Source organism: Thalassobacillus cyri (assembly GCF_900107755.1).
Taxonomy (GTDB): Bacteria; Bacillota; Bacilli; order Bacillales; family Halobacillaceae; genus Thalassobacillus; species Thalassobacillus cyri.
The window spans coordinates 1-57058 of record NZ_FNQR01000002.1 but is presented as its reverse complement, the minus strand read 5'-3'; the positions used below and the strand labels follow the sequence as shown (position 1 = coordinate 57058).

The window sequence follows — 57058 nt, the reverse complement described above, 5'->3', positions numbered from 1 at the left end:
GAGGATAAGTTTGCCAAGGAAGGTTTGACGTTTGATGATGTCTTGTTAGTACCGGCTAAATCAGAAATTTTGCCCAGGGACGTGTCCGTAGCTACGGAGCTGTCACCGACATTGAAATTGAATGTCCCGGTCCTGAGCGCGGGAATGGATACGGTTACGGAGGCAAAAATGGCGATTGCGATGGCCCGTCACGGCGGATTAGGGGTCGTCCACAAAAATATGTCGATTGAAGCACAGGCAGAGCGTGTCGATCGTGTGAAACGTTCAGAAAGCGGCGTCATAACCGACCCATTTTATCTGACCCCGGAACACCAGGTATTCGATGCAGAACACCTGATGGGGAAATATCGTATCTCTGGTGTTCCAATCGTAGACAGTGAAGAAAGCCAGCGTTTGGTAGGTATCATCACGAATCGTGACCTTCGCTTCATTGATGACTACTCAATCGCTATTTCAGAAGTGATGACCCGTGAGGATCTAGTGACAGCACCGGTAGGGACTACATTGGAAGAGGCTGGACGGATATTGCAACAGTATAAGATTGAAAAGCTGCCGCTCGTTGATAGCGAGAATGTGCTTAAAGGTTTGATTACCATCAAAGATATTGAAAAAGTAATCGAATTCCCTCATGCAGCGAAGGATGCACAGGGCAGGTTGCTCGTGGCAGCTGCTGTCGGGGTGACAGCCGATGCAATGACCAGAGTGGACAAGCTGGTCGAAGCTGGTGTCGATGCTCTGGTAGTTGATACGGCTCATGGTCATTCACGTGGTGTGTTGGATCAGGTAGAGCGAATCAGGTCGAAACATCAGGATGTCAATATTATTGCCGGGAACGTTGCTACCGCTGAAGCCACCCGAGAGTTGATTGAAGCAGGAGCGAATGTCATTAAAGTGGGCATTGGTCCTGGTTCTATTTGTACTACTCGTGTCGTAGCAGGGGTCGGTGTTCCACAGATTACTGCGGTTTATGATTGTGCCGAAGAAGCTCACAAATATAATGTCTCAGTCATTGCGGATGGAGGAATCAAGTATTCCGGAGATATCGTAAAGGCACTGGCAGCAGGGGCACATGCGGTCATGATCGGCAGTATGTTCGCCGGCGTTTCCGAAAGTCCCGGAGAAACAGAAATTTTCCAGGGCCGTCAATTCAAGGTATATCGAGGCATGGGCAGTGTCGGGGCAATGGAAGCTGGATCCAAAGACCGCTATTTCCAGGATTCCGAAGAGAAAAAGAAGCTAGTGCCAGAAGGTATCGAAGGCCGCGTGCCATATAAAGGACCTTTGGCGGATACGCTGCACCAGCTTGTCGGAGGACTTCGTTCTGGCATGGGGTACTGCGGAACTGCTGATTTGCCGACACTTCGTGAGGAAGGTAAGTTTATCCGCATTACTGGTGCAGGATTACGGGAAAGTCATCCTCATGACGTACAGATTACAAAAGAATCTCCTAACTACTCCATTTAACCTAGATAATTTTTCGTAGACAGGGACTTTTCCCTGTCTATTTTTTTGATTCCTCCTGTGATAAAATAACAAAGATGCATAATTTATACCGTGGAGGTCGAGTAAGTTGAAACAAAAGTTTAAAACATCATGGCTGGTAGTGATGGCAGCAGTGATAACCTTAATTGGGTTTGTACAACCTGGCACTACATACGCTCAAATCGATATTGAGGCGGAATCTGCTATTCTAGTAGACGGAAACAGCGGACAAGTCCTATTCGAAAAAGAAGCAGATTTGGCTTTGCCACCCGCCAGTATGACAAAAATGATGACAGAATACCTGGTATTCGAAGCGATAGAAGAAGGCGACATTACGTGGGAGACAACTACCCGCATCAGTGATTATCCATACAGTATTTCTGCTGATTCCACTTTCTCAGGGGTAGGTTTGAAGCAGAATAAAGATTATACGGTCCGTGAACTGTATGAAGCGATGGCCATCAATTCAGATAATGCGACAACAATCGCTCTGGCAGAACTAATTGCCGGTTCTGAAGGCGAGTTCGTAAAAATGATGAATAAAAAAGCTGAAGAAATGGGATTGAAAGACTATCAGTTTGTCAACTCCACTGGTCTTCCTAATAGTAGTTTAGGAGATAATCATCCAGAAGGTACAAAGCCGGATGCCAACAATTTGATGTCAGCGCGAGCCGCTGCCTTATTGGCTTATCATTTAGTCAATGATTACCCGGAAGCTTTGGAAATTTCAAGTATTACAGAAACAGAATTTGATGGACAGCAAATTCATAACTGGAACTGGATGCTGCCTAATATGCCTGGATATCTTTCTCAATACGGATATAAAGGCATGGATGGTATGAAAACAGGCTATACCGACCTTGCAGGCTATTGCTTTACTGGCACAGCCGAACGGGATAAAAGCCGTTTGATTTCGGTAGTAATGAAAACTGACAGTGAAGAAGCGAGATTTGAAGAAACCCGACGCTTACTTGATTATGGCTTCCAACAGTTTGAACAACAAGAATTATATCCAGCTGGTCATCAAAAAGATGACAAAGCAGATCTTCCGGTAGCTAAAGGGAAAGAAAAGCAGGTAGGAATTGAAACAGGCGAAGCAGTACAAGCTATGATAAAAAATGGTGAAGAAGACAAGTATAAATTGAACTATATTATCTCAGAAGATAAATTGAACGATGAAGGTAAGCTGACCGCCCCTGTTGAAAAGGGGGAGCAAGTCGGTACTGTCGAGCTCGTTTACAATGGTGAAAACTCTTATGGAAACATTCTTGATGGACAGCAGGATGAGAAAAGTATTCCATTAGTAGCAACAGGTGCAGTTGAAAAAGCGAACTGGTTCATGCTGACACTTGGAGCTATCGGTGACTTTTTCGGTGATATTTTCAATAGCGCAGTCGATACCGTCAAAGGCTGGTTCTAAATTGATTCACCTGTGTAGGCATTTGTGTGGAGTTACGTTATAATAATTAAATAGTCCTTGAATTAAACTTTTTGTTGAAGTTAATTATATATGCTAGAAATGGGAGGAAGATGATTATGTCTAAAGTAGGTACTGATTTAGTAAAACGTGGGATGGCAGAGATGCAAAAAGGTGGCGTCATCATGGACGTCGTCAATGCCGAACAAGCAAAAATAGCAGAGGAAGCCGGAGCGGTAGCAGTAATGGCACTGGAACGTGTTCCATCTGATATCCGTGCAGCAGGCGGAGTCGCTCGTATGGCAGACCCGACGATCACGGAAGAAGTATTGAATGCTGTATCTATTCCAGTAATGGCTAAAGCTCGTATCGGTCATATTGTTGAAGCTCGTGTACTAGAATCCATGGGTGTCGACTATATCGATGAAAGTGAAGTGTTGACTCCAGCAGATGATATTTACCATATCAATAAAAGAGATTTCACCGTGCCTTTCGTATGTGGGTGCCGTGATCTCGGTGAAGCAACCCGCCGTATCGGAGAAGGAGCTTCAATGCTTCGTACGAAAGGGGAGCCAGGAACAGGGAATGTTGTTGAAGCGGTAAATCATATCCGTAAAGTACAATCCCAAATCCGCCAGCTTCGTGCGTTGTCTGAAGACGAAGTGATGGTATTTGCTAAAGAAAATGGAGCTCCATTCGAAATTTTAATGCAAATTCGTGAAGAAGGACGTCTTCCAGTCGTAAACTTTGCAGCAGGCGGAGTTGCAACTCCTTCTGATGCAGCTTTAATGATGCAATTAGGAGCAGATGGAGTATTTGTCGGATCTGGTATCTTTAAATCGGACAACCCTGCAAAATTCGCTCGTGCGATTGTTGAAGCGACCACTCATTATGATGACTATAAATTGATTGGCGAACTTTCTAAAGATTTAGGTACAGCGATGGCTGGTATTGAAATGTCCACATTGACTCCAGCAGACCGCATGGCCGACCGCAGCGAATAAAAAGGAGACATGCAGCATGATTAAAATCGGTGTATTAGGACTTCAAGGAGCATTCCGTGAACATGTCCGATCTGTTGAAGCTTCTGGTGCTAAAGGCATCATTGTAAAGCGTGTAGAACAACTGGACGATTTGGACGGTTTAATTATCCCAGGCGGGGAAAGTACAACGATGCGCCGCCTGATTGATAAATATGACTTTCTGGAGCCTTTGCGTCAGTTCGGAAAGCAAGGAAAACCGATTTTTGGCACCTGTGCCGGAATGATTTTGCTTGCTTCTGAAATCGCGGGTTCAGATAATGTCCACCTTGGATTGATGGATATCAAAGTGGAACGTAATGCATTTGGCCGCCAGCGGGAAAGCTTTGAAGCCGATTTGGACATGAAGGGTATAGCAGAAGGGTACAATGCCGTATTCATCCGTGCTCCTTACATTTTGGAAGTAGGGGCGGGCGTTGATGTCCTCGCTACTTATAACGATAAAATAGTCTTAGCACAGCAAGGGCAGTTTTTAGCGTGTGCTTTCCACCCGGAATTGACGGATGACCATCGTTTGACTGCTCATTTCGTCGGAATGGTCGAAAATTCCAAAAAGACACTTGCATCCTAAGATGAAATCCGCTATTCTTTATAAACAACAAAGCTATTTCCAAAGCGATGACAGGAACCAGTAACAAGAAACCTTTTCTTAAGAGAGTCAGTGGTGGCTGAGAACTGATGTGAAGGGCTTGTGAATCCATCCTTGAGCTGATTTGCTGAAATGATCAGTAAGCAAATCCGGTGATTCGCCGTTATAGAAGATGAGCCGGGAGGCATGTTTGCTTCCAATCAGGGTGGTATCGCGGGAATACAAGCTCTCGTCCCTATATTTATAGGGATGAGAGTTTTTTTAATTGATAAAACTAACAAATGAGGAGGAAACTGCCATGTTGGACATGAAATACTTACGCAGCAATTTCGAAGAAGTAAAAAGCAAGCTGAAAAATCGAGGGGAAGATTTATCTGATCTTGATAAGTTCGGTGATCTCGACAGCCGCCGTCGTGAGTTGATTGCAGAAACGGAAGAACTAAAAGCGAAACGTAATGAAGTTTCTAAAGAAATCTCTGTGTTGAAGCGTGAAAAGAAAGATGCCGAGCCCATGATCAAAGAAATGCGGGAAGTGGGAGACAGAGTCAAGGAACTCGACAATGAACTAAAAGAAGTGGAAGAACAGCTGGAAACAATGCTAATGTCTATCCCAAACATTCCGCATGAGAGCGTGCCAGTCGGGGAAGATGAAGACGACAATATCGAAGCAAGAAAATGGGGCGAACAGCTTGACTTTGGCTTCGAAGCCAAGCCGCATTGGGACCTCGCCACCGAGCTTGATATCCTGGATTTTGAACGTGCTTCTAAGACAACAGGAAGCCGGTTCGTATTTTATAAAGGTCTTGGCGCACGGCTCGAGCGTGCGTTGCTCAACTTCATGATGGATCTTCATGCAGATGAACATGGCTACGAGGAAATGCTGCCACCATATATGGTCAACCGTACAGCGATGACAGGTACCGGCCAGCTGCCTAAATTCGAAGAAGATGCATTCCGTATCGCTGACTGGGATTACTTCCTCGTACCAACAGCAGAAGTACCAGTGACGAACTACCATCGGGAAGAAATTCTGGATGCAGAATCCCTGCCAAAAAAATATGTAGCTTTCAGTGCTTCTTTCCGTTCTGAGGCAGGATCTGCCGGGCGTGATACACGCGGTTTGATCCGTCAGCATCAATTCAATAAAGTGGAGCTTGTCCAGTTCTGTAAACCGGAAGAGTCTTATGAGGTTTTAGAAGAGCTCACAGCCAATGCAGAAAAAGTACTGCAGTTATTGAAGCTTCCATACCGTGTCATGAGCATGTGTACAGGAGATCTTGGCTTCACAGCGGCTAAGAAATATGACATCGAAGTTTGGCTGCCAAGCTATAACACCTATCGTGAAATCAGCTCTTGCTCTAACTTTGAAGACTTCCAGGCTCGTCGTGCAGGTATTCGTTTCCGGCGCGATGCAAAAGGAAAACCGGAATTCGTTCATACCTTGAATGGCTCCGGGCTGGCAATCGGACGGACTGTTTCAGCTATTTTAGAAAATTACCAGCAGGAAGATGGAACGATTGTCATTCCCGAAGTACTACGTCCATATATGGGCGGCAAAGAAGTCATCAAATAAAGTGACAAAAACGAGCCTGAGATTGTTTCAGGCTCGTTTTTAATAACAAAAAGGATACTTTTCGAAAAGGAAGACATGGTCCCCTTTCCGCGGAAAGCGAGTTGTTTTCCTGCCTGCTTTTTCTATAAAAGACATAACCTTCATGGCTTAATTATCACAAAATTTAATCTTTTGGGTTTTGCGTTGACAGTAGGAGGAGGGGCATGATATATTTTTATTTGTTGGACAAGACGGAGGAGTACCCAAGTCCGGCTGAAGGGAGCGGTCTTGAAAACCGCCAGGGGGTTTACGCCCCGCGGGGGTTCGAATCCCTCCTCCTCCGCCATTTCTTACAAACAAAGCGCATAAAATTTGGAGATTATATAAAAAGTCGTTGCCCCTGGGCAGCGGCTTTTTTCTTTCTTCCAACAAAAAAAAGAAAGCCCTCGAGGGGCTTTCTGTAGTTATTTTGTCAGTAAACGGCTGGACCGCCATTTGCGTGACTGATTGATGAAATGGCCGATCTTTTCTAAGACAGGCTCGATGCTGTTTTCATCATTGATGACATCGTAGTCCGCAATATTCAACCGTAGGATCGGGCAGGAATTGAAATTATCAATCCAACTTTCATAACGCTGGAACATTTCTTCCCAGTAAGAAACCGGTGTCTGCTGTTCCATCGGACGGCCACGATCTTGAATGCGTTCTAAGATGTCTTCAAAAGAACCTTCTAAATAAATCAATAAATCCGGGTGAGGAAAATAAGGTGTCATTACCATGGCATCAAATAGATTGGTGTACGTTTCATAATCGGTTTCAGACATTGTCCCTTTTTCATAATGCATACGAGCGAAAATACCCGTATCCTCGTAGATGGAACGGTCCTGAATGAACCCGCCGCCATATTCGAAAATCTTTTTCTGCTCTTTAAAACGTTCGGCCAGAAAATAGATTTGCAGATGGAAGCTCCAACGTTCAAAGTCATAATAGAATTTATCTAAGTAAGGATTTGTTTCCACTTTTTCTAATGAAGTACGGAAATTCAAAGCGTTAGCCAGTGCATTGGTCATCGTCGACTTTCCGACACCGACAGTGCCGGCGATTGTGATGACACTATCATGAGGGATGCCGTGACGTTCTCTTGCGTTCATGTAATAACTTCTCCTTTATATAGGTGATGTTCGACCTGGTCGAGAATATAGCGAAGATCATCCTGATGTTTGACAAAGTCCAGTTTGTCACCATCGATGCGGATTACTGGAATCTCAGGATGGGTCATCTCAAAATGATTCATGAATTCTTCATAATCGCGGGACAGTTGTTCCAGATAGGAAGGCTGAATATTCGCTTCTACCCCGCGGTTACGTATACGAATTCGCTCAAGAAGGGTATCAAGGCTCGCATCAAGATAAACCATCATGTTTGGACGTGGCATATCGTGGGTCAAAATATCATAAATTTGAGTATACTTTTCAAATTTTTGACTCGGCAAGGTACGTCGTGCAAAAATCATATTCTTGGTGATATGGTAATCAGCCACAACGGGCTTGTTATACTGTAAGTATTTGGTTTCTATATCTTCAAGCTGTTTGAACCGATTGCATAGAAAAAACATTTCCGTTTGAAAACTCCACTCTTCAATGTCATCATAAAACTTTCCTAAGAATGGATTCTCCTCTACGATTTCCTGTAATAAATGAAAATCAAAATGGGAGGCGATTTTTTTAGACAGCGATGTTTTTCCGACTCCAATCGGCCCTTCTACAGCAACAAAAGGAAGTTGTCCCATCTCTTCTCCTCCTTACCCAACAATAAGAGACATAATTCGATACGTTCAGACAGACAGCTTATATTTTACCACACAAATAGCAGGAGTGGACAGGTATTGATGGAATTAGGAAACATGAAATCTTTTCAAATCACGATATCTTTTGTATAATATACTTTGTGCTTGAAAAACATCATGCCCCCGTAGCTCAGGGGATAGAGCATCGGTTTCCTAAACCGTGTGCCGCAGGTTCGAATCCTGCCGGGGGCGTCCCTATAGAAAAGCGCCGCATTCAACGTTGAATGCGGCGCTTTTTTCATAGTATATCGATCATTCATCGATGTGTGTAAGCAATAAGGATGACTGGTTCATTGGTATAGGCTTTCAATTTTTGTTCCAAGTCCTGGACCTCTCTTAACATTTGTTCATTAAGAATTGCAGTATTATACTCTTCCATCCCTCTCAATTGTTCTTCCAGCATCGTTTAACCTCTTTCCTAAAGTGGAGTTGCACTTAGGTTGTGCAATGGGACTAGAAAGTACTCATTGTCTTCCCATCAGCTGGCACTGAATTTCTCTTGCGACAACACTGCAGACTCCCGTTCTTTTTGCTTACGGTAAATCGTTGCAATGATTGGACCGGAAATATTATGCCAAACGCTGAAGATTGCACTTGGCACTGCAGCTAACGGACTGAAATGAGCGGCTGCAAGTGTTGCACCAAGTCCAGAATTTTGCATGCCAACTTCAATAGAGATAGCGCGTTGTTTCGCGGGTTCCATTCCCATCATTTTTCCGAGCCCCAGGCCAATCAAATAACCGAGCACATTGTGCAGGACGACGATCGCAAAGATAAGTGCTCCTGTAGTTGCAATTTGCTGCTGGTTAGCACCAACAACTGCGGCAACAATTGCCACGATGGCAATAACAGAGATCACTGGAAATGCTTTTAACCCGCCTTCAACCTTATTACCGAGTATAGCTTTGACAATAATGCCGAGTATAATCGGGATTAATACGATTTTTACAATGGACATGAATAGAGCTCCTGGAGAAACAGGCAGCCATCTGCTGGCGAATAGCAATACCAACAATGGGGTGAAAACTGGCGCAAGCAGGGTTGATACAGATGTAATGGCAACAGAAAGTGCCGTATCTCCTTTTGACAAATAGGTCATCACATTCGAAGAAGTACCTCCTGGACAGCAACCGACGAGAATGACTCCAGCGGCTACCTGAGGTGAAACTGGTAGAGCTGCAGCAAGGATAGATGCTAAAACCGGCATGATCAAAAACTGTGCTCCTACACCTATGGCGACGTCTTTTGGCCGTCTGAAGACCTCCTTAAAATCTTTCATGGAAAGTGTCAAACCCATACCGAACATGATAATGCCTAATAATGGCATGATGTATGGAACTATCCAGGTGAAAGCTGGCGGATAAAGGAATGATACGATTGCAAATAGGATCACCCAGACAGCGAATGTACTACCGACAAAGCTGCTTACTTTCTCTAATGTTTTCAATGCTCTCACTTCCTTTTGATAAATTAATTTTTGATTATACTCTATCATCTGAAAAATCTAAACCTTTTTTAAATAAATAATTTAAAGCATTAATGCTTTTCTTGATAAAAGCTATAGAGTAAAGGTTTTCTTTGTTTCTTTTTGGACATGTTCTGAGATGCAAAATCATAACTATTAAGTAAGCGCCTGAAACAACGTATGGTCATAGGAAACACAGCTTTTAAAGAAGTGAGGTGATTGGGAGTAATGAAGAGCGCACTATCTGGTATTAAAGTGCTCGATCTCTCGAGAGTGCTGGCGGGACCCTATTGTACGATGATTCTTGGGGATCTGGGGGCGGAGGTTGTGAAAGTTGAAGCTCCGGGAGGCAGTGATGAAACAAGGAAGTGGGGACCACCTTTCCAGGAGGGTATCAGCGCCTATTATTTATGTACGAATCGCAATAAGAAATCCATCACCATTAATTTGAAAAGTGAACAAGGAAAAAAACAGATCATGGACTTAGTCCGTGATTTTGATGTGGTCATCCATAACTTCAAAGCGGGGACGATGGAGCGGCTGGGACTAGGATACGATGCTTTGAAAGATATAAATCCCAGACTTGTCTATTGTGGGATAACGGGATTCGGAGAGACAGGCCCTTATAAAGACCTTCCAGGATATGATTTTATCATCCAGGCGATGAGTGGGTTGATGAGTATTACTGGGGATGAGACGTCAGGACCACAAAAAGTCGGGATAGCTATTACCGATGTGCTGACCGGACTTTATGCCTGTATCGGCATCCAGGCTGCTTTATTAGAAAGAAACCAGTCTGGGACAGGCCAAAAAGTCGATCTTGCTTTATATGACACAGCCGTCAGTTCCCTGGTCAATATCGCCGGTAATTACTTGATGTCGGGAAAAATACCAAAGCGTTTGGGCAACAATCATGCCAATATTGTTCCTTACCAAACCTTCCGTACGGCAGATGGTGAAATGGTAGTGGCAGTGGGGAATGACCGTCAATTCCAGCGATTATGCGATCTGTTACAACTGTCTGAAATAGCTTTGGATGATTGTTTTTCCACCAACCCGGCTCGTGTTGAAAATCGGGAAGAACTGAGAAATATCTTACAAGCAGCCTTCCTAAAACATCCAGCCTTCTATTGGAAAAGAAAGCTGGATAAAGCCCTCATACCATGCGGGCCAATTCAAAACTTAAAAGTGTTATCTAATGATCCCCAATTAGCTGCCAGGGAGATGTTCTTTTCCATGCACCATCCAAAAGCCGGTGAGATAAAGCTTGTCGGGAGTCCATTGAAGCTGTCCAGGACACCTGTTTCCTATCGGTATCATCCCCCTGAAGCAGGCGAGCACCAACAGGAGTTTTTAGAGGGTGAAGAGTAAAAAAAACTGGAGGATAAACGTATGAATTTTAACTTTACGGAAGAGCAGCAATTATTACGTAAAATGACACGTCAGTTCGTTGATAAGGAAATCATCCCGTATATGCAGGAGTGGGACGAGCAAGGTCGTTTCGATTCTGGCGTTTTAACCAAATTGGCGGACTTAGGGTTGATGGGGGTTTGTATTCCTGAGGTTTATGGCGGAAGTGGGATGGACTATAATTCTCTCGCTATCGTTTGTGAAGAATTAGAAAGAGGGGATACTGCTTTTCGTACCGCCGTATCGGTCCATACCGGCCTGAATAGTCTAACTTTATTGCAATGGGGGACCGAGGCGCAAAAACAAAAGTACCTTGTCTCACAAGCAAAAGGCAAGAAAATAGGAGCATTCGGGCTGACAGAACCAGGGGCAGGGTCTGATGTAGCCGCACTGCAAACAACGGCTGTTAATAAGGGCGATCATTATGTATTGAATGGGCAAAAAACATGGATATCGCTATGCGATACAGCCGATCACTTTATTGTTTTTGCCTATACCGATAAAAGTAAAAAGCATCACGGTATATCGGCTTTTATTGTTGAACGCAGCACCCCGGGCTTTTCTTCGAAAGCTACAAAAGGAAAGCTGGGAATACGGGCAGGCAATACAGGAGAACTTTTCTTTGAAGATATGAAGGTTCCTGCTGAAAACTTGCTTGGTAAAGAAGGAGACGGGTTCAAAATAGCCATGTCCGCATTAGATAATGGCCGTTTTACAGTCGCGGCTGGAGCATGTGGATTGATTATGGCCTGTATGGAGGCCAGTGTCGATTATTGTCATGAACGAAAAACGTTTGGCCATGAAATTGGAAAACATCAATTAGTACAACAAATGATCGCTAATATGGAAGCGGGCCTGCAGATGAGCCGGCTTCTCGTTTACCGGGCCGGTGAGTTGAAAAATCAAGGGAAGCGAAATACTAGGGAAACGTCTCTTGCCAAATGGCAAGCCTGTGATTTTGCCAATAGAGCTGCAGATGATGCGGTGCAAGTTCACGGTGCTTATGGTTATTCGAATGAATATCCAGTTGAACGTCATCTGCGAAATTCGAAAGCACCGGTAATCTATGAAGGAACCAGGGAAATCCATACGATCATGCAAGCCCAATATGTGCTCGGTTACCGGAAGGATAAGCCTTTGGATCATATGTTGCCAGCCTGGCCTTATGAACCAGATGAACAATAGGAGGTTATAGATTGATCACTTTTGATAATTATGTGCCTAGTATTTATATCAATGGCAGGTGGAAAAGCGCTTCTTCACGGAAAAAAACCCCCGTACGCAATCCAGCGACCTGGGATATCCTTACCCATGTATCTTATGGTGATGAGGTTGATACAAAGAATGCTATTGAAGCTGCCGGTGAAGCCAAGGAAGGATGGGCGTCACTATCACCCAGAAAACGCTCCAATATCCTATACCGGGCCTATCAATTGATGGAAGAAAATGCTGAGCGCATAGCGGCAGTCCTTACAATGGAACAAGGAAAGCCCTTGCGGGAAGCGAAGGGAGAAATCAAATCAGCTGCCAGTTTCTTATTATGGTATGCAGAAGAAGCGAATCGCCTATATGGAGAATGGATTCCATCATCCATCGAATCGAAACGACTGTCTGTCATTCCACAGCCTGTCGGAGTTGTGGGTGCTATTACCCCATGGAATTTTCCGGCATCGATGATTACCCGGAAAGTTGCTCCTGCTTTGGCAGCGGGCTGCACCGTTGTATTGAAGCCGGCTTCTGAAACACCATTGACAGCGATCGAGATCGTTAAAATTCTGGAAAAAGCAGGAGTGCCCGATGGTGTGGTTAATCTGGTGACCGGGAACTCTGCCAAAATAGGGGATGCTTTATTGCACCATGAAGCTGTCCGGTTGATTACATTCACTGGTTCTACAGAAGTTGGAAAGCATTTAATGCGTGAAAGTGCCGACCAGGTAAAAAAGTTGTCTCTGGAGCTTGGCGGGCATGCTCCAATCATCATTTTTGCTGACGCTGACCTAGAGAAGGCTGCTGAAATGACGTTAGCAAGCAAGTTCCGGAACAGTGGCCAGACATGTATTTGCGCAAACCGGGTTTATGTAGAAGACAAAATCTGGGATAATTTTAAAAAAGTACTGGTCGAAAAGGTCGAAGCAATGAGGCTTGGCGACGGTCTGGGCGACGATGTAGATATGGGGCCATTGATCAATGAAGGAGCTACCGAAAAAGTGCACGAGCAAGTAAAGGATGCGGTTGCAAAAGGAGCCGAGGTCGCATGTGGCGGCAACATTTGGGAAGGTACAGACAAGGGACATTATTATTTGCCGACCGTTCTTTCTGATGTCAGGAACGATATGCTAGTCATGAAAGAAGAAACATTCGGGCCAATATTACCGCTTCAGTCATTTACAAGTGAAGAAGAAGCCATTAGAGCTGCCAATGACAGCGAATATGGCCTGGCTGCTTACTTTTTCACGAAAAATCTGGATAGATCTGTCCGGGTCGCTGAAAAGCTGGACTATGGGATCATCGGCATTAATGATGTATTTCCTGCCGTAGCAGAAGCACCTTTTGGTGGTATCAAACAATCAGGCATAGGTAAAGAGGGTGGGCACCATGGCATCCATGAATACGTGGAGTTGAAATATATATCCATGGGAATTGAAAACTGAAAGCTGAAAAACCTCCGTATTTACCGGAGGTTTTTTGTTTACTAAACAGAAGGGATATCCAGTAAAATTCAGGCAATGTTTAGTTGAATTGTCTGATATACAGGGTTTTTGTCGAATAAAATGATGTGACTGCCATTTAGAAAAAAATTTTATCAATGTAAAGGGGCTTGACTGTAAAACCAACATGGATATGTACACACAGCCATCAACTTTAAAAGCAGCCGAACCACCTGGATAGGTGATTGGCTGCTTGTTAATGTTGTATTATTGTGCGTCCTCCACATACTTCTTTTCCAGTATGTTTACACCACGTTTTGCCATCTCATCTATATAAATATTTCCCGGGACGATTTGTTCTGGAGGATAGACCCCGCGCTTTTCAATGATACCTTTTCCAAGCATTTGAGCGACAACGGATATCGAATTAGCTGTAGCTCGAGCCATAGCAGTTACATTGTTTTTACGGTCTTTGAACGTCGTCATTTCATAAGAGTAGGTAGTGGATCGGCCTTTTTTATCGCCAGAAACAAGTACACGTAAAAGGACGGCGTCATCTTTGTCTTTCAAGTCGACGATAGGATCCAATACCTTTAATAAGACTTCTCTTGGGCTGACATCATTGCCGTTGACATCGACATAATAATCATTCTTTGTCAGGTTTAAGTCTACCAGCAGACCGAATTTTTCTGCATGACCAGGGTAGCGGATGGTTTTATATTCTAAGGTATCTAAGTATGGGTAAGAATAAGATAATGTCGATGTACCCCCGGCGGTATGAAAGGCTTCTAATGGTCCGAATTTTTCAAAATAAATTCTCTCGATTTCTGATAAAGAAGGGATTTCCTGTTTCATGCCATTACGAATAATCAAAGCAGGGTCGGTATAATGATCGAAGACACCTTCCATCGAAAATACATGATTATATTCAAATGGAGGCTCGGCTTGGACAGGGATACCTCCGACGTATAGCCTGATCGACTTTGCCTGATCCAGCTTACTTACTCCATAACCTGACAAAATATTTATCATGCCAGGTGCTACGCCTAAGTCCGGGATTAAGGTTACACCGGCAGCTTTTGCCTGATCTCTCAGTTGTAAGACTCGGTCCGTCATATGGCCGATATGGCCTCCCAAATCGACAGAATGGACACCGGCTTCAATCGCTTTTTTAGCTACAATTTCATTAAAGGAATAAAAAAGTGCATTGATTACCACGTCATAATCACGAATGAAGTTCCCTAGTTCTGTTTCATTGCTGGCGTCAAGCTGGGCAGCTCCAAGTAATGGACTGTTCAATTGTCTGCATGCTTGCTTTGCTTTCTGATAGTCGACATCAGCAAGCGCTACTTTGGTGACGCCCGGACTTTGCACTAAGTCACGGGCGGCTTCCTTTCCCATCAAACCAGAACCTAATACAGCTACTTTCATTGAAAAACCTCCTTCACATGCTAGAAAAATCCTCTATGCTTCTATATCGATCTGAGCACGCTGTAATTTTCCGCTGAAATCGACATACACGCTTTTCCATTCTGTGAATACATCAAGTGCTGCTAATCCTGAATCCCGGTGACCGTTTCCAGTTCCTTTTGTCCCCCCGAATGGGAGGTGGATTTCAGCACCAATTGTTCCTGCGTTGACGTAGACGATTCCTGTATCTAAATCGCGCTGGGCTGCGAATACCTGGTTGACGTTCTGGGTAAAAATTGAGCTCGATAATCCGTAGCTTACTTCATTATTGATTTCAATGGCTTCTTCTAAGCTATCTACTTCAATCAAGGATACGACAGGACCGAAGATTTCCTCTTTGGCAATCCGCATCGTCCGATCGACATCGGTAAATAGGGTAGGAGCATAATAATAGCCATTATTGTCTTTTTCGTCATGGAGCGTATATCCACCAGCCAGCAGCATAGCTCCTTCTTGTCTCCCAATTTGTACATAGCGGTCGATTTTCTCCAATGCACCCTGATTGATAATAGGGCCGACCTTGATTGATTCATCCAGTCCATTTCCGATCGTAAGTTTTTCCATTTCTGTCAGAAGACGCTCTGTCAGTTCTTCTTTCACATCTTTATGGACAATCACCCGGCTGCATGCGGTACAACGTTGCCCGCTAGTCCCGAAAGCACTCCATAATATCCCTTCGACAGCTAACGACAGATCAGCATCATCCATAACGATGACCGCATTTTTCCCACCCATTTCCAAAGAGACCTTCTTCAATTTCATTCCGCATTTACCAGCGATATTACGCCCGGTTTCATTTGATCCGGTAAAAGAAATGACACGGATATCATCATCAGCTACCATCGCTTCTCCAACATCCGATCCAGAACCGAACACGACATTCAATACACCATTCGGCAGTCCGGCTTCTTCAAAGATTTTGGCAAGCTCATAGGCCATGATTGGTGTTTCGGTAGCTGGTTTCCAGATGACCGCATTTCCCGCTACAATCGCCGGGAATGATTTCCACGTCGCGATGGCAATTGGAAAATTCCAGGGTGTGATAATACCGACAACACCCACTGGAGCCCGGACACTCATCGCAAATTTGTTTTTCAGTTCGGATGGGGTAGTCTGTCCGAATAGGCGCCGTCCTTCGCCAGCCATATAAAACGCCATATCGATGCCTTCCTGGACTTCGCCTCGTGCTTCTTCCAGCACCTTACCGTTTTCCATCGTCAAAAGTTTGGCCAGGTGTTCTTTTCTTTCTTTCATCATGCTTCCAACGCGGTATAACAGCTCTGCCCGTTGTGGAGCAGGTATCAGTGCCCATCTTTTTTGTGCTTTTTTAGCCGATTTAACTGCTGCTTTTACATCATTATCCGAAGATAACGGCACTTTCGTAATGGTTTGTCCTGTCGCCGGGTTCACAACAGCCGTATAATTGTTTCTGTCCGGAAGCACCCATTCCCCATCAATATAATTGACCAGCTTTTTCTCGATATCGACCATGATCGACACCCTCCCTATAAAAAATTATCTGGTTTAGTGTTTTCTTAAATCTTCGATTGTCCGCTTAGCTGAAATTTGATTCTGATCCATCGGCACTTCAATGACAGTAGGGCGGTCATTTTTAACCGCCTTACTTAAGACATATTTAAAATCCTCGAGACTATTCACAAAAAAACCATCGGCTTCTATGCTTTTGGCTATCTGGGAAAATTGCACGGAGCCTAACTCAGTTCCAGATACTCGCCGGGGAAAATGGATTTCCTGATGCATCCGAATCGTGCCATACATCCGGTTGTTGAACACAATACTGATGATGGGAATGTTATAACGCACTGCCGTTTCCAGTTCCTGTATCGTCATCATGAAACCGCCATCTCCTGATAAGGACACGACCGTTTTTTCCGGGCAGGCGAGCTTGACACCTAATGCTGCAGGCATGCCATATCCCATTGCACCGGAAGTCGGTCCGACATAGGTTTGTTTATGCTTGAATTGATAGTAGGAGTGGAGCCAGCCTGCGAAGTTTCCGGCATCATTCGTGATGACCGTATTCGCGGGCAGCAGCTCCTGCATACAGGAAATTACCTGATTGTTCGTGATCGTGGTGCTGTGATCTATTTTCATTTGAGAAGCAGTTTCGTAGCACTGTCTTCGTTCCCGTATCCAGTCTCCCCAGCCAGGGTTCGTTTTTTGTTGTGGTAATAAGGCATGCAAAGCTTGCTTCAAGTCAGCTACAATACCAAGGTCAGGAGCAAATGATTTACCTAGAACGGAAGGCGTAATATCGATATGAATCAATGTCTGAGCGGGTGAAATAATGGAATAATCCTGTGTCGTCACTTCTGATAGACGCGTTCCCAATGCCATGATCACGTCTGCTTGTCTGACCGTTTCCAAAACCTTAGGGTTTGTCCCTAAACCGAGGTGACCTACATACAAAGGGTGGTCATTAGGAAATACATCCTGTCTGCGAAAAGCAGATAAGACAGGAAGCTGGTTTTTTTCAGCAAACGCCAGCAGTTTTTCTTCTGCTTTCGCATGTTTCACTCCTCCTCCGGCGATGATCAGAGGCTTTTTAGACTGCTGAAGTTGGTCCATAAGGGCATCGATTTCTTTTGGGGAAGGAGCCGGTGCCGGTTTCATGACAGGAGGCCCGAACTGCATATTTTGCTTTGTCCGCAGCATGTCTTCTGGGAGAGACACGACGACAGGACCGGGTCTTCCTGTTTGAGCAATACGGAAAGCTCGTTGGATCAGCTCCGGTACCCGTTCAGCATGAGTAATTTCAACAGCCCATTTGGTGATAGGCTGAAAGAATTGGACAAGATCGACTTCCTGGAAACCTTCTCTTCCTAAAAATTTGCTGTCTACTTGGCCTAAAAACACAACCATGGGGGTGGAATCCTGGTAAGCAGTATGCACACCTATGGATAAATTGGCTGCCCCAACGCCACGTGTCGCCATGACGACCCCTGGCTTGCCACTGGCTTTGGCATATCCTTCCGCCATGAAGGAAGCGCCACCTTCATGGCGCGCGGAAATCAAATCCATGCTCGGCTCTTCATAAATCTCATCTAACACAGGCAGATAACTTTCACCAGGTACACAAAACACCTTAGTGATTCCTTCAATTTTTAAACAGGTGACAACCCCTTTGGCACCAGTCATCAAAGCTGATTGGTTTGATGATTTCATGGATCAACTCTCCTTGGGATTCCATACTTTCATTCGGTCGGCTGCTTCCTGCAGCCGTTTAGTATCTACGGATAACGAAATCCGGAAATAATTATCTCCTGAAGGCCCGAAGGCGATTCCAGGTGTAAGGATGACTCCTGCTTCTTCCAGCACCTTTTCTACAAAGCTGGCAGAGGTGAAACCCTCTGGAACTGGTGCCCAGATGAAAAATGTTCCTTTAGGTTTGGACACCTCAATCCCAATATTTCGTAATGCATCCAGCATAATCGTCATCCGTTTTTCATAAATAGAGACATTCTCTTTTACAGCGGAGAAGTCACTGCGCAGTGCAGTCGCTCCAGCTTTTTGAATCGGCAGGAACTGACTGGTGTCGGTATTGCTTTTTACAATGGATAGGGCCTTGACTAACTCTTTGTTACCGACAACATAGCCGATTCGCCAGCCTGTCATATTAAAGCTTTTTGATAAGGAACCGAATTCTACTGCTACCTCTTTGGCTCCGCGGCTTTGCAGTACACTCGGTGCCTGATAACCATCGAAGGTCACAGCGCTGTAAGCCGCATCATGAAGGAAGGCCAATTTATGTTTCCTGGCAAAATCGATCGCCTGGTCAAATGTCGACACATCAACAGTTGCTGCTGTCGGGTTGCTGGGGTAGTTCAAAAACATGACAGAGGCAGCATCCCTAACATCTGCTGGAACCTTATGGAATTCAGGCTGGTAGCCATTATTAGCATCAAGCGGCAGATAAGCCGGTTTACCGCCTGCTAAATGGACGGCAGAACGATAAACAGGATAGCCGGGGTCTGGAATAAGGGCTGTGTCACCTGGGTTCAATACTGTCATGGCCATATGGGCAATGCCTTCTTTTGAACCAATTAACGCAAGCACCTCTGTGTCAGGATCCAGCTCGACATGATAGGTTTTTTTATAAAAATCTGCGACAGCTTGCCGGAATTCTTTGCACCCATTGTAGGAGGAGTAGATATGGTTGTCCGGTTTCTGCACTTCGGCAACCAGCCTGTTGATAATGAAAGAAGGGGTCGGCAAGTCTGGGGCACCGATGCCTAAATCAATCACGTCGACTCCTCTGGCTTCCAGCTCCTTTTTCTTTTGTTGAAAGATAGAGAATAAATATGGAGGTAAACTAGTGACACGATCAGCTATTGGCGGCAAATCATCCTCCCCTTTGACAATCAAATATAGTTCATTATATGAGGGAGCATGTCCAATTTATGTTTGAAAGTGGGAGATAATAGCTGGATGGTAAAATTGGCAATAAATTTATAATGAATGATTACTAGAGGCGTGTTAGATTGTAGTGGATGAATTTTGAAGGAGGTTTTGATATGACGATCAAGAAACTGATAATTTCATCCCTGACGGCTATCATGGCATTGACTGCAGCAATTCCTGCAAATGCCGCAAGTGGCGAGGGCCATACCGTCAAAGAAGGAGAGTCTCTATATAAAATTGGAACTAAATATGGAGTTTCCGTTGTTGATATCAAAAAAGCGAATGGAAGAGAAAATCACCATATAAACCCAGGTGAACAGTTGACGATTCCTGTCACTGTCACTGACGCAGAAAAAGATGTACTTGCCAGGTTAGTAGAAGCTGAAGCAAAAGGTGAATCTTACGGAGGAAAAGTGGCTGTCGCTGCCGTGGTATTGAACCGCGTCGATAGCAAAGAATTCCCTGACACGATTAAAGATGTCATCTATGACGGCTATCAATTCTCCCCTGTTTTGAATGGCACCATCAGCCAGCCAGCAAGTGAAGAGTCCAAGCAAGCAGTTCGTGAAGCTATCGCGCATCATGGGCTCGGTAGTGGTTCCTTGTACTTTTTCAATCCAGACAAAGCAGATAATGCCTTCTTAAATCAAAGAGAAGTGACGACTATCATCGGAAACCACGTTTTTGCACGATAAAATCTTCAAACAAAAAGGCTGCCGCACAGGAAAATGAACCTGCGCGGCAGCCTTTTATTGGTTAGGAAATTATAAAATTTTCGTGGATAACTTCAGGTGGTGGGTGTCATCCAGCTCCAGCGCCTACCCCCTCGAGGTCTTAAGTCAATCCTCTCTGTGATTAGGAAAGCTCTGCTTATCTTAAGCTTGGCGGGGGTGAGCAAGACGCTTGCGCTTTTGTTCTTTTGGCTTATTTCATTGGAACGGTTTGGCATGCGAGGCGATAACCATGTTCCAGTTCTGATTCAATTTGTTCATGTTCCTTTGGAGTAGGTTTATTGACACTTTCCTGCCCATTGAGAAGTTCGACCTTGCAACGCGTACAATTCCCCTTTTGGCATTTATAATCCAAAGGGATTTGTTGTTCAAACGCTGTGGCTAACAGGGATTTTCCTTTGACTGGTTCAATCGAATAAGCTTCTCCATTTTGTTTAACTTGAATCATTTCCATGATGCATTCTCCCCTTTGTCCATGTCTGGATTGTATAAATGTCTAATGTTTATTGTATGGGTTCCTATCTTTCGATACAAGTCTTCGTTTATTTATTCCCTCAGAAACTCCAGCATTTATTTTGGCATAAGTTGGCGCAATTCTTTTTATTATTCCTTCATAAATAAGAAAAAATAGGTAAACATAATTAATACGTTCACGTAAAAAATAACCATTGTAAAAAAATTAAGGAGAGAGAAAAATGACAGTTATCAGCGATGTGAAACAAACGGTTGCCGGATTGAAGAGTGCACAGGCGAACTTTGAAACATTCGCCCTTGGAACAGAGAATCAACAAGCTAAACAATTGTATGAGCAGGCAGCTCAACATACACAGGCAATCATCGACAGTGTCGAGCCCCGTGTAACAGAAATTGAACAAGAAGAACCTCAATACAAACAACAATAATGGAAGCAGAATAAGGTTAGCGGAATGCTAACCTTATTCTGCAAAACAACCGTTTTTTGAGGTGGTGAAATAACGATGAAAAATATACTTGCCGTATTACTTATTACTACATTTATTACCGGATGTCAGGCTGGCGGCAATAGTGGGCAAGGAGAAAATACCACACAGCCATTGCAGATATCTAATAAAGCCGAATTAAATCAGCAAATTTCTGATCAGGCAGATCAGGCACTGCAAAATGAGAACAACCTGACCGATGTCCAGGCAGTCAATGATGAGAAACAATTGTTGATCGCTGCCCAGGTGCCCCATAATGAACGCTTCCAATTGAAAAAGATCGAGAAAGAACTGACCAAACAGGCAGAAGAGCAGTTTTCCGATTATGATGTCACGCTATCGCTCGATAAAAAAATCCATCTGGAAGTGATGAAGCTGAAAAAGCGGCTGGCAGAAGGAAAAGTAGACAAGAAAAAATTGTCGAAGGAGATAGAAAATCTCATTAAGCTCTCCAAAGAAAAAACTTAAAGTAGGTGGCAACATGTCCAACAATAAGAAAAAGAATCTTACTCCTGCTCAACAAGAATATCAAAAATTCCAAGCACAGCGTGAAGTGAAAAGGCCTGTATTGAAGAACTGTATCAAGGCTTTTTTTGTCGGGGGATTGATTTGTTTGATTGGACAGTTTATCCAGACTTTTTTTATCTATAATTTTAATTTCACAGAGCAGACAGCAGGAAACCCTACGGTAGCTGTAATGGTCTTCATCGCTATGCTGCTGACAGGTTTTGGGGTGTATGACCGTTTAGCCCAATTCGGTGGTGCTGGTACAGCCGTTCCTGTCACTGGATTTGGAAATGCTGTCATATCGGCAGCCATTGAGCACCGGAGTGAAGGGTTCATTCTAGGTGTAGGTGGCAACATGTTCAAATTAGCGGGATCAGTTATTATGTCGGGGGTATTCGCTGCATTTATCATCGCCTTGATTAAAACACTGTTGATCCAGTGGGGGGCTTTATAATGCGTACTTGGGAGTTTGAAAATCGTCCGGTGATCGTAGCAACCGGTACTGTTGGCGGCCCGTTTGAAGCAAACGGCAATCTGGCAGATGACTTTGATCTATTGCATGGCGATCTGTGGTTGAATGAGGATAGTTATGAAAAAGCACACAAAGTACTGTTTGAAGAAGCGTCGCTGCGTGCAACGGAAAAAGCCGGAATTACAAAGGAACATGTAGAGTTCTTTATTGGCGGCGATCTTATCAATCAGATAACTCCGACGAGTTTTACTGCTGAAACAATCGGTGCCGCATATCTTGGCTTGTTTGGTGCTTGTTCAACATCCATGGAAGGACTGGCCCTCAGTGCTTTCATAATTAATCATGGGGGAGCGAATTGTATTTTGACGGGATCAGCCAGTCATAATGCTGCTGTTGAAAAGCAGTTCCGCTATCCGACGGAGTATGGTGCTCAAAAACCGCCCACCTCTCAATGGACGGTGACAGGGGCTGGGGTGTCGATTTTGAAGCCGGAAGGAGAAGGTCCAGTGGTGACATCAGCTACAATCGGAAAAGTAGTGGATATGGGTTTGACTGATCCTATGAATATGGGGGGAGCTATGGCACCGGCAGCTGTAGATACTATTGAAACGCATTTACGGGATCGAAACATTGATGCCTCTTATTATGATTTGATTGTAACCGGGGATCTTGGCCACATAGGAAGAGAGACAGCGATGGATTTAATGAAAAAGCATGGCACAGAAATTCCGGAGGAAAAATTCCAGGATTGTGGGCTGATGATTTACCGGGAAGACCAGCCTGTCTTAGCAGGTGCCAGTGGAGCTGGATGTTCTGCTGTGGTTGTATATGGGCATTTACTGAACCGGATGAAAAAAGGGGAATTGAAACGTATGCTCGTAGTGGCGACTGGAGCATTATTATCTCCGCTCACCTTCCAACAGAATGAAACGATTCCTTGTATTGCCCATGCTGTTTCCATTGAATATGGGGGCGGGGGACAATGATTTTTTTCTGGGCTTTTATGGTCGGCGGATTTATTTGTGTGATTGGGCAAATTATGTTCGATGTTTTCAAATTGACCCCCGCTCATACATTAAGTGCTTTAGTTGTTGCCGGGGCTATATTAGATGGTTTCGGTTTGTATGAACCTTTGATCGACTTTGCAGGAGCTGGTGCGACGATTCCGATTACCAGTTTCGGTAATGCCCTCGTTCACGGGGCTATGGAGGAGGCAGAAAAACATGGACTTGTTGGGGTGGTGACCGGCATGTTTGAAGTAACCAGTGCCGGTATTTCGGCAGCCATCATTTTTGGTACACTTGCAGCCATCATTTTCAAGCCAAAAGGATAAGGAGCAACGATTATGACAGTTGGTGCAGATCTTAAGCAATGTCTTGCCACAATTAAAAGTATTGAAGCAGGTTTGTCTGCGCTTGCGATTAATACGAACGCCGCGGATGAACAAAAGCTTTTTCATGAACAGATGCTGACAATGGAAGAAATCAAACACGATTTGATGCAGCGTATAGGAGAAGTGGAGCGAGAAGAAGAGCAATATAAGGGGTTTTAGCTCAAGGAGTGATGGAGAATGCCAGGTTGGCTGGAAGTGGTAGTAAGAGGTGTATTATTTTTATTCGTGCTTTTTTTGACGACAAAGCTGTTAGGGAAAAAGCAGTTATCCGAGCTTTCTTTCTTTGAATATGTTTCAGGAATAACCATTGGTAGTATTGCTGCAGAGGTCATGATGGGGTTAGAGAATAATATCTGGCATGGCATTATCGGAGTAGCTATATTTGCTGTACTGCCTTTTTTTGTAGAAATCCTGTCACTTCATAGTAAAACGGTACGGGATGTGGTCGAAGGGAAAGGGACAGTACTTATCAAGGACGGGAAAATACTTGAGGATAACTTAAAAAAAGAGAAGTATACCACAGACGAACTGCTTCAGTTGTTACGGGGAAAAGATGTATTCCAGGCAGATGAGGTAGAATATGCCATCTTAGAAGCGGATGGCAAATTAAGTGTAATGTTGAAGAAAGATAACCGACCGATTACAAGGAAGGACCTTGATCTACCCAGCATTAATGAAAAAGAACCTCATACGATCATCATGGATGGGGAGATTTTTGATGAAAAACTGGCTTCTGCTGGAAAGAACCGGGCGTGGTTGAAAACGGAATTAGCGAAGCAGAACGTTACTATTGAGAATGTATTCCTTGGGCAGGTCGATTCCTCCGGCCAGCTTACTATTGATGTGTTTGATGATAAAATCGAGGTTCCAAAGCCGCAGGATAAGCCGTTGCTGCTGGCTAATATGAAAAAATGCCAGGCTGACCTTGAGTTATTCGCATTAGCTACCGAATCGGAAAAAGCCAAGCGTCTATATGCATCCAATGCCAAGAAGCTGCAGGAGTCGATGGATGTGCTGTCCCCTCATTTAAAAGGATAAGGAATACGAAATAACCCTCAGCTATTAGGAAAAGCTAAGCAAAACAGAAGTGAAGGAGATGTTACCATTGCCAGCCGTAAAGCTTACCGCCAGTGAAATTGGAATGCTATGGATTCAATATGTCCAAAACACGATGACCATACAATTCTTGCGCTATTTTGATGAGACCGTTGAGGATGAAGAAATTAAATCCGTTGTCCAATATGCAGAAAGATTTTCTTCTACAGTGATTGAGGATATCGAGCGTATTTTTAAAGAAGAAGAACTTTTGGTTCCTGATGGTTTTAACGAAAAGGATGTCAATATGGAGGCCCCTAAACTGTTCTCTGATGGATTTATTGTGATGTTCCTTGGAAATATGGGAAAAGCCGGTGTGTTGGCATATGGTGCTTCCTTAAGTGCTTCGTCCCGGGAAGATGTACGTCAGTTCTTTTCCAGGTGCGTTACCGAGACGACAGAGCTGTTCAACCGGGCTGTAGATGTGGGGCTGGAAAAAGGAATTCATGTCCGCCCACCTCAAATTGATGTACAAAAGGAAATCGAATATGTAGGAGGAAAAAAATATTTGAGTCCATTCCAGAAACGTTCGCTTAACACAATTGAAATCAGTCATTTATTTGAAAATATTAAAACGAATATGCTGGGTGAAGCGATATGTGCTGCCTTTGCCCAAACGTCGACCTCGAAAGAAATTGTAGCTTATATGAAAAAAGGCGAGAATATTTCCTCCAAACATATCCAGTCTTTTTCTCATGTACTGAATGTATCGGAAATTCACCCGCCGATGGGCTCGAACAGTTTAGTCACCAATTCGACTACACAGACATTTTCTGATCGCTTGATTGTCTTTTTGATGAGCGTACTCAGTACGACCGGTCAGGGGAATTACTCAGCAGCATCTACGGCAAGTATGCGTTATGATTTAGTTCTGACCTATCAACGACTCTCGGTGGAAGTGGCTTTATATGCAAAAGACGGTTTAGACTTAATGATCAAACATGGATGGTTAGAAGAGCCTCCCCAAGCCCCCGATCGAAATGAACTTATCACGCACTCTTCCAACTGACGGTGTCTGCTATGAGACATTCGCCACTAGAAGTCATGCTATGGAGTATCGCCTTTCCGGGATTTGGACAATTGCTGAACCGTCAGCTTGTAAAAGGTATTTTTTTAATCGTGTTAGAGGTCATCATCAACCTGTACAGTAATTTCAATACTGCTATTATCTACAGTTATCTTGGCGATATAAATAAAGCCATCGAAGTCACCGACTTTCAATGGCTCATGTTTTATCCTTGTCTTTATATGTTTACCATCTGGGATGCCTATAAAGATGCCTATGTAGCTGAACCACCAAAGCTTTCGTTTTTGCCTTTCGTTTTTTCAGCCTATTTTGTAACAGTGGGGCTGATCTACTCAACAAAGCTGAAGTTGTTCGGGGTTTTAATCGGACCTGTCTGGCTGCCGATGCTGTTTGTCATTCCGGGTCTTGTTGCAGGTTTTTTATTACGAGCGATATTGCTGCGTGTCATGGCCCCCAACAATAGCTAGGTGGAAAGCCATCCATCAATTGCTAGTCCTCCATCATCTTATTCCCTGTATAATAGGAAAAGGAGGTGGAGGCCATGATTTGGATAGCATTATTGGTGCCGTTGCTATTGATTGGCGGCTATATGGCATACAAAAACACAAAAGAAGTACAAATCAATAAGGTGGAAGTAAAATCAGATAACACTGCTGCTCCTCTGCATATTTTGCATTTATCCGATCTTCATTTAGAAAATATCTCCATAACCCCCTCTCAACTCTATGAAAAACTGAAACAGGAACCTTATGATATGATCGCGTTGACCGGTGATTTTCTTGACCGGAAATGGACCATTCCAAAACTTGTCCCTTATTTGGAAGTCCTTAACGACCTGAGGCCGAAATACGGTATCTACGCAGTGTTCGGCAATCATGATTACGTGCTGCGTCCGCACAATCTCAAGCGATTGAAGCAGACCTTGGAAGCACACCAGTGTAAAGTATTGCAGAACGCCAACGAAGCAATTTTCATTAATGGGCGTAAAATCAATATCATCGGCATCGATAATTATAGTACGGGTCATAGTGATTTGAAATCTTCCTATGAAGGCATTGGTTGTGGGTATAACCTTGTCTTGACGCATGATCCGAATGTTGTACTGGAAATGGATGACTATCACTTTGATTATTTATTATCCGGTCATTTTCACGGCGGCCAGATTTTATACCCGAAAGCCTATCATCTGGTGAAAATGGGGAAACTGCCACGAATGAATATGATCAAAGGACTTCATAAACATAAAGGGAAATCTTTTTATATCAGTGAAGGTCTGGGACAGACCGGTTTGAACATCCGGGTAGGAAGCCGTCCTGAAGTCACCATGCACCAAATTGCAGAATGATTATAAGAAAAAGCTAAGGCATTGTTGTATAGCCTTAGCTATTTTTTTGGTCTTATTGAGATTCTGCAGCGTAGCGAGGGGCTTGAACCTCCGTCCGCGGAATAAGTAGTTTCCTGGCTCTTTTTTGTATGTTGTTATATGGCGGTTAATTTGTGTCAATTTTGTTAAGATACCTGATTTGTAATTGTTCTTTTGAGATAAAAATATAGTTAGGCTGGTGGTTTTTCAGGTATCCTAAAGAAGGAGGACGCATACACAAGGTACTGATGGCTATGAATGATAAAAATTTCATGGAACGGTAAAAAGGGTTAGCAATGGTGGCTGTTTCAAAACCAAGCCGGTGACATCCTTTGTGTATAGCTGTAATCCCCATGACACCGGCAATCTTGCTGTTCTGCTGGTGCTGATGTATATAATCGGCAAGTTCCGGCAAAGATTCCCGTACGGATCTATAAATGTGCATGGCTTTATGGATTTCATTGTCCATTTTCCGCATCTCATTAATCAGACGGATATTGTGCAAATGAATTTTCAATACTTTATCATGTTTTTGAATACGTGTACCATCTTTAAGGATTACCATCGCTCCTTTATAATCTGTGATGCGGACGCGAAAAATATTATTGATGTTTGTATTGCTCGTTTTGATGTACCTCAACCGGGCCATTCGGTGGTAAATCGGATCAAAAAGTGTCCAGAGGCCGACAATGTATTGTCTCACTGGTAAAACACCTCCTTATAATGTGACAAACCTTAGTGTTTGGTGTTTCCAGTGGTTTTATAGGTGGGAAATTGCGGTGTTTTTTTGTGGTTTTTGAGGCTTATCTTACTGGTGGATGAGTTTTAATGGTTGTCTGCATTCAACTGCAGCACCTGCATTTCGAGGTCTTTAAGTCCATAATACGCCACACCAGGCTTGACATAAACATGTTGAATGTTCAGTATGTTTTTGTTTTTGTTCATAAACCGTTAACAAATGTATTTTATAATTGGTTTTATCTTGATATTTCAATAAAAAGGAAGAATGTTATGCCATCAGCATGGGTAGTAGGACCGCTCATTATAAAAAGTTCATGGATCATCACGATTGTCAGTATACTAGCAGGGGGCTTGTTTTACCGCTATTATTCCCGCTTTGTTAAAGAAAAGCAGAAGCAGATGGAGGATAGCCTGTTTTCTCTGTTGCTGACATTTGTGTTTACTTATTTTTTTGGAAAAATTGTTTTCCATTTTTCGCTGTTCATACAAGACCCGCCGGCAATATTGGCCTATCCCAGTGGGAAAAATGAGTTTTACTTAGCGGCAGTACTCACCTTTGTCCATGTCATGTCTTTATTACGAAAAAGAAAGATGGATGGCCGGGAATTGTTATTCAGCGGATTGATGGTATTTCTTCCTGCACTCTTGTTAAAAACATTTCTCGATACTATGCTGCTGCAAAGTGGAATGGTTCTTCCTATTATCCTGGAACTTTTGGTATTAAGTGTGTTTGTACTGTTATTTGCATTTCATATCTTTAAAACCAGCGATGTCATTTATATTTGGGTGGCGTGGATCCTCAGTAAATGGCTGCTTGTCTTTATTGCCCCATTTCCAACGTTATTTGGTGTGATGGTGGATAGCTGGTTCTTATTGGCTCTTATTGCAGCCGCGATAGTAATCGAAATATTGACTAGACGGAAGGTGGTCATCACATGACTTCTGATGTAACAATCTGGCTCGCTTTCGGTGCCGGAGCGATATCATTCTTATCGCCATGTACTTTACCTTTGCTCCCTGCTTATCTTTCGTACATAACAGGAATGAGCGTGAAAGAAATCCAGGATAAGAAGGATGCTAAAGTCCGGACCAACATTTTATTGCACTCGATATTTTTCCTTATTGGAGTATCATCGATTTTTATTGCGTTAGGTATTGGAGCTTCCTTTCTGGGAAGTTACATTCAAGGGCTATTATCCGGACAATCCGGTCTTTTGATCCAGCGGATTGCAGGTGTGTTCATTATCTTGATGGGCTTGTTCGTTGGCGGCTGGGTCAGTTTCAAATGGCTGATGAAAGATAAACGCCTGCGAAGTACACAAAAACCGGCAGGACTCCTTGGTACTGCATTCGTCGGAATGGGATTTGCCGCAGGCTGGACACCTTGTATCGGCCCAATCTTTGCTTCTATTCTTGTGCTGGCAGCTACAGATCCAACGCAAGGGCTGGTCTACACGATCATGTATGTACTTGGATTCGCTCTTCCGTTCTTATTGTTCTCGTTCTTCCTGGGATCTGCCCGCTGGGTACTCAGGTACAGTGAAAAAATAATGAAAGTCGGCGGCGGCGTCATGATCATCATGGGTGTATTGTTATACACCGGGCAAATGGCACGGTTGTCTAATATGATACTGCGTTTAGTACAGGATACATGGTTAGGAAACCTTGGTTAATTCATATAGAAGGAGGCGGTTGTGAGGCATGAAAAAAGGAATTCTGATCGGAATCGTCATAGCTATGCTGGGCTGGGCGGTATATGATATGCTAGGTGACAAAGAAAGTTCTGATAACGGAGAAAAAGAGCCACAGATGAGAGTAGCAGGGGATGGCCCTGAAGAAGATACAGCTGTGGAAAATGAAGCAGCCTCAGGTGAAGGGGAAGTTGGACTGGAGAAAGGCCAAAAGGCTCCTGACTTTGAGCTGAAGACCCTGGAAGGTGAAACCGTAAAGCTCTCTGATTACCGTGGGAAAAAGGTGATGATCAACTTTTGGGCAACCTGGTGTCCACCATGCCGTGCAGAAATGCCGGATATGCAAAAGTTTTATGAAAACGAAGACATCGAGATACTTGCCATTAACTTGACGCAAACAGAAAGCTCTCGTGACGACGTTGGAAAATTTGTGGATGAATTTGGATTGACTTTCCCGGTTCTAATGGATGAAAATGTTGCAGTTGCCAACCAGTATCAAATAAAACCGATTCCGACCTCCTACTTTATCGACTCGGAGGGCTATATTCAGTATGTTGCTTTAGGAGCAATGAATTATGATCTGATGCTTCAGCAATACGAGCAAATGGATTAACTCTGATCATTAACGAATGGTGATTATATGATAAAACAAAAAATTTTAGTGGTAGAAGACGACCCGATGATCATGGACCTGGTAGCTATCTACCTAGAGAAAGCTGGTTATGACGTAGTGAAGGCGGAAGATGGGGAAAAAGCGAAAGACATGTACTATTCCCATGACCCCTGCCTGATCATTTTAGACTTGATGCTTCCCAAGGTAAGCGGGGAAGCATTTTGTCGTTGGGTGAAAAGTCAGGCCCCACGTGAAGTTTCTATCATTATGTTATCGGCCAAAGCACGTACCGAAGATAAGATTGCCGGGCTTAAAATGGGTGCTGATGATTATATAACGAAACCCTTCAGTCCGGAAGAACTGGTCGCCCATGTCGAAGCGGTATTACGCCGAACCGGACAGCATTGCCAGAAAATCACTTTTAAGGGATTGAGTATTAAGCCGCGTAAAGGGGAAGTCACCTTGAATGGGGAACCGCTCAACTTAACGAATTACGAATTCAATCTTCTCTATGTATTCATGGAGAATCCGAACATCGTACTTTCCCGGGAACATCTGCTTAATCATATCAATCCTTATGAGGAAAATGATATTTTTGAACGGACCATCGATGTCCATGTGAAAAAGCTTAGGAGAAAAATTGAGGAAAACCCTGCAAAACCTGAGCGGATCATCACGGTAAGAGGAATGGGGTATAAATTTGTGGCAGAAAATTAAAGCCTGGCGGGAGAAAATGGCCACACAGTTGCTCTGGAGATTGACGATCACTAATATTATCATTATTTCACTATTTATCCTCTTAAGTGGTGTTGCTGTCTATCAGAGCGCTTGCTTTCTGGTGGACAGAATTACGGATGTCGGAACGGCTCGCCAGTTAAGCTTCAATTCGACACTGTTTCAGTATTTATGGATATTCAGCTTCATTGCTATTGTCGCTGGCAGCCTGATTCATTATTTTATGATGAAGCGGATGATGCAGCCGATCACCGAATTGACCCAGTCGATGAAACGTTTAAAAGATGGAACCTATCCTGCTGTACTGGAGACAAACAGTAAGGACGAAATCGGTCAGCTTGTCGAACATTATAATGAACTGATCATTTTGTTAAGGGAAAACGAACAGAATCGTAACAAAATGCTGACGGATATGGCACACGAACTACGCACCCCGCTTTCCAATATCAATGGCTATCTTGAAGGCCTGAGTAAAGGGGTAATTGAAGGATCGCCAGAACTTTATCAGTCCCTCCATCTTGAGGCGAAACGCATCACCAACATGATGCAGCAGCTTCATCAAGTGAAGGAATGGGACAGTCTTGGCGAGCAGTCCTTTCCAAAGCGTGAAATGGTAGACATCAAGGAATTAGCAGCTAACTGTGTGAATTTATTTGAATGGGAACTTTCCAATCAACAAATTGATGTGGTGTGTCAATTAGATGAAAGCCGGCTGTTTATTCATCGAGAGGGTATCCAGCAAGTATTGACCAATCTGTTACAAAATGCTATCCACTACTATCAGGGCAAGGGAGCTATTCACATCACAGGAGAGCGTTTAGAAACAGAATATAAACTGTCTGTTTCAGGTCCAGGTTCCTTTATCTCCGAAGAAAATCAAGCAGCGATTTTTGAACGTTTCTATCGTATCGAGGTCTCGAGAAGCCGGGAAACAGGGGGGAGCGGGCTCGGTCTTGCCATTAGCAAAGAAATCATCGAGCAGCATAACGGGACGCTGCAGTTGAGGACAGATGGCTACCATCACACCTTTCATTTCAAACTTCCACTTCCAAAGCGAATGTAAGGAGAAAACGTCAATTTTTGGCATTCTGTGAAATAAGCTTTACCCTGCCGTTGTAATTATATATAATGGGAACAAGCGTTCGAAATGACGGGAGGGTGTGCAGGATGGATAAGCATAATAAAGATCGTGGAACCATCAAATGGACGTCATTGATGCTGCCCGAGCATGTACAGTTGGTGAAAGAATTATGGAAAGAGGATGAACGGGTAGAAAAAGGGATCATTGATGAACAAAAAGCAGTGGAAATCGACTTTCTCCTACAACGCGCATGGAATGACAATCTGACGGTCGAACTTACCTATCATAATGGCTTCGATCATGAGCGGCGCCAGGGTAAAATCAATTCTATTTGTTCCGTCCGAAAAGAGCTTCATGGGACAGAGGAAGCGACTAAACACACGTTCACGGTAGATTTGAACGACATTGTCGATATCACCATTCAGTGAAAAGTAGAAAAGGAAAATAATTGAAATGTTATTCTGCTTATATTAAGCTTGGTGGTAATAGCTTAATAAAGGGGATTGACATGGGTAGACTATTCAGTTTTAAAGGCTTAATGACCATCTTACTTATACTAATGGCAGGTGCGCTTGGCTTTTTTGGCATAATGATATTTACCGACATTAATGATAATAACAAAACGGAGAATACAGCCACGGATACCGTCGAACAAGAGGAAGATTCTCAGTCCGAATCAGGCAACAACGCGGAGACAAGCGAAACATCAAGCACAACAACATTTGAAGATGCCGGGGATTTAATTTCCAGGGCCCATAGTTTTTATAATGATACGACGGGATATGGAGAACTGGATGATGGAGTGGACTGGAAGGCACAAAGTGAACAAGCAGGCCGCTTTTTATCGTATATCAAAAACCAGTCCTTCGAGGACCCTCCGACTTTACAGGCGGATATGGACGCGGTATCCAATTATTTAGAAGAAATAGCGAATGGGTCACAAGATAAGAGTAATGTGAAAAATGCACATCGTTACTTTCATGACCTCGATATAGCCATCAATGATTTTACCAACTATAAAGAAGTCTGGGGTGTGACAGAGACACTAGGCAATGGCTGAAAATAAAGACTCTTACCTTTTCGAAGGTAAGAGTCTTTTGGATATTTGCATACGCTTGTACGATACGTTTAATTGGATCCCTTTTTAAGTTCAGCCAAATTATCTGTCGTCGCAGCACCGGCTTTCTGGGCTTTCGTTAAGATACTATCCCGGTGCTCTACCCCAACATCATCAATGGGAAGACATCACAGAAATCAATCAGATCTATGATAAAAGTGAAGGAACGATTTTCTTGAAAGGTATGATTTTTGATATTTTTCCATAAGAAAAGGCAGGTGTTAGCCCAATGTGGAAAGCCTATGCTTTCGTCATGCTCGCAATCATTTTATTTTCTGGAAATTTCATTGCCGGCAAAGTTGCAACGGAGGAAATCGCCCCATTTACGTTAGCCTGGTTTCGTACGCTGATAGCCTTACTGGTGCTGTTGGTCTTTGCAAGACAGGAGTTTAAATATGCCCGGCCATTAATGTTGAAAAATTGGAAAGCGTTATATGGAATGGCGCTGACCGGGGTGGTGCTTTTCCCTGCCTTGGTTTATACCTCATTGAACTATACAACCACTATCAATGCATCGATTGTTGAGGCGCTTACCCCATCGGTTGCCATGGTGCTCAGCTTTTTGTTTCTCAGGGAAAGATTTTCTGGCTTGCAGGTAATGGGGGTGGTCCTTTCTTTTTCAGGGGTGCTTTATATCATCACACAAGGATCTTTGGAGGTACTCCTTGAGCTGGGTTTCAATATAGGGGATTTAATCATGTTGACAGCAGTAATAAGCTGGGCGTTTTATTCGCTGTTAGTCAATAACCATGGATCCAAGTTTCCGATGTATGGCAGCTTGTTATTTATGCTCGCTATGGGAAATGGAACGTTGCTTGTGTTATCCGCAATTCTGGAATGGATTCCAGGCGGTTTTGACATCAACTGGTCAGCAAAAGTGGTTTGGAGTGTACTTTATACAGGGGTGTTTCCTGCTGTGATCGCCTTGCTGGCCTGGAATCAGGCAGTTGCCATGATCGGGCCTTCCAAAGCATCTGTATTCTTAAATTTGATACCAGTTGTTACAGCGATTATGGCCTTTTTTTTCTTAGGAGAGGCGATGACGTCATCGCAGCTCCTGGGAGGGGCCCTGGTGTTAGGCGGCGTTTATATGACCACACGAAAACAAAGACAAAGAAAGGGAGAGAAAGCTATTCCTTAGCTCCCTCTCCATGATTTTCATTCCATGCAACCCTTCCTGCCAACAAAAAAATGACGCTTGAGGCTAAGAAGATGAAGCTGATGATTTTTTCATTGATGACAAACAACATGACGGCACCTGTGACTGCATTAATAATTCCTACAGTAACAAACATCCAGGAAATCATATTTTTTTGGCCCATGTGAAGTCACCTCAATAGAATGGTTACTTAAAGTATAACGTAACTGTCAGCAAGGCACATGAGCCGATACACGTGTTTAAGACGGGACTTTGGGTGGAAGATAATGTACAGCAGCAATTCCTGATTATAAGGAGGATTATCTTGCAAACCCATAAACTATACATTGATGGTCAATATATGGAATCTACTGGAGATAAATGGCTCGATATCATCAATCCAGCAACAGAAGAGGTGATCTCTCAGTCACCACGTGGCACGGAGGAAGATATCGATCGTGCTGTCAAAGCCGCTTTCAATGCCCAGAAAGAGTGGGAACTGAAGCCGAATATTGAACGTGGAAAAATCGTACGTGAAATCGGTGACCGAATCGAAGCGAAACGCGACCGGTTCATTGAACTGCTGCAGGAAGAACAAGGGAAAGATTATGAACTCGCGAGCGGGGAAATTGATCTTGCGATTGATTATTTCCGTTATATGTCGGAATGGGCGCGTCGAATCGAAGGGGAAATCGTACCAAGTGACCGCCCGAATGAGCACATCCACATCTACAAAAAGCCGATCGGGGTCATCGGAGGTATTGTGCCATGGAATTTTCCGATGTTCATTTTGGCTCGTAAGGTAGCAACCGCATTAGTCACCGGCTGTACAATCGTATTGAAGCCGAGCCAGCAGACACCGAATACCGCGATGGAATTCACAAAAATCATTGATGAGATGAGCGAAATTCCAAAAGGCGTGTACAACCTTGTAACTGGAACAGGCTCTGAAATTGGTAACGCCCTTGCTTCCCATGAAAAAGTCCATATGGTGACGATGACCGGAAGCATTCCGGCAGGTACAAAGGTCATGGAAGCAGCTGCTCAAAACATTACGAAAGTGAACCTGGAGTTAGGTGGAAAAGCGCCGGCTATTGTAACCGATAATGCTGACCTTGACCTTGCTGCAGAAAATATTACAGCTTCCCGTATTGCTAATAATGGGCAAGCCTGCACCAACGCGGAGCGGGTATATGTTCACGAAAGCGTAGCGGAGGAATTTTTAGAAATACTGAAAGAAAAAATAGAAGATGTGACCATTGGCGATCCGTTAAAGAATAAAGAAGCGGATGTCGGTCCGTTAGTAAGTGAAGATCGCAGGGAAAAAGTAGAATCCATGGTGTTGACCGCTGTTGATGCTGGAGCAGAAGTTGTAACTGGCGGTGAACGCCCGGAGGATTTTGATAAAGGGTATTTCTATAAACCGACAATCTTAAAGAATGTGACGCAGGATATGGAGATTATTCAGGAAGAGATCTTCGGACCAGTTATTCCCGTTAGCACATTCTCTACCTTGGATGAAGCAATTGAACGAGGCAATGACACGGTTTACGGATTATCCTCATCCGTATATACAGAAAATTATCATGAAGCGATGCGGGTCGTGAATGAGTTGAAGTTCGGTGAGACGTTCATCAACCGGGAAAACTTCGAAGCAGTCCAGGGCTACCATGCCGGAATGAGACAATCCGGGCTTGGCGGAGCTGATGGTAAGCACGGAGTTGAAGACTTCCTGGTTACCCAAACCGTCTACATGCAGTACAAAGACGACAAACAATAAACGAAAAGACATTGGAAAACTTAGAAACACCAAAGCCCAGCAGGTAGACACACACTGCTGGGCTTTGGTTTATTTCATGGATTCAGCTAACTGGAAGCTTTGCTTATCTTTTCTGGCTGCTTTCACTAACATGTAGGCGATTGGTGTGTCGACAGCTGCGACAAGGAACTTGAATACATACTGCGTAGCGATCATCCCCAGCAAAGCTGCTGTTGGCATGGTGCCGGCAAATGCAATGGTAATGAAGACTACGGTATCAATCAGCTGGCTCGACATCGTCGATAAATTGTTCCGGAGCCATAGCTTCTGTTCGCCGTGTTTCTTTTTCAAACGGTGGAAAATGAATACGTCGAAATTTTGACTGGCAACATAAGACACCAGACTTGCCAGCATCACCCGAAAGCTGCCGCCGAGAATCGTTTCAAATTCTGCCTGCGATTGGAAAAAGGGTGCTGCTGGAAGCTGAATTGCGACTAAAATAAAAATAAGTGCAATCACCTGGGTGAAAAAACCAGCCTGCACCGTTTTCTTGGCAGCTACTTTGCCATATACTTCCCCGATTACATCGGTGATCAGATAAGTGACGACGTATACGATGACAGCAGCAGGAAGTACGTACCCGCCGATTGAAAACAGCTTTACTCCTAAAATATTTGCCAAAATCAATAAACCTACAAATAATGCATTTAAATAAATGAACATGTGATTTCCCTCCTTATCAAAGGGAGCAAACTTCTAAACGTTACCCTCGGTTAACGGTTGTCGATTTTTTCAGGATATAGATCATGGTTGAAAAGTCGTTGTTCTGCCATTTGTTCAAACTTCGTCCCTGGCTTCCCATAGTTGCAGTAAGGATCGATGGAAATACCGCCTCGTGGCGTGAATTTGCCCCATACTTCGATATAACGCGGTGTCATCAGCTCAATCAGGTCATTCATAATGATGTTGACACTATCCTCATGGAAATCCCCGTGATTCCGAAAACTGAAGAGGTACAGCTTGAGCGATTTGCTTTCGACCATCTTTTCATCTGGGATGTAGCTGATATAAATCGTCGCAAAGTCAGGCTGACCTGTCTTTGGACAGAGTGTTGTAAACTCAGGGCAATTGAATTTTACAAAGTAATCCCGGTTTGGATGCTGGTTATCAAAAGTCTCAAGTACAGCGGGGTCGTAGTCGAAGGAATAGTTCGTTCCTTGACTGCCCAGCAAGGATAAATCTTTTAAATCTTCATCTTTTCGTCCAGCCATATTGATTGCCTCCTTTATATACGTGTAGCCATTTAGAAAGACTTGGCTTGCCGCCAAGTACTTATTCTTGAACCCTTTAACAAAGTTAAACTTTCCTAAAGTATAAAAAAAGACCACACCCTAAGGGATATGGTCTCTGACATCATCATATATCCTTAGTTTTTTATCGAGGGTATCGCTAAGAACCTCTCCCGTGCGTTACGGATTTTATTTAATTGTAACCTTATTTATTATAGGGTTCCTTCCTGTTCCTGTCAATCAAGAGTATGATTATGTGATGCTTTTTCACCAATCTGCCAAAACTTATCCCTTATTACTTTAAAACTTTGCCGAAGTATTCTAAAATAAAAAGTAATTCACGAATTTTTAGAAAAATCCAAATAGGGGCTCTGCCGAACATAAGTGTAGCGAGTATTTTTTTACTTAGGTAAGAAACCGTTTACAAATTATTAAATGAGGTGATTCTATGGACATGCAACCAATTCCAGCACGTGAAGGCAATCACAACATGAAAGACTACAAAGAAACATACGAGCAGTTCCAATGGGATAGTGTCAAAAGCCAATTCTCTTGGAGTGAAACAGGTAAAGTAAACATCGCTTATGAGGCAATCGATCGTCATGCGGACAACCCTGATAAAAAGGATCAGACCGCTCTGATTTATTCAGCTCCAAATCGTGAAGAGAAACTAACCTTTGAAGATTTGAAATTCAAAAGTAACCAATTTGCAAATGTACTGAAAAAATATAACGTAGAAAAGGGCGACCGTGTCTTCTTATTCATGCACAGAAGTCCTGAATTTTACGCTGCGTTTCTTGGAATCTTGAAAACTGGTGCAATTGCCGGTCCTTTATTTGAGGCGTTTATGGAGCAGGCCGTACGCGACCGTCTGGAAGATAGTGAGGCAAGCATGCTTGTCACTACGCCGGAATTATTGGATCGTGTACCGGTGGATGAGCTGCCAAATCTTGAAAAAATCGTCCTTGTCGGAGATGCACCTGGTCAATCCGGTGATTATATCGATTATCATAAAGAAATGGAGCAGGCTTCCAAGGATTTTGATATCGAATGGGTAGATTTAGAGGATGGCATGCTGCTTCACTATACATCCGGTTCTACCGGCAAACCAAAAGGTGTCTATCATGTACACAATGCCATGCTCCAACACTATCAAACTGGTAAATGGGTATTGGACTTGAAAGAAGATGATACTTACTGGTGTACAGCTGACCCGGGCTGGGTAACTGGTACAAGCTATGGTATTTTTGCTCCGTGGCTAAATGGAGTGACCAACGTGATCCGAGGCGGACGCTTCAGCCCTGATGATTGGTATGGCACCATCGATCAATACAAAGTAACAGTGTGGTATTCCGCCCCGACAGCATTCCGTAAACTGGTAAGCGCTGGAGAAGATGTGGCGAAGAAACATGATATGTCCTCTTTACGCCATGTCTTGAGTGTCGGTGAACCATTGAATCCGGAGGTTATCACCTGGGGATTGAAGGCACTGGACCTGCGAATCCATGATACATGGTGGATGACAGAAACCGGTGGCATGATGATCTGTAACTATCCTGCTATGGATATGCGTCCAGGCTCTATGGGTAAACCTTTCCCAGGAACAGAAGCTGCAATCGTCGATAATGACGGGAATGAACTGCCGCCGAACCGGATGGGGAACCTGGCATTGAAAAAAGGGTGGCCGTCCATGATGCGTGCCGTTTGGAAGAATCCTGGAAAATATGAAAGCTATTTCCTTGGTGACTGGTATGTATCCGGAGATAGTGCTTATATGGATGAAGACGGCTACTTCTGGTTCCAGGGACGCCTTGATGATGTCATCAACACCTCTGGTGAGCGTGTCGGACCATTTGAGGTAGAAAGTAAGCTGATTGAGCATGAAGCAGTTGCTGAGGCCGGGGTCATCGGTAAGCCAGACCCAGAGCGCGGAGAAATCATCAAAGCGTTCATCACATTGAATGAGGGTTATGAAGAGTCCGATGAATTGCTGGAAGATATCCGCCAGTTCGTTAAAAAAGGGTTAAGTGCGCATGCGGCTCCTCGTGAAATCGAAATCAAAGACACGATTCCAAAGACGCGAAGCGGTAAAATCATGCGTCGTCTCCTGAAATCCTGGGAGCTAGGCCTTCCGACTGGAGACACTTCTACACTAGAAGAATAAGCAATCAAAAAGGTGCCTGCAATAGGCGCCTTTTTTGATGCTATTAAAGTTAAGGAAGCATCATCACACTTCTGCATACCACCTATGGGTGAAAGTACGGTATACCAATGTTTCCGTTTCTCTTATAAACGCAAGGATGTCCGGGAAATTGCGAGACTCCTCGAAAATGTTACGCATTTTCTTCGTGCGGTGTTTATTCAACATGCTTTTTCAAAGTCCTGTGGGATGAATATGATCGGTGAGATCCCGCAAGCGAAGCCTGAGGAAGCTCACCACATGCCACGGAAAGCGAGTGATTTCCCGGACGTCCAGAGATTCTCAACCGTGGAAACAGTTTCTCTCGATACTGAGTCTTTAGCAATTGTGAGCTTAGCTATAAATAGAGCCAAAAAAATCGCAGCTATTTTCAGCTGCGATTTTTTTGTTATTATTTTTCCAAATCACCTTGGGGTCCGAAGAACTCATAATTGATCTGCTCCATTGGAACATTCCATTCTTTCAAAGAACGATAAATAGCTTTCATGAATCCTTCTGGGCCACAGAAGTAGAAATCGGAATCTTGCGGGACGATTGATTGCAGCCAAGGAAGATCAACATATCCTTCTTTAGCATGAATCATTTCTTTCATATCTTCTTCAGTCGGTGTGTCATATACAATATAGGTTTGGACATTCGGGTAAGTTTCATTGGCAATATTCATGTCATCCTTCAAAGCATGGACGCTGCCATTGCGAGCCGCATGAATGAAATGGACTTCACGATCCATTTCTTCTTTGACGATCGTCTGCAGCATACTCATCATTGGAGTAAGTCCGACACCACCGCTGATCAAGACTAGTGGCTTTTTGGAATCCGTATCCAGGAAGAAGTCACCGGCAGGGGCGCTGACAGGGATGACATCCCCTTCGTTCACATGTTTATGAAGGAAATTAGAGACTTTTCCTTCTGGAAGCTGGTCCGTTCCTTCCTCGCGTTTGACGCTGATTCGGTAATAGCCTTTGCCTGGGGCATCAGAGAGACTGTATTGGCGTAATTGGTCAAACTCTTCATTCGGCATTTTTGCTTGAATGGTCAAATATTGACCTGGCTTATAGCTTGGTAATGCTCCTCCGTCCACTGGTTTCAAATAGAAAGACGTAATGACTTCACTTTCTTTCACTTTATCAATCACTTCAAAGTCGCGGTAGCCGACCCATCCGCCAGTCTCTTCGGCGGTTTCTTTATACATGTCCGCTTCCACTTGAATAAAGGCCTCTGCGATGACTCCATAAGCCTTTTCCCAGGCGTTGATAATGTCATCAGTAGCAGCATCCCCGAGAACGTCTTTGATGGCAAGCAGCAAATATTTCCCTACAATCGGATACTGTTCGGGTACGATATTCATACTGCGGTGTTTATGGGCGATCTTTTCGACTGCAGGCATGATAGCGCTTAAATCATCGATATATTGAGCAGCAGCATAGACAGCATTAGCAAGCGCACGTGGCTGCTTCCCTTCTTTTTGGTGCGTCATATTAAAGACATTCTTCAGCTCCGGGTGAGCTTCAAACATCATTTGATAGAACCTTGTTGTAATTTGTTCTCCGTGTTCAGCAAGTACAGGCACCGTCGCTTTTACTGTAGCAATTGTCTGTTCGTCAAGCTTAGGTAAGGTTTCTGTAGACATAATAAAAAAACTCCTTTTTAAAAAGTTATTGTATTTAAAGATGTATTTTCCATGTATCTTTATTGTTAAACATTATAAGCACTAAAGCAATATTATAAATGCATGTTTTTGTGACAATTTGGTTAACTGTTTCACATGAAACATAGAGTGGTAAGAAAAGACAATATTCGTTTACCTGTGATACGATAATAAAAAACAAATCTTAAGGAGTATCGAAATGCGCTTAAAAAAATATACCGATTACGCTCTGCGCGTGCTTATATATACAGCTTCTAAACCAGAGGGAGAGCTTGCGAGCATCAAAGAAATTTCGAAAGTCTTCGACATTTCGGAAAACCACCTGAGCAAGATTGTCCACCAGTTGAACAAGCTGGACATGCTAACGACAATCAGAGGACGGTCAGGTGGAATCAGACTAGCTAAACATCCAGAAGAGATCAATGTCGGGGATGTGGTGAGAAAGATGGAAGATGACTTTATCCTGTTAGAATGCTTTGATCGTGGTTCTGACCACTGTGTCATTACACCAGCCTGCAAACTGAAGCATGTATTGAATGATGCACTTGAGGCATTTTTGAAAGTTCTCGATGAATACACTCTCCAGGATTTATTAAGTAACAAAAGCAGGCTCAGACAACTAATGGATATTACCGATTAAATACAACCGCCTTTTTCCAGGCGGTTTTCTCTTACTATAAAACCTGGTGATTACGATGATTTTTGCAGTACATAAAACGGAAAGAGATAGAGGAGGGATTCTATGGACAAAATATATGATGTCATCGGCATCGGTATTGGGCCTTATAACCTTGGGTTAGCTGCGTTATTAGAAAAAACAGAAATGGAAGGATTATTCTTTGATAAAACGGCAGAGTTTGACTGGCATCCAGGCATGATGATCGAAAAAATGAACTTGCAGGTACCGTTTTTGGCGGATGTCGTGACACTTGCTGATCCGACAAGCCCGTATACATATTTGAATTATCTTCATGAACAAAATCGCATATTCCAATTTTTCTTTTTCAGTGAATTTAAAGTGCCACGTCAGGAATACAATGATTATTTGAAGTGGGTGGTTGAAAAGTTGGATGGCCTAATGTTCGGGCATGAGGTGGTAGATGTCATCGATCATAATCAGGCAGAAGAAGCTCATTATGAAGTTGTTGTAGAAAATATAGAAAGCGGAGAGACGAAAAGTAACCGGGCAAAACATGTTGTCATGGGTACGGGCAGCAAGCCGCTGGTACTGGATGGAATGAAAGGGTTCCCGGAAGAAGACGTACTCCATACCAGTGCTTACCTGTATCAAAAAGGGAAACTGCTTTCATCCGACCATGTTACCATTGTTGGTTCTGGCCAAAGTGCTGCTGAAGTCCTTCTGGATTTGCTGCAGGAACAAGAATACCGTGACCACATGCATTTGACATTATTCACCCGCTCCGCCGGTTTGTTCCAGCTGGAAAGTGCCAAGCTTGGCCAGGAATTTTTCTCTCCGGATTATGTCGATTATTTTCATGAACTTCCGTTTGAAAAAAGAAAAGATTCGCTGGATTTGTTAGGAAATCTGCGCAAAGGCATTGATCCTGATACGCTGACAGAGCTCTATAAAACGCTTTATCACAAATCAACTGGTAATAAAAAAGCACGAGTAACCATTCAGCCGATGACAGAAGTGAATGCAATTGAAGCTCACGGAAACAACTATAAACTTAAATGCCGTCAGTGGGAGAATGAAACTGAGTTTGATTATCGTACGGACAAAGTAGTCTTAGCCACCGGATATACCCCGCATCTTCCAGATTGGTTTATGAACCGTTTTAAGGAACAGATCGAGTGGGAGGACAAGAAGCGTTATCGTGTCACCCGTGACTACCGGATCGACTTCAATGATGAGAGAGATCATCATTTTTTTGTGGCCACCAATTTGACTCATTCCCATGGAGCAGGTGCTACCAACCTTGGATTAGCGGTGCAACGAAACATAGAAATCATCAATAAAATTGCCGACGAAGAAATTTACCAGGATAATCGCGAAACCATTTTTCAACAGTTTACAATGGAAGAGGATGACAAATACGTTTAAGTCAGCCATGCGCGGGTAAAACAGAAATGTGACTTCATTAGAAAACAAAACTACTTTTAAATGAAGGAGGCATTTTAGTTATGAGTAAAAAAATCGCATGCTTATTGACCGACATGTTCGAAGATGTTGAATATACGGATCCAGCTAAACAGTTCAAAGAAGCTGGCCACGAAGTAGTTACGATTGAAAAAGAAGCAGGAAAAGAAGTGACAGGCAAGCAGGGGGATGCAACTGTAAAAATCGATAAGGGCATCGATGAGGTCAACCCGGAAGACTTTGATGCATTATTCTTGCCTGGAGGATTTTCTCCGGATCAGCTGCGCGCGGACGAACGATTTGTTAAATTCTCTAAGCATTTCATGGATGAAAAGAAACCAGTATTCGCTATTTGTCATGGACCACAGCTGTTAATCACAGCTAAAACTTTAGAAGGACGCAAAGCGACCGGCTTCACATCAATCGCCGTTGATATGGAGTATGCCGGTGTTGATTATCAGGATCAGGAAGTTGTCGTCTGTCAGGATCAGTTAGTCACAAGCCGTAATCCAGACGACCTGCCAGCGTTCAATCGCGAATCATTGAAGCTTCTTGATAAGTAAAATAAGAAAGTGATGGTACGAACACCTGCGGGCCGATCAAGGTCTCGCAGGTGTTTTTAATATGTTTCCCCCTATGTGTAGCCTCTACATTCTCTCTTTTTTAGTAATATATCCTAAAATAAAACCATTCTATCGTGACGTAAGTACTATTTTTTCTGAAATTTATGACTTATGTGGTATAGACAACTATATATTTCCTCCGTTACGCTACAAATAGATTAATGTAAGCCTTTTCCATCGCTTTTATTCGACAAAAGAAAATTCTTAAAAAGAGGAGGAAAGAAATGAAAAAGAAATCCATGAAGCTTGCTTTAGTAACGGTACTAGGGGCTTCCATGTTTACCGGGTATGGCGTCCACGCAGAGAACAATGTCCCGCCCGAGCCGACGATCGAACAGACAGATAAAAAGAATAGCCAACGGAGCGCCCATCCGGTGTTTTCCTGGAATAATCCAGGCCCCGTATCGCCAGTTCTGCATCCGGGTTCCGTGAGGGGAGCAGGCATGGTACAAGCACCGCTGGAGGCTATTAACAGTTTGATGGAAAGCAAGATCGAAGAAGGTGTCATGCCTGGTGCCGTAACCTTCGTAGCTCGCAGGGGCCACATTGTCCAGCATGAAGCCTATGGTCATGCCGCCCTATATGAAGATGATCAAGGTACGGTAATGGATCAGCCGGTAGCTATGAAAAAGGATACGATTTTCGACATGGCATCCATAAGTAAAGTATTTACGACAACAGCTGCCATGCAATTGTACGAAGAAGGTTTGTTCAACTTGGACGATCCTGTTGCTGAGCATATTCCTGAATTTGCGGCAAATGAAAAAGAAGAAGTGACGATTCGACAACTGATGACGCATACCTCCGGATTCACACCATGGGTACCGATTTACACCCAGGAAGGGGACAGGGAAGACAGGCTGCAATACGTATTGGAACGTCCACTGGCTAATGAGCCAGGAACCACCTATACATACAGCGACCTGAACATGATCACGCTGAGTGTATTAATCGAACGCCTGTCGGGTCAACGTTTGGATAAGTACGTCAAAGTAAATATCACCGAACCTCTCGGCATGGAAGATACGATGTACAATCCGCCAGCCTCTTTGAAAGATCGAATCGCAGCGACAGAATATCAGCCATGGACGGACCGTGGAATCGTTTGGGGAGAGGTGCACGATGAAAATGCCTGGTCACTTGATGGAGTAGCCGGACATGCCGGTGTATTTTCCACTGCCAGGGATCTGGCGACATTCGCCCATATGTATCTCAATGATGGTACTTACGGGGGAACGCAAATTCTGAAGCCGGAAACAGTCAAACTACTTGCTGAAAATCAAATCCCGCAATTTCCTGGCGATGAGCATGGCCTTGGCTGGGAGCTACAGCAAGGATGGTACATGGATGCTTTATCCGGTAGTTCTACACTTGGTCATACCGGCTATACCGGGACATCGATAGCTGTCAGCCAAAACAATGACACCATCGCGGTTTTACTCACCAATCGCGTCCATCCGACAAGGGAAACAGTGTCTACCAATGTTGCCAGGCGTCCGTTTGCAAGACTGGTTGCAGACGCCATCCCTGTTACGATACCGAACAAAGAGGATGCTTGGTTCGCTGGGTATGGAGATCGGTTGAACCGGGCTTTGACAGCAGAAGTCGAGCTTGATTCAGAGGCTATTTTAACGTTTGACACCTGGCACCGGATTGAAGCCGGATATGATAAAGGATTCATTGAGGTGACAACGGACGGCGAGAATTGGGAGCAGGTCGGAGAGGTACTTACAGGGAACAAAGACTGGCATCAGTTAGAAATAAATTTGCCTGCTGATACCCGACAAGTGAGGTTCCGTTACCAAACAGACAGCTATACCAATGGTCGTGGCTGGTATGTCAATGATCTGGAACTTAAGCTTGCAAATGGAAGCGTCCAGACACCAGAATTTTCAGGTGAAGGATGGGAACTTAGAAACTATTAAGTTACCCTATAGTACTTTTCATAATTTACACCTGGTAAGAAAGACTATTTTACACAAGGAGGAAGCTAAATGAAGCAGAGGCATAATAAGTGGCTGTTTTCTCTATTGGCATTTGTGCTGGTTGTGTCCCATTTAATGATCGGGATGCCAGCAAAGGAAGTGGCAGCTGCTAAGCATGATGGCGTCAAAGACTTGATCATGCTCGAGAATGTCCCACAGGTAAAGAAGGATGTTGTCGGTAAACAGCTAAAGCTGAATGCTCTACATGTTTATGGGGCTGGGCATTTCATGGCAGTTTCTAAAGGTTTGACCTGGACCTCTACGAACAAGAATGTAGCAACGGTTAACGAAGATGGCACAGTTACCATGACCGGGCAAAATGGGAGAACTTTTATTAAGGTCAGCGACGGCACATACGAAGACCTGATTGCCATTGATTACAAGCCTGTGGCTAAAGCGGCTGGTTCCAAAGGGAAGCCGGAATATGAAGCAGCGATTAGCAAGCAAGATGGCAGCCGCTATGACATTATCAGTCATGCCATCGAGAACATGTCCTTAGAAGAAAAAGTAGGACAAATGCTGATGCCTGATTTCCGTAAGTGGGAAGGCGAGAATGTGACAGAGATGCTTCCGGAAATAGAACAACTGGTGAAAGAATACCATCTTGGTGGTGTCATCTTGTTCCGTGAAAATGTGGTAACAACGGAACAAACAGCGAAGCTGGTTAGGGAATACCAGCAGGCAACAGAAAAATATGGCTTGCTTTTGACGATTGACCAGGAAGGCGGTATCGTTACCCGGCTCCAGTCGGGAACCGATATGCCTGGTAACATGGCATTGGGTGCAACGCGTTCTACCGATATCGCCCAAAATGTTGGACAAGCGATTGGGGAAGAGCTGGCATCCTTAGGCATCAATATGAATCTGGCACCGGTGATGGATGTAAATAACAATCCTGATAACCCGGTAATCGGTGTCCGTTCATTTGGTGGAGATCCCGAATTAGTGGCGGAAATGGGGGTCGCATACACCAAAGGTCTGCAAAGCACAGGAGTAGCGGCAACAGCTAAACACTTCCCGGGTCATGGAGACACAGCTGTCGATTCTCATCTCGGACTTCCTGAAGTACCCCACGATAAAGAGCGACTGAAAGAAGTGGAACTGTATCCTTTCCAGAAAGCGATGGAAGCTGGAATTGATGCAATTATGACCGCGCATGTCACGTTTCCTAAAATCGATGATACCAAGGTCATCTCTCAAAAAACAGGAGAAGAAATCGCTTTGCCTGCCACCCTTTCTCCTAAAGTATTGACCGGTTTGATGCGGGAAGAGATGGGATACGAAGGTGTGATTATCACCGATGCGTTAAATATGAAGGCGATTGCTGATCACTTTGGTCCTGTCGACGCTGTCATCCGTTCGGTGAAAGCAGGCACAGATATAGTACTGATGCCAGTCGGGCTTGAGGAAGTAGCAGACGGACTTCTGGAAGCGATCGAGACTGGAGAAATCTCAGAAGCTACTATTGAAAATTCTGTAGAAAGAATTTTAACGCTTAAAGTAAAACGCGGGATTATTAAAGAGGAGCAGGCGCAGCCAATCCATGAAAAAGTGGAAAATGCGTTGCAGGTTGTAGGATCTGCCAGCCATAAACAAGTGGAACAGGAAGCAGCTGATCGTTCCATCACATTGGTGAAAAATGACGATGTACTTCCACTTCAACCATCTGAAGATGAAAAGATAGTGGTAGTTGGAAGTAGTTTTGTTGACTCGCTCGGCGATGCAGTTAAAAATCACCATGCTGATACTACTGTAATCGCACCCAGCGGTAATACATTAACACCTGAACAGCTGACTACCGTCAAGAACGCGGATAAAGTGATTGTCGGGACTTACTCTTATAATGTGTATACCCGATCGGCAAACCACCCGCAAATGCAGCTGGTCAATACAATCATGAATGAAACAGACGCTCCTGTTATCGGAGTCGGTATCCGAAATCCGTATGACATCATGGCTTACCCGGATGTAGATGCTTACCTTGCACAGTATGGCTTCCGGACAGCTAGCTTTGAAGCTACAGCCGCAACGATTTTCGGGGAAAATGCTCCTACAGGACAACTGCCAGTTCAGATACCTGGGGAAAATGATATCCCTCTTTATGAGTTTGGACATGGATTGAATTATTGATTGCTGGGCGCCTCGTGCGCCCGGTCGATTAATATAAAAATAATTTCAGGGAGAGGATTTAATGAAAAAGTGGATGATTTCGATTGTGACGACGCTGCTCATCCTATCGACATTGTCGATTGCCATGGCTGATAATAACGGAAAAGGTAAAGGACATGGCTACGGCAATGAAAAGGACAATCAATTTGAGCTCGGGGTAGAAGTATTGTTGAATGAGCAGAAGGATTTGATTGAAGGGAAAAAAGTCGGGTTGATCACTAACCCCACAGGAGTCGACCAGGAACTGAACAGTATTGTAGATTTACTCCATAATGATGAGGACGTCGAACTTACGGCGTTATACGGACCGGAACACGGCGTGCGTGGCAGTGCCCAGGCCGGCGATTATGTCGAGTATTATATTGATGATAAAACAGGGCTTCCTGTCTACAGCCTATATGGTAAGACGAGGAAGCCTACTCCGGAAATGTTAGAAGATATTGATGTGTTGCTGTTTGATATTCAGGATGTCGGAACTCGTTTCTATACGTACATTTATACGATGGCTTACGCTATGGAAGCGGCCCAGGAAAATGATATCCCATTTATTGTTTTGGATAGACCGAATCCGATCAGCGGAAGTAAAGTTGAAGGTCCTGTCCTTGATATGGACTATAAATCGTTTGTCGGCAATTATCCGATTCCGCTCCGACACGGTATGACAGTTGGGGAGTTGGCAAAGTATTTCAATGAAGAGCATGAAATCGGGGCAGACTTGACGGTAGTGGAGATGGACGGATGGAAACGTCATATGTATTATGATAAAACACCGCTTGAGTTTGTAGCTCCTTCTCCAAATATGCCGACCCTTGATACAGCATTAGTATATCCTGGTGCTGCCTGGATTGAAGGCACGAATGTTTCCGAAGGACGCGGAACGACTCAGCCATTCGAATTGATCGGTGCACCGTTCATTGATAGCACAGACTTGGCAGCCGCAATGAACGGCCTGGAGCTTCCGGGAGTGACTTTCCGTGCGGCTTCTTTCACACCGGTTTTCTCTAAGCATAGCGGTGAACTTTCTCATGGCGTACAGATCCATGTCACCAATAAGAAAATCTTCCAGCCGGTCGAGACAGGCCTTGCGCTAGTAAAAACGATTCACGATATGTATCCGGAAGACTTCCAATTCCGCGCTGAAAACAGCGCAGGTATCTCCTTCTTTGACTACCTGGTCGGAAACGGATGGATCAGAGAAGCGATTGAAAAAGGGCAAAGCATCGAAGAAATCAAATCCCAATGGCAAGATGGCCTTGCTGATTTCAAAGAGATCCGTGAAAACTATTTACTTTATAAGTAAAACAGATGCTGCCTGGCCCGATGGGGTCAGGCAGCTATTTTCATATCGATATTGTTACATGAGGGCAGCGTTGCTGTAATAAATCACGCAGTGCTTCTTCGTCTTTTGGTGTTGATAACAGGTACGACCGATGCTGGTGGTCGGTAACTTCCATGCGTTTGAGCGTCCAGGCAGGACTCGATAACGAATTAAAACTATAGTTGACCCTTCTGATATCCCTTAACGGTATTCTTTTTTTGATCGGACCGAAATGTGCAATGAAAGCGTCATCCCTCACTTCGTGGTATGATTGAAATAACGCCCACAAAAGCAGTCCTGCAATCGGAATGACAATGATCAGCCCGATCCACCCTTCATCGGGATCTGTGTAAACTCCTAATAATCCCAGGGGCAGAAGGAAAATCGATAACAAGACAAGAAATAGGTTTTTCTTCACTTGAAATTTCATATGGTACACCTCACAATTTTTGCTATAACAAGGATATACATAGGATACGAAACAGAATGGGGTTTAGTTTCAATAATACAGGAGGGATAAGTGATGATTGTCAATCAGTCAGGAGATAACTTTATTATGATGGCTCAGCATGATCATGCACAAGCATCAGGGAAGCTTGTCGATAACTGGAAACAGGATTTTATTATGCGTTCAAAGCTCCGTCAACTAGCGGACTGGGCAGTGGGTCAGCACGACCGTGCCTGGATTCCTTTGGATAAACACCCAAAATGGAATGAGGATAAAAATCGCCCTTATACCTTTGTCGATTACCCGTTAAAAGAGAAGTTGGACGCTTATGTACATGGGATTGATGATATAGAAAAGGATTCTTACTATGCAGCTGTTCTGTGCAGCCGTCATTATAGCTCTTTTTTTCCAACCGATTCTCACGATCCGGACATCAAGCATTTCCTCGACCATGAACGAAAACGACGGAGCCGTCTAAAAAAACAGATGGATTTAGAAGTGCCGAGGTATCTTTATGATCTTCACTTCAAACGCCTGCAATTCTGTGACGATCTCTCTCTTTATATTTGTATGCAGGAACCAGGAGTAGCTAAAGAAGAGGAGTTGTCCTGGTTTAAAAACGGGTTTAGACAAACGTTCGATTTCGCTCCTCAGGGGATGATTTCTAACTGGCTGGACAAATATACCGTATCGGTAGCGCCATTTCCATTCGAACGGCCGTTTGAATTATCTATTCCGTACAAGTTGGTCACTATGGAGGCGATTGATAACAAAGGTCTCCAACAAGCATGGGACCAGGCTGATGTCGAGTACCGACATGTGAAAATCATTCCAGGAAAGTAAACAGGAATGGTTTTCCTAAAAAACAAATGGCTGCCTCTACCAAAAGGGCCCTTTTTGGTAAGAGACAGCTAGGTGTCAGCTTAGTTTTTCAACATTGAATTGCGACTCGATCAAGGCCCAATTCTGTGGAAAGGATAGGCCTAATTTCCAGTAACTCACCCCTTTTAAACCAAGTTCTTTCACTAAATCGAATTTTTTCTGAATCGATCGTGCATCTTCAAACCATACTTCATGCCGTTTTCCTTCGGCGTCCTGATAAAAGAAAAACGGGGCTTGTGCTTCCTCGTCATACTCAATCGCCACGTTATTCTCCCTTGCCAGCTGAATCGCCTGCTGGGGACTGAGTGCTTTGGCGAATTCTCCCCCTTCGACGAACGGGAGGGTCCAATCATACCCATATAAATTTTGTCCAAGGAATATTTTTTCCGCTGGCATTTCCGTCAAAGCATACTCTACTACTTCACGCACAGGACCAATTGGAGATACTGCCATCGGAGGGCCTCCGCTGTAGCCCCACTCATAGGTCATTAATACAACAAAATCTACAATTTCACCATGTGCACCATAGTCATGCGCTTCATACCAGGCGCCTTTTTGCTCGGCACTGGTTTTAGGAGCAAGAGCAGTAGAAATCAATAACCCTTCCTGCCTTAAGCGCTCCTTTGCCTTACGGAGAAAGTTGTTGTAATCCTGAGCCATTTCAGGAGGCAAAAATTCAAAATCAAAATGGATATCTTTATACCCGATCTGTTGTGCAGTAGTGATGATATTGTTCAACAAGGTATTTTGGACATCTTCGTTGGTTAAAATCGTCCTGCCTAGCTCCGCACTGAAACCGTCGTCGGTCAAATTGGTGACAACCATCATCAGGGATGCCGTACTGTTTTGAGCAATCTGCTGGAAATCATCAAGTGGAGGTGCTTCCAGGCTGCCGTCTGACTGAATACGATAGCTGAACGGGGCCAGGTAAGACAATAGGGGGCTCCTTCTTCTGGCTGCAGTTTCCAATGCTTGTGAAACCTGACCACCAGAAGGTTCCACGTAAGCATTGAATGCTGCATTTACCTTTGCCTCCTGTGGGATATATAACCTGGTCCCGATTTGCAGGCTGGCATTCACGGGAATTTGATTTATCTCTGCCAGTTGCTGGGCGGTTGTATTAAAGCGTTGGGCAATTGTATATAAACTGTCACCCGCCTGGACAGTGTAAAACTGTCCGGTAATCGGTATCACGAGCGCCTGACCGACAACAAGGTTACCAGGTGTCTCTAGTTCATTCGCTTCAATGATGGCCTGGGGGGTTGTATTGAAGGCATTTGCAATAGTAAATAAACTGTCTCCACTTTTCACTACATAAATCTGCATGCTATCACTCCCTTCCAATCACTCCTTTATCAGTTTATGACTCTTCGGGGAGGGTTTATGATTAGATAGGAGAAACATCTGCCTTCAAAACATTCTCCATCATCGTCAATGCATATTGATTATCGTTTGGGTCATTGGAGGCGGTCGCATTTTCAGGCACCCATAATTCATACTCTCTCATATAGGCATCGTTGGCTGTGAATAAGACACAAATATTCCCGGCGATACCACTTAAAATCAGGCGTTTGACTCCTAATTCATAGAGTAAGGACTGTAAAGAAGACTGGTAAAAACCTGAGTGTTTCGGCTTTATTAGGAAATAATCCCCTTCGTCCGGACGGATAGCTTCTAACAGCTTTTTATTCCCTTTATTTAGACAGTGTTGATAGATTTGTTGCAGATCTGCCCGCCAGGATGCATAATGGTCATTGATATAAATAATTGGAATTTCATGAGCATGGGCATACTGTTTCAAGTTCATCATGGACGGTAAGATGCGATATGTTTGGTCAAGCAGTTTTTTGCCCTGATTGAATTGGAAATCATTGATGACATCAATATAGATAAGTGCAGACTGTTCTGGAGCAGCCATATAGGGATTCCTCCTTCTTTAACTTATATTCTGCTCGATGCCAGGCTAAATCATGAAGAAAAGTGTGATTAATATGAATGAAGATCAGAAATGGATGCAATATGCAATTCTAGAAGCTAAGAAAGCAGCAGCTGTGGGAGAGGTTCCTATTGGAGCTGTGATTGTCAAAGACGGGGAAATCATTGCTTCTGGTTATAATCTGCGAGAAACAAGCCAGCTTGCTTCCTCCCACGCAGAATTCATCGCCATTGAACGGGCGAATAACATTCTTGGCAGCTGGCGGCTGGAGGGATGCACACTGTATGTCACGTTGGAACCTTGCCCAATGTGTGCAGGTGCCATTTTACAAGCAAGAATTCCCCGGGTGGTTTTTGGTGCTCCGGACCCAAAAGCAGGTTGTACAGGAACCTTGATGAATTTGTTACAAGATGAACGGTTTAATCATCAGGCTGAAGTAGTGCATGGTATTGAAGAAGAAAGTTGTGGGCAAATGCTCTCAGATTTTTTCAAGCAGCTGCGCGAACAAAAGAAAAAAGTGAAAAAATCCAAAGATTTACATTAATTTTGGATTGCATTTTTGTATGAAACTCGTTATACTGAAATATGCCGTGCTAAGCGGGGAGGTAGCGGTGCCCTGTACTCGCAATCCGCTATAGCGAGGCCGAATCCCCATCCGAGGTGGTGCGGCCTTAAGGTCTGCCTCAAGTAAGTGGTGTTGACACCCAGGTCCTGCGCAACGGGAACCAGCGAACCCTGTCAGGTCCGGAAGGAAGCAGCAGTAAGCTGACCCTCTCGTGTGCCGCGGGAGTGCCTGGGTCGAGCCATGAGCTTGAGTAACGCTTAGGGCCGCTCCATCGACGATGGGTGCGCGGCATTACATAAGGAAAAACTCACCTGAATCTCAGGTGAGTTTTTTTATATCATTTTCGGCCCGTGTGTTTTCATCTGATATGGGATTCAGGTATAATAGGGGAGAAACTATCAAAGGAGAACGTTAGTATGAGCTATCAGGCATTATATCGTGTTTGGCGTCCGCGAACTTTTGAAGACGTCGTTGGACAAACCCATATCACCCGGACGTTGCAGAATGCGATCATGCAGGATAAATTTTCGCATGCCTATCTTTTTTCAGGACCACGTGGTACCGGCAAGACCAGTGCGGCGAAAATTTTTGCTAAAGCAGTCAACTGTGAACGTTCTCCAGCTAAAGAACCCTGTAATGAATGTGCTGCATGTCTCGGAATCCAGGATGGTTCCATTTCCGATGTTATTGAAATTGATGCTGCATCGAACAACGGAGTCGAACAGATCAGGGAAATACGCGATAAAGTAAAATACGCACCAAGTGTGGTTGAATATAAGGTATATATCATCGATGAGGTGCACATGTTGTCAATCGGAGCTTTCAATGCATTATTAAAGACATTGGAAGAGCCTCCGAAGCATGTGATCTTTATTTTAGCGACGACCGAGCCGCACAAGATCCCTTTGACCATCATCTCCCGCTGTCAACGTTTTGACTTCAAACGGATAGCGCAGCAGGCGATGGTCGAGCGGATGGAGAAAATCATCAACCAGGAAGGTATCGATGTATCCCGGGAAGCACTCGAGGTCGTTGCGCTGACAGCAGAAGGCGGCATGCGTGATGCTTTGAGTTTACTGGATCAAGCGATTTCCTATAGTGATGAAGAGGTTACCATTGAAGATGTACTTGCTGTCACTGGTTCTGTATCCCAGCAAAAATTAACTGGAGTCATTGAGTCGCTGCAGCAACAGGATGTTAAACAAGCCTTGCAGCATGTGGATGACTTGATTCAACAGGGAAAAGACCCGGGCCGTTTCGTATTTGATTTGATTTACTATTTGAGGGATTTACTTCTATATAAGAGTGCCCCGGATCTGGCGGACAATTTAGAAAGAGCGATTCCTGATGAGCAATTCAAGCAACTAGCCGAAATGACAGCGCCGGATTGGATTCAGCAAGCCATTAAAGAATTGAATAAGTGCCAGCAGGAAATGAAATGGTCGACCAGTCCGAAGGTATTCATTGAAATCGCCATGTTGAATCTCGTAGACAGCCAGCCAGCTGCGCAGCCTGTTGAAACAGAAGCGGTTCAACGCCTGATAAGAAGGCTGGATGAGATGGAACGCGAGTTGAAGCAGCTTAAGCAGAATCCTGCTCCGGCACAGCCTGCTCCAGAACAAAGGCGGCCACAACCGAGAAGCAATCGTAACGGTTTCAAAGTACCATATGAACGGATCCGTCATGTTCTGAATGAAGCTTCTAAGGAAGAAATCAAGCACATCCAATCTAAATGGGCAAACTTCATGGAAGCACTGAAGCAGAATAATGCTCCTGCTCATGCGACGTTATTGAATAGTAAGCCAAGAGCAGCTTCTGACAAAGGGCTGGTGTTAGCCTTCCGTTATGAAATCCATTGTTCGCTCGCTTTGGAACATAAGCAAACGATCGAGCCGTTGTTAGCCGATTTTATCGGAAAAACGGTAGAGCTTATCCCGATTCCTGAACCAAAATGGCAGGAGTTGAGGGAAGAATATGTTCGGAAGCAAAAAAGTGATGAATCGGATAATAGTGAAAGTGGCAACAAGGAAGAGGAAGAAGATCCATTAATCACTGAAGCACGCAAGTTAGCTGGTGATGATTTAATAGAAATACATGAATGAAAATTCAAAGGAGGAATTACCATGCGTGGTGGAGGAAATATGAACAATATGATGAAACAAATGCAAAAAATGCAAAAGAAGATGATGAAAGCTCAGGAAGAATTACATGAAATGACATTTGAAGCTACAGCCGGCGGCGGAATGGTTAAAGTTGTGGCAAACGGGAAAAAGGAAATCACAGATGTCGAAATCAATGAAGAGGTTGTCGACCCGGATGATGTCGATATGCTTCAGGATTTGATTCTTGCCGCAACCAATGATGTGTTGAAGCAAGTAGATGATAAAACTAACGATACAATGGGACAATTCACTCAAGGCTTGCCTGGTGGAGGTATGTTCTAGGAGGAATTCAGATGTATTATCCAGAACCGATTTCCAAGCTGATCGATAGCTTTACGAAATTGCCAGGGATAGGCCCGAAAACGGCTGTCCGCCTGGCTTTTTTCGTGTTAGAGATGGAAGAAGACGATGTCTTGGAGTTTGGAAAATCATTAGTTAATGCTAAACGGGAACTGACTCACTGCTCGGTCTGCGGACAGATCACCGATCAGGATCCATGCTCGATCTGTCAGGATGAATCACGTGATAATTCGCTGATTTGTGTAGTGCAGGATCCTAAAGATGTCATCGCTATGGAAAAGATGAAAGAATTCAGCGGTAAATACCACGTATTGCATGGCGCCATTTCACCAATGGATGGAATTGGACCAGAAGATATCAATGTGCCGAGTTTATTGAACCGACTGAAGGATGAAGGAGTCGAGGAGTTGATCCTTGCTACTAATCCTAATATTGAAGGGGAAGCGACAGCCATGTATATATCGAGGCTTGTCAAACCTTCCGGAATTCGAATTACCCGTCTGGCCCATGGTCTGCCAATGGGCGGAGATTTAGAGTATGCGGATGAAGTTACACTATCCAAGGCGATGGAAGGAAGAAGAGAACTATAATAAGAAGGTGGCACGTTTGAGAAGAAAGAAAATTAAAAAGGTGATGGATCAACAGCTCCTTTCGGAAATATATTATCTGAAACAAGATTGGATGAAGTTGAAAAAGATAATCGATCATAGTATTGACCCCACAGAAGAAGGTTTGCGCGATCTTGCGCTTGTCCAGGCAAAGTATTTCTATTTGCTTCGTGAAGCCAGACATCGTAAATTGAATGCCTTGTCTAAATAAAGTGCTAATCCCTTTGCTCTGTTCATATGAATAATAGAAAGGACAAGCAAAGGGGGAGATTGCCTTGGATCCGGTGATCGTTATTGGCGGGTTGGTTTTGGCGATTATATTAATTCTTGTACTAGGAGCGCCGATTAAACCGATGAAATGGGTTGGACTAGCCAGTATGAAGCTGTTGATAGGCGTTTTATTATTGTTTTTCGCAAATGTATTCGGTGCAAGCATCGGATTGCATATACCGATCAATCTATTTACAGCTGTCATTACTGGGTTGCTCGGTGTTCCTGGTTTACTTTCATTAACCGCACTCCAGTTATGGGTGTTGTAAAACAAGCAAAAGCAGGGAAAACTTTCCCTGCTTTTTTATTTGGCATCGTAAACTAAGGGGATAGGAGAAGTTTTGAAAAACGAGTCCCTTCCTTACATCTCTATTCACGGACAAACCTTAAAGGGGTATCTAACTTTAGTGGTAAGAGGTTTTTTAATTTTTTATAAAAAAATCATTAAAAACTATTGCATACTTAAAAATACCGTGCTATATTATTACTTGTCGCTTTAAGAGAGCGGCGCGCAACGAGAAACAAAACATAAAAAAATCATGAAAAAGTTGTTGACTTTAAATCAAACGCGTGATATATTTATTAAGTCGCTGTTTTGAGCGGCAAAACAATTTGATCTTTGAAAACTGAACGAACCAACCAGTACGTCAAATTAATTTCTTCATTATATGAGGAAATAAAACAACGCACTTTAGCAGTGCAAACATGAGCAAGACAGACTCAACTTTTATGGAGAGTTTGATCCTGGCTCAGGACGAACGCTGGCGGCGTGCCTAATACATGCAAGTCGA

Annotated in this window: 60 protein-coding genes, 2 tRNA genes, 1 rRNA gene, 1 other RNA gene and 1 other annotated feature (1 of these 65 cut by a window edge); of the genes, 47 read left to right on the top strand and 17 right to left on the bottom strand. The window is 43.9% G+C overall.

Features of this window, described 5'->3' with window-relative positions; translation table 11 throughout:
- The 6 genes from guaB to BLV00_RS02545 form a co-directional block, all read left to right on the top strand.
- Nucleotides 1-1464: the 3' portion of an IMP dehydrogenase gene (gene guaB / locus BLV00_RS02570; protein ID WP_093042116.1), read on the top strand. It extends 6 nt beyond the left edge of the window; only the last 1464 of its 1470 coding nucleotides appear in the window; the start codon falls outside the window, past its left edge; the stop codon is at nt 1462-1464.
- 106 nt (nt 1465-1570) lie between these two features.
- Complete coding sequence (locus tag BLV00_RS02565) at nt 1571-2902, top strand: D-alanyl-D-alanine carboxypeptidase family protein (RefSeq protein WP_245728764.1); 1332 nt, start codon at nt 1571-1573, stop codon at nt 2900-2902.
- Nucleotides 2903-3018: 116 nt separating this feature from the next.
- Nucleotides 3019-3903 (top strand): pyridoxal 5'-phosphate synthase lyase subunit PdxS, encoded by an 885-nt coding sequence (gene pdxS / locus BLV00_RS02560; protein ID WP_176791298.1) that lies wholly within the window; start codon nt 3019-3021, stop codon nt 3901-3903.
- Between the two features lie 16 nt (nt 3904-3919).
- On the top strand, nt 3920-4510 hold the full coding sequence (gene pdxT, locus BLV00_RS02555) for a pyridoxal 5'-phosphate synthase glutaminase subunit PdxT (protein WP_093042113.1): 591 nt from the start codon (nt 3920-3922) through the stop codon (nt 4508-4510).
- A gap of 38 nt (nt 4511-4548) precedes the next feature.
- Nucleotides 4549-4768 (top strand) — a binding site (T-box leader).
- A gap of 58 nt (nt 4769-4826) precedes the next feature.
- Nucleotides 4827-6101, top strand: a complete 1275-nt coding sequence (gene serS, locus BLV00_RS02550) for a serine--tRNA ligase (protein WP_093042111.1) — start codon at nt 4827-4829, stop codon at nt 6099-6101.
- Between the two features lie 232 nt (nt 6102-6333).
- A tRNA-Ser gene (locus BLV00_RS02545) sits at nt 6334-6426 on the top strand.
- A gap of 118 nt (nt 6427-6544) precedes the next feature.
- Here the strand turns inward: BLV00_RS02545 and BLV00_RS02540 are convergent.
- Entirely contained in the window at nt 6545-7231 is a 687-nt protein-coding gene (locus BLV00_RS02540; RefSeq protein ID WP_093042109.1) for a deoxynucleoside kinase, read from the bottom strand.
- Nucleotides 7228-7869: a deoxynucleoside kinase gene (locus BLV00_RS02535; protein ID WP_093042107.1), complete on the bottom strand. Its 642-nt coding sequence runs from the start codon at nt 7867-7869 to the stop codon at nt 7228-7230. The genes BLV00_RS02540 and BLV00_RS02535 overlap by 4 nt, the downstream gene beginning before the upstream one ends.
- Nucleotides 7870-8045: 176 nt before the next feature.
- Between BLV00_RS02535 and BLV00_RS02530 the strand changes: the two genes are divergently transcribed.
- Nucleotides 8046-8118 (top strand) — tRNA-Arg (locus BLV00_RS02530).
- 64 nt (nt 8119-8182) lie between these two features.
- Here BLV00_RS02530 and BLV00_RS21820 read toward each other — a convergent pair.
- Both BLV00_RS21820 and BLV00_RS02525 read right to left on the bottom strand, forming a co-directional pair.
- A complete protein-coding gene (locus BLV00_RS21820) occupies nt 8183-8329 on the bottom strand; it encodes a hypothetical protein (RefSeq protein WP_176791295.1) in 147 nt (48 codons plus the stop codon).
- 75 nt (nt 8330-8404) lie between these two features.
- Entirely contained in the window at nt 8405-9373 is a 969-nt protein-coding gene (locus BLV00_RS02525) for a bile acid:sodium symporter family protein (RefSeq protein ID WP_093042105.1), read from the bottom strand.
- A gap of 246 nt (nt 9374-9619) precedes the next feature.
- Here BLV00_RS02525 and BLV00_RS02520 point away from each other — a divergent pair, with 246 nt between their 5' ends.
- Genes BLV00_RS02520 through BLV00_RS02510 form a run of 3 tightly spaced genes read left to right on the top strand, consistent with a single transcriptional unit; the run spans nt 9620 to nt 13452 of the window.
- Complete coding sequence (locus BLV00_RS02520; RefSeq protein ID WP_093042103.1) at nt 9620-10762, top strand: CaiB/BaiF CoA transferase family protein; 1143 nt, start codon at nt 9620-9622, stop codon at nt 10760-10762.
- 21 nt (nt 10763-10783) lie between these two features.
- The gene (locus tag BLV00_RS02515; RefSeq protein WP_093042101.1) at nt 10784-11986 is read left to right on the top strand and encodes an acyl-CoA dehydrogenase family protein; all 1203 of its coding nucleotides are present in this window, start codon (nt 10784-10786) and stop codon (nt 11984-11986) included.
- Between the two features lie 11 nt (nt 11987-11997).
- Nucleotides 11998-13452, top strand: coding sequence for an NAD-dependent succinate-semialdehyde dehydrogenase (locus BLV00_RS02510; RefSeq protein ID WP_093042099.1), 1455 nt, complete (start codon nt 11998-12000; stop codon nt 13450-13452).
- A 264-nt stretch (nt 13453-13716) separates the two neighbouring features.
- On the opposite strand, the gene BLV00_RS02505 is transcribed toward BLV00_RS02510, so the two are convergent.
- The 4 genes from BLV00_RS02505 to BLV00_RS02490 are packed head-to-tail and all read right to left on the bottom strand — an operon-like array spanning nt 13717 to nt 19281.
- Nucleotides 13717-14880, bottom strand: coding sequence for a saccharopine dehydrogenase family protein (locus BLV00_RS02505; protein WP_093042097.1), 1164 nt, complete (start codon nt 14878-14880; stop codon nt 13717-13719).
- Between the two features lie 33 nt (nt 14881-14913).
- The gene (locus BLV00_RS02500) at nt 14914-16410 is read right to left on the bottom strand and encodes an aldehyde dehydrogenase family protein (RefSeq protein WP_093042095.1); all 1497 of its coding nucleotides are present in this window, start codon (nt 16408-16410) and stop codon (nt 14914-14916) included.
- Between the two features lie 33 nt (nt 16411-16443).
- The gene (locus BLV00_RS02495; protein WP_093042093.1) at nt 16444-18105 is read right to left on the bottom strand and encodes a thiamine pyrophosphate-binding protein; all 1662 of its coding nucleotides are present in this window, start codon (nt 18103-18105) and stop codon (nt 16444-16446) included.
- Between the two features lie 3 nt (nt 18106-18108).
- Nucleotides 18109-19281 carry an LL-diaminopimelate aminotransferase gene (locus BLV00_RS02490; protein WP_093042091.1) on the bottom strand — a complete coding sequence of 391 codons (1173 nt, stop codon included), beginning with the start codon at nt 19279-19281 and terminating at the stop codon, nt 18109-18111.
- Nucleotides 19282-19454: 173 nt separating this feature from the next.
- Here BLV00_RS02490 and BLV00_RS02485 point away from each other — a divergent pair, with 173 nt between their 5' ends.
- Nucleotides 19455-20036, top strand: a complete 582-nt coding sequence (locus BLV00_RS02485; RefSeq protein ID WP_093042089.1) for a cell wall hydrolase — start codon at nt 19455-19457, stop codon at nt 20034-20036.
- 229 nt (nt 20037-20265) lie between these two features.
- Here the strand turns inward: BLV00_RS02485 and BLV00_RS02480 are convergent, their stop codons facing one another.
- Nucleotides 20266-20526: a 2Fe-2S iron-sulfur cluster-binding protein gene (locus tag BLV00_RS02480; protein ID WP_093042087.1), complete on the bottom strand. Its 261-nt coding sequence runs from the start codon at nt 20524-20526 to the stop codon at nt 20266-20268.
- 241 nt (nt 20527-20767) lie between these two features.
- Here BLV00_RS02480 and BLV00_RS02475 point away from each other — a divergent pair, with 241 nt between their 5' ends.
- From BLV00_RS02475 to BLV00_RS02430, 10 genes are all read left to right on the top strand, one after another.
- Nucleotides 20768-20974, top strand: a complete 207-nt coding sequence (locus BLV00_RS02475; protein ID WP_093042085.1) for a DUF1657 domain-containing protein — start codon at nt 20768-20770, stop codon at nt 20972-20974.
- A 75-nt stretch (nt 20975-21049) separates the two neighbouring features.
- The gene (locus BLV00_RS02470; protein WP_093042083.1) at nt 21050-21499 is read left to right on the top strand and encodes a putative periplasmic lipoprotein; all 450 of its coding nucleotides are present in this window, start codon (nt 21050-21052) and stop codon (nt 21497-21499) included.
- 13 nt (nt 21500-21512) lie between these two features.
- A complete protein-coding gene (gene spoVAC / locus BLV00_RS02465; protein ID WP_093042081.1) occupies nt 21513-21992 on the top strand; it encodes a stage V sporulation protein AC in 480 nt (159 codons plus the stop codon).
- Entirely contained in the window at nt 21992-22996 is a 1005-nt protein-coding gene (gene spoVAD / locus BLV00_RS02460) for a stage V sporulation protein AD (RefSeq protein ID WP_093042079.1), read from the top strand. The genes spoVAC and spoVAD overlap by 1 nt, the downstream gene beginning before the upstream one ends.
- On the top strand, nt 22993-23343 hold the full coding sequence (gene spoVAE, locus BLV00_RS02455) for a stage V sporulation protein AE (RefSeq protein ID WP_093042077.1): 351 nt from the start codon (nt 22993-22995) through the stop codon (nt 23341-23343). The genes spoVAD and spoVAE overlap by 4 nt, the downstream gene beginning before the upstream one ends.
- A gap of 12 nt (nt 23344-23355) precedes the next feature.
- Nucleotides 23356-23562: a DUF1657 domain-containing protein gene (locus BLV00_RS02450; RefSeq protein ID WP_093042075.1), complete on the top strand. Its 207-nt coding sequence runs from the start codon at nt 23356-23358 to the stop codon at nt 23560-23562.
- A gap of 18 nt (nt 23563-23580) precedes the next feature.
- The gene (locus BLV00_RS02445; protein ID WP_093042073.1) at nt 23581-24441 is read left to right on the top strand and encodes a DUF421 domain-containing protein; all 861 of its coding nucleotides are present in this window, start codon (nt 23581-23583) and stop codon (nt 24439-24441) included.
- A gap of 67 nt (nt 24442-24508) precedes the next feature.
- Nucleotides 24509-25507, top strand: a complete 999-nt coding sequence (locus BLV00_RS02440) for a DUF3231 family protein (RefSeq protein WP_176791297.1) — start codon at nt 24509-24511, stop codon at nt 25505-25507.
- Between the two features lie 11 nt (nt 25508-25518).
- On the top strand, nt 25519-25992 hold the full coding sequence (locus tag BLV00_RS02435; RefSeq protein WP_093042069.1) for a hypothetical protein: 474 nt from the start codon (nt 25519-25521) through the stop codon (nt 25990-25992).
- Between the two features lie 74 nt (nt 25993-26066).
- A complete protein-coding gene (locus BLV00_RS02430; RefSeq protein ID WP_093042067.1) occupies nt 26067-26870 on the top strand; it encodes a metallophosphoesterase in 804 nt (267 codons plus the stop codon).
- Nucleotides 26871-27015: 145 nt separating this feature from the next.
- On the opposite strand, the gene BLV00_RS02425 is transcribed toward BLV00_RS02430, so the two are convergent.
- Complete coding sequence (locus BLV00_RS02425) at nt 27016-27591, bottom strand: YkoP family protein (protein WP_093042065.1); 576 nt, start codon at nt 27589-27591, stop codon at nt 27016-27018.
- Between the two features lie 308 nt (nt 27592-27899).
- On the opposite strand from BLV00_RS02425, the gene BLV00_RS02420 reads away from it, so the two are divergent.
- The 8 genes from BLV00_RS02420 to BLV00_RS02385 all read left to right on the top strand — a co-directional run bounded on the left by BLV00_RS02420 (nt 27900) and on the right by BLV00_RS02385 (nt 34007).
- A complete protein-coding gene (locus BLV00_RS02420; protein WP_093042063.1) occupies nt 27900-28568 on the top strand; it encodes a hypothetical protein in 669 nt (222 codons plus the stop codon).
- Nucleotides 28565-29302, top strand: coding sequence for a cytochrome c biogenesis CcdA family protein (locus BLV00_RS02415; RefSeq protein WP_093042061.1), 738 nt, complete (start codon nt 28565-28567; stop codon nt 29300-29302). The genes BLV00_RS02420 and BLV00_RS02415 overlap by 4 nt, the downstream gene beginning before the upstream one ends.
- A 28-nt stretch (nt 29303-29330) precedes the next feature.
- Nucleotides 29331-29933, top strand: a complete 603-nt coding sequence (locus tag BLV00_RS02410) for a peroxiredoxin family protein (RefSeq protein ID WP_093042059.1) — start codon at nt 29331-29333, stop codon at nt 29931-29933.
- 30 nt (nt 29934-29963) lie between these two features.
- On the top strand, nt 29964-30650 hold the full coding sequence (locus BLV00_RS02405; RefSeq protein ID WP_093042698.1) for a response regulator transcription factor: 687 nt from the start codon (nt 29964-29966) through the stop codon (nt 30648-30650).
- On the top strand, nt 30634-31731 hold the full coding sequence (locus BLV00_RS02400) for a sensor histidine kinase (protein WP_093042057.1): 1098 nt from the start codon (nt 30634-30636) through the stop codon (nt 31729-31731). The genes BLV00_RS02405 and BLV00_RS02400 overlap by 17 nt, the downstream gene beginning before the upstream one ends.
- A 104-nt stretch (nt 31732-31835) precedes the next feature.
- Nucleotides 31836-32177: a YolD-like family protein gene (locus BLV00_RS02395; RefSeq protein ID WP_093042055.1), complete on the top strand. Its 342-nt coding sequence runs from the start codon at nt 31836-31838 to the stop codon at nt 32175-32177.
- An 80-nt stretch (nt 32178-32257) separates the two neighbouring features.
- Nucleotides 32258-32809 (top strand): hypothetical protein, encoded by a 552-nt coding sequence (locus BLV00_RS02390; protein ID WP_093042053.1) that lies wholly within the window; start codon nt 32258-32260, stop codon nt 32807-32809.
- A gap of 286 nt (nt 32810-33095) precedes the next feature.
- On the top strand, nt 33096-34007 hold the full coding sequence (locus tag BLV00_RS02385) for a DMT family transporter (RefSeq protein WP_093042051.1): 912 nt from the start codon (nt 33096-33098) through the stop codon (nt 34005-34007).
- Here the strand turns inward: BLV00_RS02385 and BLV00_RS02380 are convergent.
- Nucleotides 33997-34188, bottom strand: a complete 192-nt coding sequence (locus tag BLV00_RS02380; RefSeq protein WP_093042049.1) for a hypothetical protein — start codon at nt 34186-34188, stop codon at nt 33997-33999. The genes BLV00_RS02385 and BLV00_RS02380 overlap by 11 nt on opposite strands.
- Nucleotides 34189-34329: 141 nt before the next feature.
- On the opposite strand from BLV00_RS02380, the gene aldA reads away from it, so the two are divergent.
- Complete coding sequence (gene aldA, locus BLV00_RS02375) at nt 34330-35784, top strand: aldehyde dehydrogenase (protein ID WP_093042045.1); 1455 nt, start codon at nt 34330-34332, stop codon at nt 35782-35784.
- 69 nt (nt 35785-35853) lie between these two features.
- Here the strand turns inward: aldA and BLV00_RS02370 are convergent, their stop codons facing one another.
- Together BLV00_RS02370 and queF are read right to left on the bottom strand one after the other, a co-directional pair.
- The gene (locus tag BLV00_RS02370; RefSeq protein WP_093042042.1) at nt 35854-36486 is read right to left on the bottom strand and encodes a queuosine precursor transporter; all 633 of its coding nucleotides are present in this window, start codon (nt 36484-36486) and stop codon (nt 35854-35856) included.
- Nucleotides 36487-36536: 50 nt separating this feature from the next.
- The gene (queF, locus tag BLV00_RS02365) at nt 36537-37034 is read right to left on the bottom strand and encodes a preQ(1) synthase (protein WP_093042039.1); all 498 of its coding nucleotides are present in this window, start codon (nt 37032-37034) and stop codon (nt 36537-36539) included.
- Nucleotides 37035-37500: 466 nt separating this feature from the next.
- Between queF and acsA the strand changes: the two genes are divergently transcribed.
- Nucleotides 37501-39216: an acetate--CoA ligase gene (gene acsA / locus BLV00_RS02360; RefSeq protein WP_093042036.1), complete on the top strand. Its 1716-nt coding sequence runs from the start codon at nt 37501-37503 to the stop codon at nt 39214-39216.
- A gap of 84 nt (nt 39217-39300) precedes the next feature.
- The gene (locus tag BLV00_RS21635; protein ID WP_143030665.1) at nt 39301-39687 is read left to right on the top strand and encodes a hypothetical protein; all 387 of its coding nucleotides are present in this window, start codon (nt 39301-39303) and stop codon (nt 39685-39687) included.
- Here the strand turns inward: BLV00_RS21635 and hmpA are convergent.
- Nucleotides 39644-40882: an NO-inducible flavohemoprotein gene (gene hmpA, locus BLV00_RS02355; protein WP_093042032.1), complete on the bottom strand. Its 1239-nt coding sequence runs from the start codon at nt 40880-40882 to the stop codon at nt 39644-39646. The genes BLV00_RS21635 and hmpA overlap by 44 nt on opposite strands.
- Before the next feature lie 217 nt (nt 40883-41099).
- Between hmpA and BLV00_RS02350 the strand changes: the two genes are divergently transcribed.
- The 6 genes from BLV00_RS02350 to BLV00_RS02325 all read left to right on the top strand — a co-directional run bounded on the left by BLV00_RS02350 (nt 41100) and on the right by BLV00_RS02325 (nt 49078).
- A complete protein-coding gene (locus tag BLV00_RS02350; RefSeq protein WP_093042029.1) occupies nt 41100-41540 on the top strand; it encodes an Rrf2 family transcriptional regulator in 441 nt (146 codons plus the stop codon).
- 102 nt (nt 41541-41642) lie between these two features.
- Entirely contained in the window at nt 41643-42965 is a 1323-nt protein-coding gene (locus BLV00_RS02345) for a lysine N(6)-hydroxylase/L-ornithine N(5)-oxygenase family protein (RefSeq protein WP_093042026.1), read from the top strand.
- A gap of 80 nt (nt 42966-43045) precedes the next feature.
- A complete protein-coding gene (locus BLV00_RS02340; protein ID WP_093042023.1) occupies nt 43046-43564 on the top strand; it encodes a type 1 glutamine amidotransferase domain-containing protein in 519 nt (172 codons plus the stop codon).
- Nucleotides 43565-43848: 284 nt separating this feature from the next.
- Nucleotides 43849-45549, top strand: a complete 1701-nt coding sequence (locus BLV00_RS02335; RefSeq protein WP_093042020.1) for a serine hydrolase domain-containing protein — start codon at nt 43849-43851, stop codon at nt 45547-45549.
- A 69-nt stretch (nt 45550-45618) separates the two neighbouring features.
- Nucleotides 45619-47739: a glycoside hydrolase family 3 protein gene (locus tag BLV00_RS02330; RefSeq protein ID WP_093042018.1), complete on the top strand. Its 2121-nt coding sequence runs from the start codon at nt 45619-45621 to the stop codon at nt 47737-47739.
- Between the two features lie 61 nt (nt 47740-47800).
- Nucleotides 47801-49078, top strand: a complete 1278-nt coding sequence (locus BLV00_RS02325) for an exo-beta-N-acetylmuramidase NamZ family protein (RefSeq protein ID WP_093042015.1) — start codon at nt 47801-47803, stop codon at nt 49076-49078.
- Between the two features lie 40 nt (nt 49079-49118).
- Here the strand turns inward: BLV00_RS02325 and BLV00_RS02320 are convergent, their stop codons facing one another.
- Nucleotides 49119-49526, bottom strand: coding sequence for a PH domain-containing protein (locus tag BLV00_RS02320; RefSeq protein ID WP_093042012.1), 408 nt, complete (start codon nt 49524-49526; stop codon nt 49119-49121).
- Between the two features lie 93 nt (nt 49527-49619).
- Between BLV00_RS02320 and BLV00_RS02315 the strand changes: the two genes are divergently transcribed.
- Entirely contained in the window at nt 49620-50387 is a 768-nt protein-coding gene (locus BLV00_RS02315) for a DUF3891 family protein (RefSeq protein WP_093042009.1), read from the top strand.
- A 75-nt stretch (nt 50388-50462) separates the two neighbouring features.
- On the opposite strand, the gene BLV00_RS02310 is transcribed toward BLV00_RS02315, so the two are convergent.
- Together BLV00_RS02310 and BLV00_RS02305 are read right to left on the bottom strand one after the other, a co-directional pair.
- Nucleotides 50463-51752, bottom strand: a complete 1290-nt coding sequence (locus BLV00_RS02310) for a glycoside hydrolase family 18 protein (protein ID WP_093042007.1) — start codon at nt 51750-51752, stop codon at nt 50463-50465.
- A gap of 61 nt (nt 51753-51813) precedes the next feature.
- On the bottom strand, nt 51814-52344 hold the full coding sequence (locus BLV00_RS02305; RefSeq protein ID WP_093042004.1) for a cysteine hydrolase family protein: 531 nt from the start codon (nt 52342-52344) through the stop codon (nt 51814-51816).
- A 73-nt stretch (nt 52345-52417) separates the two neighbouring features.
- Between BLV00_RS02305 and tadA the strand changes: the two genes are divergently transcribed.
- The 8 genes from tadA to BLV00_RS02265 form a co-directional block, all read left to right on the top strand.
- On the top strand, nt 52418-52906 hold the full coding sequence (gene tadA / locus BLV00_RS02300) for a tRNA adenosine(34) deaminase TadA (protein WP_093042001.1): 489 nt from the start codon (nt 52418-52420) through the stop codon (nt 52904-52906).
- Between the two features lie 44 nt (nt 52907-52950).
- Nucleotides 52951-53216, top strand: an RNA gene (gene ffs / locus BLV00_RS02295) — signal recognition particle sRNA large type.
- Nucleotides 53217-53343: 127 nt separating this feature from the next.
- Complete coding sequence (gene dnaX / locus BLV00_RS02290) at nt 53344-55029, top strand: DNA polymerase III subunit gamma/tau (protein WP_093041998.1); 1686 nt, start codon at nt 53344-53346, stop codon at nt 55027-55029.
- Nucleotides 55030-55050: 21 nt separating this feature from the next.
- A complete protein-coding gene (locus BLV00_RS02285; RefSeq protein ID WP_093041995.1) occupies nt 55051-55371 on the top strand; it encodes a YbaB/EbfC family nucleoid-associated protein in 321 nt (106 codons plus the stop codon).
- Nucleotides 55372-55382: 11 nt separating this feature from the next.
- Nucleotides 55383-55979 carry a recombination mediator RecR gene (gene recR, locus BLV00_RS02280; protein ID WP_028784542.1) on the top strand — a complete coding sequence of 199 codons (597 nt, stop codon included), beginning with the start codon at nt 55383-55385 and terminating at the stop codon, nt 55977-55979.
- 16 nt (nt 55980-55995) lie between these two features.
- Entirely contained in the window at nt 55996-56208 is a 213-nt protein-coding gene (locus tag BLV00_RS02275; protein WP_425441632.1) for a YaaL family protein, read from the top strand.
- A 73-nt stretch (nt 56209-56281) separates the two neighbouring features.
- Nucleotides 56282-56536 (top strand): pro-sigmaK processing inhibitor BofA family protein, encoded by a 255-nt coding sequence (locus BLV00_RS02270; protein WP_342721970.1) that lies wholly within the window; start codon nt 56282-56284, stop codon nt 56534-56536.
- A 457-nt stretch (nt 56537-56993) separates the two neighbouring features.
- A 16S ribosomal RNA gene (locus BLV00_RS02265) occupies nt 56994-57058 on the top strand; the annotation flags it as partial.

What these genes read in the sequence shown, in the direction of transcription:
- pdxS (WP_176791298.1), top strand. Translation starts at nt 3,019, where the DNA reads ATGTCTAAAGTAGGTACTGATTTAGTAAAACGTGGGATGGCAGAGATG.
- pdxT (WP_093042113.1), top strand. Translation starts at nt 3,920, where the DNA reads ATGATTAAAATCGGTGTATTAGGACTTCAAGGAGCATTCCGTGAACAT.
- serS (WP_093042111.1), top strand. Translation starts at nt 4,827, where the DNA reads ATGTTGGACATGAAATACTTACGCAGCAATTTCGAAGAAGTAAAAAGC.
- BLV00_RS02540 (WP_093042109.1), bottom strand. Translation starts at nt 7,231, where the DNA reads ATGAACGCAAGAGAACGTCACGGCATCCCTCATGATAGTGTCATCACA.
- BLV00_RS02535 (WP_093042107.1), bottom strand. Translation starts at nt 7,869, where the DNA reads ATGGGACAACTTCCTTTTGTTGCTGTAGAAGGGCCGATTGGAGTCGGA.
- BLV00_RS21820 (WP_176791295.1), bottom strand. Translation starts at nt 8,329, where the DNA reads ATGCTGGAAGAACAATTGAGAGGGATGGAAGAGTATAATACTGCAATT.
- BLV00_RS02520 (WP_093042103.1), top strand. Translation starts at nt 9,620, where the DNA reads ATGAAGAGCGCACTATCTGGTATTAAAGTGCTCGATCTCTCGAGAGTG.
- BLV00_RS02515 (WP_093042101.1), top strand. Translation starts at nt 10,784, where the DNA reads ATGAATTTTAACTTTACGGAAGAGCAGCAATTATTACGTAAAATGACA.
- BLV00_RS02505 (WP_093042097.1), bottom strand. Translation starts at nt 14,880, where the DNA reads ATGAAAGTAGCTGTATTAGGTTCTGGTTTGATGGGAAAGGAAGCCGCC.
- BLV00_RS02500 (WP_093042095.1), bottom strand. Translation starts at nt 16,410, where the DNA reads ATGGTCGATATCGAGAAAAAGCTGGTCAATTATATTGATGGGGAATGG.
- BLV00_RS02495 (WP_093042093.1), bottom strand. Translation starts at nt 18,105, where the DNA reads ATGAAATCATCAAACCAATCAGCTTTGATGACTGGTGCCAAAGGGGTT.
- BLV00_RS02485 (WP_093042089.1), top strand. Translation starts at nt 19,455, where the DNA reads ATGACGATCAAGAAACTGATAATTTCATCCCTGACGGCTATCATGGCA.
- BLV00_RS02480 (WP_093042087.1), bottom strand. Translation starts at nt 20,526, where the DNA reads ATGGAAATGATTCAAGTTAAACAAAATGGAGAAGCTTATTCGATTGAA.
- BLV00_RS02475 (WP_093042085.1), top strand. Translation starts at nt 20,768, where the DNA reads ATGACAGTTATCAGCGATGTGAAACAAACGGTTGCCGGATTGAAGAGT.
- BLV00_RS02470 (WP_093042083.1), top strand. Translation starts at nt 21,050, where the DNA reads ATGAAAAATATACTTGCCGTATTACTTATTACTACATTTATTACCGGA.
- spoVAC (WP_093042081.1), top strand. Translation starts at nt 21,513, where the DNA reads ATGTCCAACAATAAGAAAAAGAATCTTACTCCTGCTCAACAAGAATAT.
- spoVAD (WP_093042079.1), top strand. Translation starts at nt 21,992, where the DNA reads ATGCGTACTTGGGAGTTTGAAAATCGTCCGGTGATCGTAGCAACCGGT.
- spoVAE (WP_093042077.1), top strand. Translation starts at nt 22,993, where the DNA reads ATGATTTTTTTCTGGGCTTTTATGGTCGGCGGATTTATTTGTGTGATT.
- BLV00_RS02450 (WP_093042075.1), top strand. Translation starts at nt 23,356, where the DNA reads ATGACAGTTGGTGCAGATCTTAAGCAATGTCTTGCCACAATTAAAAGT.
- BLV00_RS02445 (WP_093042073.1), top strand. Translation starts at nt 23,581, where the DNA reads ATGCCAGGTTGGCTGGAAGTGGTAGTAAGAGGTGTATTATTTTTATTC.
- BLV00_RS02435 (WP_093042069.1), top strand. Translation starts at nt 25,519, where the DNA reads ATGAGACATTCGCCACTAGAAGTCATGCTATGGAGTATCGCCTTTCCG.
- BLV00_RS02430 (WP_093042067.1), top strand. Translation starts at nt 26,067, where the DNA reads ATGATTTGGATAGCATTATTGGTGCCGTTGCTATTGATTGGCGGCTAT.
- BLV00_RS02420 (WP_093042063.1), top strand. Translation starts at nt 27,900, where the DNA reads ATGCCATCAGCATGGGTAGTAGGACCGCTCATTATAAAAAGTTCATGG.
- BLV00_RS02415 (WP_093042061.1), top strand. Translation starts at nt 28,565, where the DNA reads ATGACTTCTGATGTAACAATCTGGCTCGCTTTCGGTGCCGGAGCGATA.
- BLV00_RS02410 (WP_093042059.1), top strand. Translation starts at nt 29,331, where the DNA reads ATGAAAAAAGGAATTCTGATCGGAATCGTCATAGCTATGCTGGGCTGG.
- BLV00_RS02395 (WP_093042055.1), top strand. Translation starts at nt 31,836, where the DNA reads ATGGATAAGCATAATAAAGATCGTGGAACCATCAAATGGACGTCATTG.
- BLV00_RS02390 (WP_093042053.1), top strand. Translation starts at nt 32,258, where the DNA reads ATGGGTAGACTATTCAGTTTTAAAGGCTTAATGACCATCTTACTTATA.
- BLV00_RS02385 (WP_093042051.1), top strand. Translation starts at nt 33,096, where the DNA reads ATGTGGAAAGCCTATGCTTTCGTCATGCTCGCAATCATTTTATTTTCT.
- BLV00_RS02380 (WP_093042049.1), bottom strand. Translation starts at nt 34,188, where the DNA reads ATGGGCCAAAAAAATATGATTTCCTGGATGTTTGTTACTGTAGGAATT.
- BLV00_RS02370 (WP_093042042.1), bottom strand. Translation starts at nt 36,486, where the DNA reads ATGTTCATTTATTTAAATGCATTATTTGTAGGTTTATTGATTTTGGCA.
- queF (WP_093042039.1), bottom strand. Translation starts at nt 37,034, where the DNA reads ATGGCTGGACGAAAAGATGAAGATTTAAAAGATTTATCCTTGCTGGGC.
- acsA (WP_093042036.1), top strand. Translation starts at nt 37,501, where the DNA reads ATGGACATGCAACCAATTCCAGCACGTGAAGGCAATCACAACATGAAA.
- BLV00_RS21635 (WP_143030665.1), top strand. Translation starts at nt 39,301, where the DNA reads ATGGGTGAAAGTACGGTATACCAATGTTTCCGTTTCTCTTATAAACGC.
- hmpA (WP_093042032.1), bottom strand. Translation starts at nt 40,882, where the DNA reads ATGTCTACAGAAACCTTACCTAAGCTTGACGAACAGACAATTGCTACA.
- BLV00_RS02350 (WP_093042029.1), top strand. Translation starts at nt 41,100, where the DNA reads ATGCGCTTAAAAAAATATACCGATTACGCTCTGCGCGTGCTTATATAT.
- BLV00_RS02345 (WP_093042026.1), top strand. Translation starts at nt 41,643, where the DNA reads ATGGACAAAATATATGATGTCATCGGCATCGGTATTGGGCCTTATAAC.
- BLV00_RS02340 (WP_093042023.1), top strand. Translation starts at nt 43,046, where the DNA reads ATGAGTAAAAAAATCGCATGCTTATTGACCGACATGTTCGAAGATGTT.
- BLV00_RS02335 (WP_093042020.1), top strand. Translation starts at nt 43,849, where the DNA reads ATGAAAAAGAAATCCATGAAGCTTGCTTTAGTAACGGTACTAGGGGCT.
- BLV00_RS02330 (WP_093042018.1), top strand. Translation starts at nt 45,619, where the DNA reads ATGAAGCAGAGGCATAATAAGTGGCTGTTTTCTCTATTGGCATTTGTG.
- BLV00_RS02325 (WP_093042015.1), top strand. Translation starts at nt 47,801, where the DNA reads ATGAAAAAGTGGATGATTTCGATTGTGACGACGCTGCTCATCCTATCG.
- BLV00_RS02320 (WP_093042012.1), bottom strand. Translation starts at nt 49,526, where the DNA reads ATGAAATTTCAAGTGAAGAAAAACCTATTTCTTGTCTTGTTATCGATT.
- BLV00_RS02315 (WP_093042009.1), top strand. Translation starts at nt 49,620, where the DNA reads ATGATTGTCAATCAGTCAGGAGATAACTTTATTATGATGGCTCAGCAT.
- BLV00_RS02310 (WP_093042007.1), bottom strand. Translation starts at nt 51,752, where the DNA reads ATGCAGATTTATGTAGTGAAAAGTGGAGACAGTTTATTTACTATTGCA.
- BLV00_RS02305 (WP_093042004.1), bottom strand. Translation starts at nt 52,344, where the DNA reads ATGGCTGCTCCAGAACAGTCTGCACTTATCTATATTGATGTCATCAAT.
- tadA (WP_093042001.1), top strand. Translation starts at nt 52,418, where the DNA reads ATGAATGAAGATCAGAAATGGATGCAATATGCAATTCTAGAAGCTAAG.
- dnaX (WP_093041998.1), top strand. Translation starts at nt 53,344, where the DNA reads ATGAGCTATCAGGCATTATATCGTGTTTGGCGTCCGCGAACTTTTGAA.
- BLV00_RS02285 (WP_093041995.1), top strand. Translation starts at nt 55,051, where the DNA reads ATGCGTGGTGGAGGAAATATGAACAATATGATGAAACAAATGCAAAAA.
- recR (WP_028784542.1), top strand. Translation starts at nt 55,383, where the DNA reads ATGTATTATCCAGAACCGATTTCCAAGCTGATCGATAGCTTTACGAAA.